This is a genomic window from Patiriisocius hiemis (assembly GCF_031846325.1).
Classification (GTDB): Bacteria; Bacteroidota; Bacteroidia; order Flavobacteriales; family Flavobacteriaceae; genus Patiriisocius_A; species Patiriisocius_A hiemis.
This window is the reverse complement of record NZ_JAVRHZ010000004.1, coordinates 173,015-213,598: the sequence shown is the minus strand read 5'-3', so window position 1 is coordinate 213,598 and position 40,584 is coordinate 173,015. Positions and strand designations below refer to the sequence as shown.

Here is a 40,584-nt window from a genome sequence, read left to right as displayed (position 1 = left end):
ATTAGTATTAGGCGAAGGAGCAATAAAAATATCAAGTGTAAAAGTATCTGTTATAAAACACGACGGGTTTACATTATTCTCAACTCTCACAAAAATAGTTTGAGACATTGATGTATTGTAGGGATTAGGGAATGCTCCAGAAGGAGTATCTGCATCTGCTTGTGAAGCATGATAAGAAACCGAATACTCTAAGGGGTCTAAGCCATTTAACGCTTCATCATCTTTAAGCATTGCTAAATCTAACGAAACTGTTCCATCATCATCACAAATTTCTAAAGTTGTAAGCGCTCCTATAGAAACTTGAGTATATGCTATAAAAAATGATGCTGTGGCAAAGCATGTTCCGGAGTTGTTTTCAATTCTAACAAAAATCTCTAGCTGAGTTCCCGTAAAAGAATACATATCGGGATTAGGAATAGGACTATTACCTGAATTTGCATCAACTTGTGAAGTATGATATGTAATGTTATCAAATTCAGCTGGGTCTTGAGCTCCAAGAACATCATCATCATTTTCAGTTAAATCAAAATCCCCTGATCCAGAACCGTTATCGCAAACAAACAAGTCCATTGGGGGACTTGCGATTACAGGTTGAGGGCGAAAATTTACATTTACAGAATCTCCAACAACACAAGTGGGGTCTGTAGGGTCTACAACTTCAACAGAGTATGTATCAGAATTTGGTGCCATGACTGTAAAAGTAGTATCGTCTATTGTGGGAGGTCCTTGTGAAACACCATTTCTAAACCACTCGTAGGTAAAACCAGGAGTTCCAGAATCTCCATTTAAAATAATATCACTTGTGTCGCATGTATCAATATCTGGCCCTAGGTCAACACTAAAGTTTGCCGTAGTAGTAACTGAAACTGTATCTTCTAGAACCACAATATCACCATTACATGTATTTGTATAAGTTACTCGAGCTGTAAAAACTTCTGGTCCAGACACACATACATTAAGAGTTGGTGTTGTCCCAATTACAGTCCCAGTATCATCAACCCACTCAAAACTTGAGGTTTCTACACCATCGGGTCTAAATCGCCAAGCTTCATTATTTGTTGCCCAAGGAGAATCTGAAGTATTCCTTCCTGGAGGAACATAAGCAATTGTCCCATCATCATTTTGTATTCCAAGAGCAGCACTTCCACTATTCCATGTAGGACAAGAGGGTTTATCTCGTATGTAAATATCAATAGTATTTGAGTACTCATAAAAAACTGCCATATGAGTTGCCAATAAACTATTACAAGAACCTGAAAACATTGGCACTTCAAAATATGAAACTACTAGAGCTCTGTTTGGAGACGTACCTATAACTTCATAGCCTATTTCTTCTGTAGAAGATTCTGTTGGGTCTATATCGTGAACTGGAGTAAAAACATTAGCTTCTGCAAGAGCCTCTACAGCATTATTTGGAAGGTCTGCTGTAAATGGCCATGCATTACTATTAACTCCTGTATCACTAGGGTCAACATCTAAACGAATTACACCATTTGAACCCACTTGAAATTGTTGCTTCAATTCACCAAAAAAACAAAAATCGAAAGGTAAATTATCAACATTAGACCAAGCATCGTCAATATTTGGATTTAAAGAATTTGCTAGGCCACTAAAAGGAAACGGGGGATTATAAGGTATTGACTCTACGGTATAAACTTCACTAATAGTTTCAAAAGTTTGTTGGTATGAGGCCGTAATATTCACACAACCGCCAGAAGCACATGTAGCTGTCATATCAGGGCCAGCATCAACAAACAGGGTTTCTTGTGCTGAAATATCTAGGTTTGTTATTACTGCGAAACAAAAAAACAGTAAAATTGAGGAGTATTTTTTCATAGTGAAATGGGTATAATTTGTGAAATTTAAGAAAATTTTATGAAATTCAACAATTTCAAATTTCTAAAAACTGCCAAGTCATACATTAAACACCGAAACGAAAGTAGTATCTTTGCAAATTAGTTAGTTATTACAATGAGTTTAGACAAGCAATTAAAAGAAATTGAAGCGTACGGAGATGAACATATTGGCACATCTTCAGATACTCCTTTAAGAGAAGATGCATTTGAGTTAAGTGATATTGAAAAAATTGATCTTATTCAAAAAGATGTGAACAGTATTTTACAAACTTTAGGATTAGACCTAAACGATGACAGCCTAAAAGGAACTCCAATGAGAGTAGCAAAAATGTTTGTTAAAGAAGTATTCGGAGGACTTCATCCTGACAGAAAACCAAAAGCTTCTACCTTCGAAAATAAGTATAAGTATGGAGAAATGCTTGTAGAAAAAAACATTACACTTTATTCTACTTGCGAACACCACTTACTTCCAATTGTTGGAAAAGCGCACATTGCATATATATCTAGTGGAAGTGTTGTTGGCTTAAGTAAAATGAATCGTATTGTAGATTATTACGCTAAAAGACCTCAAGTACAAGAACGTCTTACAATGCAAATAGTTAAAGAACTTCAAGAGGTATTAAATACTGATGATGTAGCCTGCGTAATAGACGCAAAACATCTATGTGTCAATTCTAGAGGCATTAGAGATATTGATAGCAGTACTGTAACAAGTGAGTTTGGTGGTGCTTTCAAAAAATCCGAAACAAGAAGAGAATTTTTAGACTACATTAAACTTGAAACGCAATTTTAAAGCGTAAAATAAACATGACTACAGTCAAAAAGAATAACCTTACTATATACAATTCTATAACTAAGAGTAAAGAAAAATTTATACCTATTAATGAGGGTTCTGTAGGTATGTATGTATGTGGACCAACTGTTTACAGTAATGTTCATTTAGGAAATGTTAGAACATTTATGTCTTTTGACATGGTTTTTAGGTATTTAAAGCATTTAGGTTATAAAGTAAGATATGTACGGAATATAACAGATGCTGGACACTTAGAAAATGATGAAGATGAAGGAGAAGATAAAATCACAAAAAAAGCGCGAATAGAGCAATTAGAACCAATGGAAATTGTGCAGCGTTACACTATAGATTTTCATAATATCTTAAACACACTTAACTTTTTACCTCCTAGTATAGAACCTACTGCTACAGGACATATTGTTGAACAAATAGAATTTATTAAAGCTATTATTGATAACGGATTTGGTTACGAAGTGGATGGTTCTGTTTATTTTGACGTTCACAAGTTTAATGACACTAACAACTACGGAAAATTAAGTAAACGTAAGCTTGAAGATTTAATTCATAACACCAGAGCTCTTGAGGGGCAAAGTGACAAAAAAAATCCGCAAGATTTTGCACTTTGGAAAAAGGCAGAACCACAACACATTATGCGCTGGCCATCTCCTTGGAGTGATGGGTTTCCAGGTTGGCATTTAGAATGTAGTGTAATGAGTACTAAGTATTTAGGTGATAATTTTGATATTCATGGTGGAGGGTTGGATTTAAAATTTCCGCATCATGAGTGTGAAATTGCTCAAGCAGAAGCTGCAAAAGGAACTTCTCCAGTAAATTATTGGATGCATGCTAATATGCTAAACTTAAATGGGCAACGCATGTCAAAATCAACTGGAAATACAGTTAATCCAGATGAATTATTATCCGGTAAAAATAAGTTCTTCAGCAAAGCATATAGCCCAAGTGTAATTCGGTTTTTTAATGCCCAATCATCATACAGAAGTGTTTTAGACTTAACAGATAATGGACTATTAGCAAGCGAAAAAGGGTATAACAAGTTAATGGACGCTTATAGAACTTTAGATACATTAGAAGCTTCAAAAACTTCGAGTATAAATATTGATTCTTGGAAAAAATCTTGTTATGACGCTATGGATGATGACTTTAATAGTCCTGTCCTTATCGCTCAATTATTTGAGGCTGTAAAACATATTAATGCCATTACAGAAAAGAAAGAAACTATTTCTTCAGAAGATTTAGCTACACTAAAACAAACCATGCATGACTTCATTTTTGACGTGCTTGGATTACTTGATAGTGCTTCAGAAACTGGAAATGATGGCAACAAGCTGGATAGTGCCATTGCATTACTTATCGAACTTCGTAACAATGCAAGAGCAAATAAAGATTTTGCAACAAGTGATCGCATAAGAGATGAGCTACAAGAAGCTGGAATTCAATTAAAGGACGGCAAAGAAGGAACTACGTATTCTCTAAACTAGAACTATTTTGAAAAAGGCACTCACATATCCATTCATTGTAATGATACGTGTGTACCAAAAGTTTATTTCTCCGCTAACCCCGTCCACTTGTAGGTTTAGCCCAACTTGTTCACATTATGCAGTTGAGGCCCTGCAAAAACATGGCTTTTTTAAAGGGGGTTGGTTAGCAATTAAAAGAATTGGGAGTTGTAATCCCTGGGGCGGACAGGGTTACGACCCTGTACCAGAAACAAAAAAAGAAAAAAATTAAATCTTAAAACCTACCCGCTCTATTTTGCTATCTTTACTCTAAATTAAAAAATAGAAATGATACACTTCTTAAGTTTTGATTGGGATCCTTCTCCAGGAATAGACCTTGGTTTTTTTGTAATACGTTATTATAGCTTAATGTTTGTAATCGCTTTTACGCTTGGTTGGTTTATCATGAAACGTATTTTTAAGAACGAAGGGGAGCCTGAGTCTAAACTAGACAGCTTATTTATCTATATGGTTGTTGCAACCCTCTTAGGAGCTAGGTTGGGGCATGTTATTTTTTATCAACCAGAACTAATCACTCAAGACCCGCTTTCGGTCCTACTACCAATACAAACTGTACCAGAATTTAAGTTTACTGGGTTTCAAGGTTTAGCGAGTCACGGCGCTGCAATTGTTATAATAATAGCAATGTTTATTTACAGCAAAAAAATACTAAAAAAGCCAGTGTTATGGATCTTGGATAGGATTATTATTGCTGTTACGTGTGGTGGAATTTTTGTTAGGATTGGTAACTTTATTAATTCTGAAATTATTGGAAAACCAACAGGCTCTGACTATGGTGTAGTTTTTAAACAATTAGGAGAAGATTTTGCAAGACATCCTGCACAATTATACGAATCTGCTGGATATATAATTGTTTTCTTGATAGTATGGTCCATTTACTGGAAAACAGATAAAAGAAAGTATTTAGGATATATTTTTGGAGTATTCTTAGTGCTCTTATGGTTAGTTAGATTCTTAGTAGAGTTTGTAAAAGAGGCACAAGTAGAAGACCGAGCAGACTGGCTCCTTAACACAGGTCAATGGTTAAGTATTCCGTTTATACTATTTGGAATGTACCTAATTGTTTCTTCAAAAAATAGAAAAATAACGTAATGAAAAAAGTAATAATAAGTGCCGCTCTTTTGGGGTTTCTATTCACTACTGGTTGCAAGAAAAAAAATACAGATACTAAGGTACTTACCAAAGAAGTAACATTTACTAAGGAAGGAGAAGGTACACTTAAAAAAGCTATTTCAGACTCTATTGTTATAACACTAGATATTGAAATTGCCGATGATGAATACCAAACGCAAACTGGTTTAATGTATAGAAAGTCTATGCCAGATAACCAAGGGATGCTTTTTATTTTTAATGATGAAGTACGCCGCTCTTTTTATATGAAGAATACTGAGTTTGCCTTAGACATTATCTACCTAAATGCAGAAAAAGAGATTGTAAGCATTCAAAAAAATGCACAACCCTTTGATGAAACTTCTTTACCTTCTGAAGCACCGGCAATGTATGTTTTAGAGGTAAATGCTGGTTTATCTGATACTTGGGGGTTAGAAGTTGGAGATAAACTTGAATTTACGAGAAGCTAGAGAAAAGTTAATATGTGTTCTCTTTTTATTTCTACTAAACACATAATAAAAGCCTGTTTTATTTAAAGCAAAAACAAATAATTAGATAACACTAATTAAGATAAAAAAGCGACTAGAGAAATCTAGTCGCTTTTTTTATGCTTCAGAAAAGAAAGAGATTACGCTTCCTCTTCTTCTTCTTTTTTATCAGATAAATCAATACCTCTTTTCTTAACAGTATCGTAGAATACTGGAGTTGCAATAAATAATGAAGAATATGTACCTACAAGTACACCCACTATTAATGCAAAGATTAAACCTCTAATAGATTCTGCTCCAATTAAGAAAATACATAGTAATACAATTAATGTAGTAACCGAAGTATTTAAAGTTCTACTCAACGTGCTGTTTAAGGCACTATTAATAATTCTGTTCATTTTCCACCCTGCATGTTCATTAAAGTATTCTCTAATACGGTCAAACACAACCACGGTATCATTTAATGAGTATCCAATTACAGTAAGGATTGCCGCGATAAACGATTGGTCAATCTCCATACTAAATGGCATTATCTTATACGTTAAAGAGAAAATACCTAATACCAATAATACATCATGGAATACGGCAGCAACAGCACCTAAACTAAATTGCCATCTTCTAAAACGCAATAAGATATACAAGAATACTACTACTAACGAACCAAGTACAGCCCAGAATGATGATTGCTTAATATCATCTGCAATGGTTGGATTTACTTTATAGTACTCCATTAAACCTGCCGTTTTGGTTTGATTATCTGCTTCAATTTTAAAGTCTTCATAAACCATATCTGCTGGAAAATTAGACTTTAAGGTATTAAATAATAATTGCTGTATTTCTTCATCTACTTCTTCTCCACTCTCATCTACTTTATACTTAGTTGAAATTTTAAGTTGGTTTGCACTACCGTAGGTTTTTGCTTCAGCACTTCCAAAAGCAGCAACTAAATCTTCTTGTACCGAAGGTGCATCCATGTCTTTATCAAAACGAACCGTATAGGTACGCCCACCCACAAAATCAATACCTTGGTTAAGGCCATTTGTAAATAAAGAACCTAAACTTATAGCTATTAAAATTCCTGAAATAACATAAGCAACCTTACGCTTACCTAGGAAGTTAATATTAACATTTTTGAATAAGTTTTTAGTAAATGCAGTTGAACATGGTAACGATTTACCGTTTTTAGTATAACTATCTATAAATAATCTTGTGATAAAGATGGCTGTAAATAGTGAGGTAGCAATACCTATTAATAGTGTAGTTGCAAAACCTTTAATAGGTCCTGTACCAAATACTAAAAGAATAATACCTGTTAATCCTGTTGTAATGTTAGCATCAAGAATAGAAGATAGGGCATTATTAAATCCGTCTTTAATAGCATCTTTTTGTATTTTACCTTTAGCAAGCTCTTCTCGTATTCGCTCAAATATAAGTACGTTCGCATCTACCGAGATACCTATAGTTAATACAATACCTGCAATTCCAGGAAGCGTTAATACAGCTCCTAGTCCAGCTAATATACCGAAGATGAACAGTATGTTTACAGCTAATGCAATATCTGCAAAAGCACCTGCTTTACCGTAGTAAAAAATCATCCATATCAACACAAATAGTAAGGCAATTCCAAAAGATAGAACTCCACTATCAATAGCTTCTTGTCCTAATGTTGGACCTACAACCTCAGCATCAATAATATCTGCAGATGCTGGTAATTTACCGGCTCTTAATACGTTTGCTAAATCTTCTCCTTCTGCAATAGTAAAGTCTCCTGAGATTTGCGTTCTACCTCCTTCAATTTTACCATTACTTGCTGTTGGAGCAGAATATACTACATCATCTAGTACAATAGCAATTTGTCTTTGGTTCTGGAATGCATATTCGGTCATATCTTCCCAAATCTTAGCTCCAGTCCCATTCATTTGCATGTTTACGACTACGTTATTTAATTGGTCAAATCCTTGATCTGATCCTACTACAACACCTCCACCTAATGGAGCAGAGCCATCTCTATTTTCTACATTTAAGGCATATAAAACTGAAGTTTGTAGAGTTTCTCCATCTGCAGTTTCAAGTTCTGTAGGTAAGCCCCAAACAAACTTAGTATTACGTTGGTCACCTGTTAATAAAGACTTTACTTTAGGCATACGTAAGTATTCGCCAACTGTTGCAGTATCCTTTACTTGAAAACTTCCTAAAGAAGCTCCTCCTTGAAAACCTGGAGCAACCATTAAAGAAAATATTGGGTTTCTTACCTCAGGATCTTCAGTAGCATCTTCTACATCCTCGCCATCTAATAAGTCATCAATTACATTTTCATCTGTATCAGTTTGTGTAGAATCTTGTACAGCTTCTTCTGGTGTCTCTGGTTTTATTAAATCTCTTACTTTGGCATCTGCTTCTACTAAGAAATTTCCAATTTCATCATACTTATACACATCCCAGAACTCTAATTGTGCTGTACTAGTAACAAGTTTTTTAACACGCTCTACGTCTCTTGCTCCTGGTAATTCAACCAAGATACGAGCAGAGTTCCCAAGACGTTGAATGTTAGGTTGTGTAACCCCAAACTTATCAATACGCTTACGTAGTACTTCAAAAGCAGAAGTAATATTCTCGTCTATTTTTTCGGCTAGCACACTTTGTACTTGCTCATTCGTCATATCACTACTAATATCTTCTTCCAGGTTTTTATTGAAGAATATACTAGGTGATGCTAATTTATTTTCCCCAGGTAGATCTTCAAAAGCCGTAAAGAACGATTCAAGATAAGTTTCTTGAGCATCTTTTTGAATTTCTGTTGCATTTTCTAGTGCTTGATTAAATGCAGGATCTTTAGTATTATTAGCTAATCCTTTTAAAATATCTTTTACAGATACTTGCAAGATTACATTAATACCCCCTTTTAAATCAAGTCCTTTGTTAAGTTCTTTTTCTTTAGATTTTTTATAGTCTATCCCAAACATAATAGACTCACCACTATTGGTAATAGAGTCTAAGTAGCGAGCTTCTGCTTCTGCTCTTTCGTTAGGTTGATCTTCAGAAAAGTTATTGATGGCATAATTTCTTGCATCATCTTCCACTTTGTTTGCAACATACGTATATGAGAGTTGGTATAAACTTACCAGCCCAAAAAGTATGGCAAAAACGGTAATTAGTCCTTTGTTTTGCATGCTTGTATTTTTTGTGTCAATTTTTTAAAAAACGAGCAAATATATAATTTGCAGTATAATTTGACAATGATTGTTATTGATATATTTTTTGCTTCTGAAAATGATTTCAGAAATAGATAATTAGAATACTTTGTTAATTGGTTCTCAATACATCCAGAATAAATTTAGGACACCCGAACTGACGAAGTAATTCTATAAATAAAGTGTGTATTTAAACTTTAGGACCCGCCCTAACCTCTGGAATAAAACGATTGGGTAAATAAGTTAGTAACCTTTTTTGGTAGAATTGGTAGGCTACTTTTTCTTTATTAGCTAGATTTTGAAGTACATAATCTCTATCTAGAGATGTATAATGTACAATATCATAAAATTGATTATTGACTATTTGAGAATCAATCACCAACCCTTCAAAATCGATTGCTATATCTTGAGTGGTTTGTATTTCAGAAATATTAAACTCATAATCAACATGCTTCTCTTTTGAAGGAATAGAAGATTTGTCTTTTTCTGAAGAAGAAAAAAGAATAGCAATATTCTCATCCTCATTAAATAACTGTTGTACACTCGTTACATCTATAGTACTGTAATACGTTATTCTTAAGGTACCTGTAGAAGATTGGTTTACTTGGATGTTAGTAACGCCAGCACTTAATAGGCGTTGTTTTACAACTTGAAGTGTTTTTTGAAGCGCCGCGCTGGTAACATTCTGGTCACTATACTGTACTTCGATCTCTTGGTTTACAACTGCTGATTTTTCAACACTAACTCCTAAGAAAGCGAGTACAATAATAAATGCTCCTAAGTACCATTTTGTACGCATGCGGCAAATATAAAAAAATAAAGGCTACATAAACTGTAGCCTTTATAAAAATATGTTTTTCAGGTAACTATATTATTCTACAACTCTAGTAAACCATTTGTTTTACTTACTCCTGCTGCACTTTCTTGCATATGTGCTTTTTCTGCATCATTTAAGTCAACATCAACAATCTTTTCAATTCCGTTACGACCTAATACTACAGGTACTCCAATACAAAGGTCATTTAGTCCATATTCTCCTTCTAAATAAGTTGAACAAGGGAATATTTTTTTCTGGTCACAAGCAATAGCTTGTACTAATCCAGATACAGCTGCTCCTGGTGCATACCATGCAGAAGTTCCTAAAAGCTTAGTTAAAGTAGCTCCACCAACTTTAGTGTCTTCTCTTACTTGGTCTAGTCTTTCAGAAGAAATAAATTCTGTTACTGGAACACTATTTCTAGTTGCCAAACGCGTTAACGGCACCATACCTTTATCACTATGACCTCCAATTACCATTCCGTCTACATCACTAATAGGTGCTCCTAAAGCTTCGGCTAAACGATACTTAAAACGAGCACTATCTAGTGCGCCACCCATACCTATAATTCTGTTTTTAGGAAGATTGGTAGTCTTGTGTACTAAATACGTCATAGTATCCATAGGATTACTCACAACAATCACAATTGTGTTAGGAGAGTGCTCTATAAGACTTGCTGAAACTGATTTCACAATTCCTGCATTAATACCTATAAGCTCTTCACGAGTCATTCCTGGTTTACGAGGGATTCCACTTGTAATAACACAAATGTCACTATCTGCTGTTTTAGAGTAGTCGTTAGTAGAACCCACAATACGAGTATCAAAACCATTTAAGGAAGCTGTTTGCATTAAATCCATCGCTTTTCCTTCTGCATATCCTTCTTTAATGTCTAATAATACAACTTCGCTTGCAAAGTTTTTAATTGCGATATATTCGGCACAACTTGCGCCTACTGCTCCTGCTCCAACAACTGTAATTTTCATAAAATCTATTTTTTAATTTTTCTCTACTAAGAGATTATATTGGTTACTAATTTATTGAGCTGCAAAAATATATATAATCTACTTAAAATCAGTTTGAACTTTTGATTTTATGAAAAGTTTAATCATAAAAAAACACCTGCAAATTTTGCAGGTGTTTTCTAATTCTAAAATCATTATTAATTAAACATCAATATTTGCATATACAGCGTTTTTCTCTATAAATTCTCTACGAGGTGGAACCTCATCACCCATTAACATTGAGAAAATTCTATCTGCTTCAGTACCATTGTCTATAGTTACTTGGCGTAATGTTCTAAACTCAGGGTTCATTGTAGTATCCCAAAGTTGTTCTGCGTTCATCTCTCCAAGACCTTTGTATCTCTGGATAGCAGCACTACCTCCAAACTCTTCATTTAATGCATCTCTTTCTTTATCAGACCATGCATACCTCTTTTTTGCTCCTTTTTTAACAAGGTATAAAGGAGGAGTGGCAATGTATACGTAACCCGCTTCAATAAGATCTTTCATATATCTAAAAAAGAAGGTTAAAATTAACGTTGCAATATGACTACCATCTACATCGGCATCACACATAATCACTACTTTGTGATAGCGAAGTTTTTCAAGATTAAGTGCTTTGCTATCTTCTTCGGTACCAATAGTTACTCCTAGAGCTGTAAAGATGTTTCTAATTTCTTCATTTTCAAACACCTTATGTTGCATTGCTTTTTCTACGTTCAATATCTTACCACGTAAAGGCAAAATAGCTTGAAAATTACGGTCACGTCCTTGCTTTGCAGTACCACCCGCCGAATCTCCCTCAACTAAGAATACTTCACACTTTTCTGGGTCTTGCTCTGAGCAATCACTTAACTTTCCAGGTAAGCCTCCACCACTCATTACGGTTTTACGTTGCACCATTTCACGAGCTTTTCGTGCTGCGTGACGTGCAGTTGCTGCTAAGATTACTTTTTGAACAATAGTTTTAGCATCGTTTGGGTTTTCTTCTAAGTAGTTTTCAAGCATTTCTGAAACAGCTTGACTTACTGCTGAACTCACTTCACGATTTCCAAGTTTAGTCTTAGTTTGCCCTTCAAATTGTGGCTCTGCTACTTTTACTGAAACTATTGCTGTAAGTCCTTCTCTAAAATCATCTCCAGAAATATCGAACTTTAATTTATCTAACATTCCAGAAGCATCTGCGTATTTCTTTAGGGTATGCGTCAATCCTCTCCTAAAACCAGATAGATGTGTTCCTCCTTCGTGTGTATTAATGTTATTTACATACGAGTGCAAGTTTTCATTATACGAAGTATTATATACCATTGCTACCTCTACAGGAATGTCATTTTTTTCGCCTTCCATAGCAATAACATCTGCAATTAGCATTTCTCTATTTCCATCTAGAAAACGAATAAATTCTTTAAGTCCTTCTTCAGAATAAAATGTTTCACCAACAAAACTTCCATCTTCATTTTTATGACGTTTATCTTCAATAGTGATGGTAATTCCCTTGTTAAGGTATGCTAGTTCACGTAATCTACTAGCTAGGGTATCATAGTTATAATCAAGCGTTTGTTGAAATATTTGAGGGTCTGGTCTAAAAGTAACAAGTGTACCTCTATCTTCTGTAGTGCCTGTAGATTTTACAGGGTACATAGTTTTTCCTCTTTCATACTCTTGCTCCCAAATTTTACCGTTTCTATATACAGTAGCTTTTAAGCTTTCAGAAAGTGCATTTACCACAGAAACCCCTACACCGTGAAGCCCTCCAGAAACCTTATAGGAGTCTTTGTCAAACTTACCTCCTGCACCAATTTTGGTCATTACAACTTCAAGGGCAGAAACACCTTCTTTTTTATGTAAATCTACTGGGATTCCACGTCCATTATCACGAACAGTAATAGAGTTGTCTTCGTTTATCCAAACATTTACAGTATCACAATGTCCTGCTAAAGCTTCGTCAATAGAATTGTCTACAACTTCGTATACTAAATGGTGTAATCCTCGTACTCCAACATCACCAATATACATTGATGGTCGCATACGCACGTGTTCCATTCCTTCTAAGGCTTGGATACTATCCGCACCATACACTTTAATATCTTTTTCGTCCTTCATAAAATTAGGTTGTATTACTAAAATTTCATAACAAACAAATATAACAAAACCCCTCATAAAATATAGGTATTCGGGGGTAACAGGCAAGTAAGTTATTAACAAATTATTGTGAAAAAATTATATTCAAAAAACGATATTTGTTTTAAGCAAATTTCAAGATGTAAGAAGCATCAAATAAACACGACAAAAAGCACACTTATTAATTTTATGAAACCTTTATTTTCCTTATCTCTCTTCTTCTACTTAGCTATTTTCCCAAGTATAACTAATGCTCAAATGTTTCCTAAAATGGACTCAAGTCCTATGGACTTAGCAATGGCAAGAGAAAATAGAGACACACCTCCAATTGCAAGAGTAATTTATAGTCGTCCTTCAAAAAAAGGAAGGGAAATCTTTGGTAATTTGGTTCCCTTCGGAAAAGTTTGGAGAACGGGAGCTAATGAAGCTACAGAACTTACTTTATACAGGACACTAAAATTTGGGAAAACCTTACTTAAACCCGGAACATACACCCTCTATACAATACCTAACAAAGATGAGTGGACGGTTATTATTAATAGCGACACTAATGTATGGGGAGCCTATAGCTACAAACCCGAAAAAGATATAGCAAGATTAAAAATTAAAAGCAGAAATGCTCCTGCACCAACCGAAACTCTATCTATGGTCTTTAGGCCTGAAGAAAATGGCACAACTTTAATGATAGGTTGGGACGATACTTATATTGAAATACCTTTTACTAAAACAAATTAATTTTAAACTATAACATTATGACAAAAGCAAACGCAATTAAAGCAATCACATGTGCCTTTTTACTATTACTAACTGTGACGGTAAGCGCACAAGAATTTAAACCATTAGACAAAAGTCCTATGGATGCTGCAGCATATCCATCTGACTATAAAGAGGCCAATAAACTTATAAAAGTGACATACAGCAGACCTCAACTTAAAGAAAGAAGTCTTAGTAAATTAGCTCCAAATGGTAAAGTATGGAGAACCGGAGCTAACGAAGCTGCAGAACTTACTCTATATACAGATATGATGCTTGGTGATACTATGGTAAAAGCTGGAACGTATACTTTTTATGTAATTCCTGGAGAAAAAGAGTGGACTGCTATTATTAGTAGTGACTTGAATGTTTGGGGATCGTATTTTTATAATGAAGCTAACGATGTAGCAAGACTATCTGTTCCTGCAACTATGGCAAGCGACTCTTTAGAAGCATTTTCAATTGCTTTTGAAGGTGTTGATAATGGTGTACACATGCACTTAGGTTGGGGCAAAGTTAGAATCGCTGTACCTTTTACAAAAAAATAATTTTAAGAAAAATAAAAAAAAGCCGCTATCTAGCGGCTTTTTTTATGGGATATTAAGATATTTATGGGTCTGTAGTGAAACTTTCCATTTAGGATTTTTCATTACATAATCTACAATTAGAGGCATCATTTTTTCACGATTACTCCATTCTGGCTGCAAGTACAAAATACAATCCTTAGTTACCTTAGCAGCTTGTTCTTCTGCAAATGCAAAATCACTTTTATTATAAACTATAACCTTAAGCTCGTTTGCAACTGGATAAATCTCAGGAGTAGGAAGTTTAATTTTTTTTGGTGAAAGACAAATCCAATCCCAAGAACCTGTTAGAGTATATGCACCAGATGTCTCTATATGAATTTGCATTCCTGCATCTTTTAATAATCCAGTTAATGGAGCCATATTCCATGTAAGTGGTTCTCCTCCAGTTATAACTATAGTTTCAGAATACTCTTTTGCATCTTCTACAATTGCCCCAATTGCAGTTGGGGGATGTATTTCTGGATTCCAACTTTCTTTAACATCACACCAATGGCACCCTACATCACAACCTCCAATTCTTACAAAATATGCAGCTGTCCCCTTGTGAAAACCTTCTCCCTGAATTGTATAAAAAGCCTCCATTAGAGGTAACATTATTCCTTTTTCTACTAGATCTTGCGTATCATTTTTCATTGTGGCAAAAGTACAACAAGAAAATAGACTCACCAGCTAAAAGTTTAAATGTTAAAGTTTTTAACATTTTGGCAGTTTTTCATACTTTTGCCCGAAAATTTCTTTTAGCATGTGCCTTTGGTCTGCTTTTTGAATAATTTTGTAGAGTAAAGAAAATATCCCCGTTATGAACTTAACTCAAATTATCCCTAATAAATTGTTAGTGCTTCTAGTATTGTTTTCAATTTTTTCAAGCACTACAATTTTTGCTCAAGTTGGTATCAATACTACCTCTCCAGATAACTCGTCAATCATAGACATAACTTCTACAAATAAGGGTATGTTGATTCCTAGAATGACATCTGCGCAGAGAGATGCTATTTCAAATCCAGCTAATGGATTATTAATTTACAATACAGATAGCGATGAGTTTCAATTTAACTCCAATAATACTTCCACTCCTATTTGGGAAGCTTTTGATGTAGCTCCAGTAAATTCATCTAACATTGGGCAGTCTATTAAATACTCAAATTTAGACATTACTACCAATGTAAATGCAAGTCCAGCTATAAATGCTCCCTTACTTGGCACACAAGAGTGGAATGACAACACGACTCTTTATGTTCCTAATTTTCTAACTAATGAAATTACTATTTCTGAAACTGGTAGATATAGAATTGTTGTCAATATACCTCTAATTACTGCCGACGTCAGAGACCGTATGGCACCAGAAATGAGGATTACGGTAAATGGAACTCCCGTTGCATCTTACAGCTCTACTGGTTATATAAGAACCAATAATGGTCATCAAAGTTCTTCATTACATCTAACTGAGGTATTAGAGGTTACAAATGGAGATGCAATTGCTGTTATTGTACAACAAGCAGGAAATGCAAGTAATGCAACAAATACTGTAGAAATTAGAGAAGTAGGCGCTGCAAATATTTATATTGAAAAAATATTATAACGATTTAACTGCTATAACTTCTATTTCAATTTTTGCTCCTCTTGCTAATGCTTCGGCGGCAAACGTAGTTCGAGCTGGTTTTTGAGGAAAATAAGTAGTGTAAACTTTATTGAATGCTGCAAAATCTCCTATTGTATCTAAAATTACAGTAGCCTTTACAACATCTTTCATTTTTAAATCATGTTGCGCTAAAACATCTTTAATATTTTCAAGGGTTTGTCTAGTCTCAGCCTCAATACCACCTTCTACGAGTGTTCTGGTGGCATGATTCATACCAATTTGCCCAGCTAGAAAATATAAATTTCCAACCTGAACCACATCACTAAAAGGAGCATTTTTCTTTTTCTCTTCATGAGATTTATGAAATATTGGAGGTACTGCTTCAGTTTCTTCAGTATGTAAGTTATTACAAGAAATAGTAATTAGCAGAATTGTAATACATGTAATTAAGGTAGAAAGCTTACATTTCATTTGTTTCAGTTTAAAAAAAGTAAATTACGGAATATTTCAATAGCATAAATACAATTATTATTTTTAGCCAAAATTAGAACAGGATGTCTAAAGAACAAGATTTTTTTGAATACATAGAAAAAGGAAACACCTACAAAGGTGATTTCATTTCTCTTGGAGCAGCTATGCTAGAAGGCGAAACTATTACTAATGCCTTAGTAAAAGTTCCTCTTAAAACTATGAACAGACATGGGCTTATTGCAGGCGCAACTGGTACTGGAAAAACAAAAACCTTACAGGTTTTAGCCGAAAATCTTTCAGCAAAAGGAGTTCCTGTGCTATTAATGGATATGAAGGGTGACTTAAGTGGTATTGCACAGCCTAGCCCTGGACATCCTAAAATTGACGAACGTCATGAAAAAATAGGCTTCCCTTTTGAAGCAAAAAAATTCCCCGTTGAAATATTATCACTTTCTGAACAGAAAGGAGTAAGGTTGCGTGCTACTGTAAGTGAATTTGGGCCTGTCCTTCTTTCTAGGATTCTAGATGTTAGCGAAACACAGTCGGGTATAATTTCGGTACTATTTAAATACTGTGATGATAACAAACTACCATTATTAGATTTAAAAGACTTTAAAAAGATTTTACAATACGCTACCAATGAAGGTAAAAAAGAGCTTGCCGAAGATTATGGACGTATCTCTCCTGCCTCAACTGGTGCTATTTTACGTAAAGTAGTTGAGCTAGAACAGCAAGGAGGTGATTTGTTTTTTGGTGAAAAATCATTTGATACAGATGATTTGTTACTAGTAGATGAAAATGGAATGGGGTATATTAATATTGTTCGTTTAACAGATATACAAGACAGACCTAAGCTGTTTTCTACCTTTATGCTTTCGCTACTAGCCGAAATATATGGAACATTCCCAGAACAAGGCGATAGTGGCAGGCCAGAACTCGTAATTTTTATTGATGAAGCGCACTTAATTTTTAAAGAAGCAAGCGATGCATTACTAGACCAGATAGAAAGCATTGTAAAGTTAATACGTTCTAAAGGTGTGGGACTTTATTTTGTAACGCAGAACCCTACCGATGTTCCAGATGCAGTATTGAGTCAGTTAGGTTTAAAAGTACAACATGCACTTAGAGCTTTTACTGCAAAAGATAGAAAAGCCATAAAATTAACAGCAGAAAATTACCCATTATCAGATTATTATGATACTTCAGAAGTACTTACGTCGTTAGGTATAGGAGAGGCATTAATTACAGCCCTTAATGAAAAAGGAATACCAACACCTCTAGCAGCTACGATGCTTCGTGCTCCTATGAGCAGAATGGATGTGTTGGAAGATGATGAAATAAAAGATTTAATTGCAGATTCTAAGCTTATAAAAAAATATAATGAAGAAATTGATAGAGAAAGTGCTTATGAATTATTAAACGAAAAAATTGAAACGGCTGCACTAGAAGAAGCTAAGGAAAAAGCAAAAAAAGAAAAAGAGAAAGTAAAAAAGAGTAGTTCTTCTAGAAGGACCTCAACAACAAGAAGAAGAACAAGTAAAAGTTCTTTAGAAAAAGTACTAACAAGCCCAACAGTAATACGAAGCGTATTGGGAATACTAACAAAATTAATTAGATAACAATAAACATGAAGAAGACCCTTATTTTAGGAACACTAGTAACATTACTTTTTATCCAATGTGGAAAAGAAAAAGATCCATTTTTAATTTCTAATGGAGCCATTGGTAATCTTACTAAAGACATACAAGTAAAACAAGTAGATTCTATTTTTGCACAGGATTCTATTGTAAAGTTAAACCCAATAGAGAATGCCCTTGGAACACAAGGAGAGGTAGAGGTTTATGATAAAGATGGTAAAAAATTGCTATTACTTTCTCCATCTAACGAAAATGACCCTACTGCAAAAATTAGTAATATTCAGGTTTTTGATGAACGTTACAAAACAGATAAAGGACTAACTTTAAACAGTACTTTTGGTGATGTAAAAGCAAATTATACTATTTCTAATGTAAGAACTACAATTCGTTCTATTGTTGTTTTTCTTGAAGAAACAGACGTTTATCTTACTATAGAAAAAGTAAAACTTCCAGAAAATTTACGCTATGACCCTAGCCTAGAAATTGACGCCACACAAATTCCAGATGATGCTACTTTTAAGTATTTTATGATTGGATGGGATGAAGAAGAGGAAGGAAAAGAAGAATAACTTTTCTCATAGCTTACATATAAAAAAAGCCTTCAAGAAATTTGAAGGCTTTTTTTATTTAATGATATGTAGTACCTTCAATAGCTCAATCAATCAATAAAATCATGAAACTATTTTATCTTTTTTTAGTACTCCCTTTTATTGCCTTTTCACAATTACAAATGGACTATGAGCCTTCTGCCGAAAATCCATTTGGAAAGCCTAATCCAGAAGCACCTCAACAAATTAAGGACTTTGCACCTATGATTGGTACTTGTAATTGCACCTCTACTAGCAGAAACCCAGACCAAACTTGGGCAGCTCCACAAAAAATGACTTGGACCTATAAATACATTATGAACGGGATGGCTATACAGGATGAAACCCTAAAAGAAGATGGTAGCCACTCTGGGAGCATACGTCAGTTTATTGCAGATAGCAGTAAATGGTACGTACATTACTATTCTAGCAACGCACCCACCACCATACTTCCAGCTTGGGAGGGTGGTAAACGAGGTGATAGTATTGTTTTGTATAGAGAACAAAAGGCACCTAATGGAACAGATGGTTTTTACAGAATAACTTTTAAAGATTTCAGTAAAGAAGGCTATAATTGGCTTGGCGAATGGGTAAATACTGCCGAAACTTTTTCGTTCCCTACTTGGAAAATAGAATGCAAACGACCAAAACAATCGGATAAAGAAATTATACTAAAAAATACTGCTGGCTTTTCTGAAGCTTACATGAAAGAAGATGCTGCTGCAATTGCTAACTTTTATACTCTTGACGGAAAGATTTTCCCAGGACGTAGTGATATCATTTCAGGAAGAGAAGCTATTAAAAAACGTTGGACAATTACAGATGGAAGAGACGTATTATACCACAAAGTAATACCTTCAGAAATAAAAATAATTGATAACTACGCCTACGATTATGGATATTATGAAGGCAAATCACTTTCAGCAGATAAAAAAGAGAGTTCTTTTAAAGGCAAGTATGTTATTATTTGGAAAAAAATTAATGACGACTGGAAAATTTACCTTGATATCTGGAACGGATTAGAATAATATCTATTATGAAAAACGCGCTATATTTCTTTTGCATATTTCTATTAATTGTAAGTTGTAAAGAAAAAAACAAAAATTCTTCTTTAGAAAATGTTGTGGAAAACAACCACAACAAAAACTGCGAAAACACTATAGATTATGGTGATAGAACTTTTTGTTTACCAATGATTGAAGGATATACAGAGGCTTATAAAAACCCAGCCTTTAAAAAAAGAGCAGATGCCTTTGAGGATAAACAAAATGTCACGCTAGCTTATTATGTAACCAATGAGTTATACAGTAAAGCTGACATATTAGACACCATAAGCTACGATGATTTTTATAAGGTGTACGTGTCCAAAATGGCAAAAAACTATGCTATGACTCAAACTGAAATGAGTGAGGTAATGAATGCTATGACAGGAGGCATGCTTGAAAAAACAGTTGACGATTTAAAGAAAGAAGGAACACTTACCAATAAGTTATCTATTAATAATCCTGTACTAGTTAACAAATTTAAGCCTCATTATGATGCGCTAGGAGCTATTGTACTTATGGAGATGTTTTCTGAGTATGAAACTAAAACATTAGCACTCTCAATGAATACAATCCTTGTAAAAAACAGATTGGTTTTTGTTGCACATTACCTTGATTATAAAGACGAAGACACTTTTAATACATTAAAGAAAAATACTGAAAATTTTATAGCTACTTTTATAGAAGCAAATAAATAAAAACATGAGTTCTCTAAGACCTTTTCACTTAGCTATACCTGTCACTAATCTTTCCAAGTGTAGAACGTTTTACAGAGATGTTCTTGGTTGTAAAGAAGGCAGAAGTAGTGATAATTGGGTAGATTTTGATTTTTTTGGACATCAATTAGTAATACACCTAAAGGAAGCTATAAATGGTAACGATATTTCAAATCCTGTTGACGGAAAGGATGTGCCAATTCCTCATTATGGTGTAGTGTTAGACATGGATACGTTTCGTAGTTTTTCTGAAAGATTAAAGCAAAAAAATATAGAATTTATTATTGAGCCTTACATCCGTTTTGAAGGCGAAGCTGGAGAACAAGCTACACTATTTTTTAAAGACCCTTCTGGCAATGCTTTAGAATTTAAAGCATTTAAAAATATAGATCAACTTTTTGCAAAATAACGTTCTACTATGAAAGACACCATCTCGCCAAAAATAATACGTCAGTTATTTGTATTGTTACTCATTGCAATAATTGGTTTTCTCATCTTTAGAGAAATGCTCCCTTATTTTTCTGGAGTGTTAGGGGCTATTACTATATATGTTTTACTACGTAAATGGATGGTTATACTTACCAGAAAAGGCTGGAATCAAGATGTTGCAGCTGGAGTTTTAATGCTGGGGTCTTTTTTAGGAATTTTAGTTCCCGTATCTGGTGTTATACTTATGCTTGGAAATAAAATTGGTAGTGCTGTTAAAAACTCTGAAGAAGTAGTAAAAGCCACAAAGCAACAATTGGGCGTTTTAGAATCTAGAATTGGTTTTGACTTAGCTTCAAGTATAGATGTTTCTGCAATTTCAGAATGGCTCTCAGATAATTTACAAAATTTTGCAGGTGGCACCTTCAATATTTTTATAGCGATTGGTATAATGTATTTTATGCTTTACTATATGTTAACCAATAGATCTGAACTAAAAGAATCTCTCTTTGATTATATTCCTATTAATAAAGAGAACCTTAAAACCATTGGTGATGAAGTAAATGCTATGGTACGCTCCAATGCATTAGGTATCCCTTTAGTAGCCATTGCACAAGGAATCATTGCATTAATAGGGTTTTTAATTTTTGGAATAGAAGACCCTTTCTTTTGGTTTGTTATAGTCACTATAGGCTCCATGATACCATTTGTAGGGACCCTTATTGGTATTTTACCCGTTTTTATACTCACGCTTTCTTCAGGTAATACTTTTCAGGCTTGGGGAATCTTAATATATGGACTAGTGATTGTTGGTTCTACAGATAATATTATAAGACTATACATACTAAAACGCCTAGACAATGTGCATCCACTAATAACATTAATAGGTGTAATTGTTGGTGTACCATTATTTGGGTTTATTGGCCTTATCTTCGGGCCATTGCTAATCAGCTTATTTTTGATTGTACTACGTATTTATAGAAAAGAGTATGGAAAAGATGAAGGAGTATAAATTAAAATTTCAAAAAGGAAATCTCTAATAACAAAACAAACATATTTTTAATAAAATTTTAAACTAGTCGTGCCTTTCTTTTTAGTATTTTGGAGGTATGTCACAAAAAAACATACTAGAAAAAATAGATGATACTTTTTTAGAAACTAAAATCTCTAAGGTTGATGATGAGGATGTAGAAAAAGTATTAAAAAACGAGCAATCTATTCTGCAAAAAATAAAAACCAATCCATTATTTAGAAAGTATAGAAATCTTGCCTATGCTATGTTACAAATGGTAAAGGATACCAAAAACGGCATTTACAAACAAACTCCTTGGTTTACTATAGCAACTATTGTTGTAGTGTTACTGTATATTTTAAACCCTTTAGATTTAATTCCAGATTTTGTTCCAGGCTTAGGGTATCTTGATGATGCTTCGGTATTTGCACTAGCGCTTAAATGGATTTCAAAAGATATTGATGCCTATCTCGATTGGAAATTGGAAGACTCCGAGTAAAAAGTTACCCTTTCCTTTGCTCCCTAGCCAACAATGTGTTTTTAAGTAACATCGCAATGGTCATAGGCCCTACACCACCAGGAACAGGTGTAATAAAACTTGCTTTTTTGCTTACATTTTCAAAATCAACATCGCCAGTAATCACATAGCCTTTTTCTTTACTATCATCCTCTACTCTAGTAATACCTACATCTATAATAACGGCATCGTCTTTTACCATTTCGGCTTTTAAGAAGTTAGGCACTCCCAATGCAGAAATAATAATATCTGCTTGGCTTGTAATCTGTGTAATATTTTTGGTATTGCTGTGCGTTAAAGTAACAGTACTATTTCCTGGCCACCCTTTTCTACTCATTAAAATACTCATAGGACGGCCTACAATATGGCTACGTCCAATTACTACTGTATGCTTTCCTTTGGTATCAACATCGTAACGTTCTAATAACTCTAAAATACCAAAAGGAGTTGCAGGGATAAACGTACTCATGTCTAATGCCATACGCCCAAAGTTTTCAGGATGAAATCCATCAACATCCTTACTTGGGTCTACAGCCATTAACACGCGTTGTGTGTTTATTTGCGGAGGCAACGGTAACTGAATAATAAATCCGTCTATATCATCATTTTCGTTAAGCTCTTCAATTTGGTCAAGTAATTCAATCTCGCTTGTAGTATTAGGCATACGCACCATAGTAGATTCAAAACCAACGCGTTCACATGCTCTAACTTTACTTCCTACATACGTCAAACTAGCACCATCATCACCTACAATTACGGCAGCAAGATGCGGAACTTTCTCACCTTTGGCTTTCATTTTATCAACCTCAGCCTTGATTTCGTTCTTAATGTCGTTACTTACTTTTTTTCCGTCTAGAATGGTCATTAGTAGCTTATAGTTTGTGGTTAAATCATAAATATCTTAAATGTACTTTGTGCTTTAAATTACCTCATCTTATTCATCATCTGCATCATCTTTCGGCCTCCACCTCCTTGCATCATCTTCATCATCTTACTCATTTGATTAAACTGCTTTAGTAACTGGTTTACTTCTTGAACACTTGTACCGCTTCCCTTAGCAATCCTCTTTTTTCTACTACCATTTATTATAGCTGGCTCAGTACGCTCTTGAGGAGTCATACTATGTATAATTGCTTCAATCCCTTTAAATGCATCATCATCTATATCAACTCCTTTTAAAGCTTTTCCAGCTCCAGGAATCATTCCAACGAGATCTTTCATAGACCCCATCTTTTTTACTTGCTGAATTTGTTTTATAAAATCATCAAAACCAAATTGATTCTTCGCTATTTTCTTCTGAAGTTTTCTCGCCTCTTCTTCATCAAATTGCTCTTGGGCTCTTTCTACAAGTGACACTACATCTCCCATTCCAAGAATACGATCTGCCATACGTGCTGGATGGAATACATCAATAGCATCCATCTTTTCACCTGTACCAATAAATTTTATAGGCTTATCTACAACACTCTTAATAGAAATTGCAGCTCCACCTCGAGTATCACCATCAAGTTTTGTGAGTACAACTCCTTCAAAATTAAGTCTATCGTTAAATGCTTTTGCTGTATTAACAGCATCTTGTCCCGTCATGGAATCCACAACAAATAATGTTTCTTGCGGATTTATTGCCTTGTGAACGTTTGATATTTCGTTCATCATTTCTTCATCTACTGCTAAACGACCAGCAGTATCCACAATCACCACGTTATGCCCATTTTGTTTGGCATGTGCAATAGCATTGGTAGCGATTTCAACAGGATTCATATTTCCTTCTTCGCTATATACATCAACCTTTATCTGGTCTCCAACTACATGTAGCTGGTTAATAGCGGCAGGACGATATACATCACAAGCAACCAAAAGTGGTTTTTTTGTCTTTTTGGTTTTTAAGTAATTAGCAAGTTTACCAGAAAACGTAGTTTTACCACTACCCTGTAAACCAGACATTAAAATAATAGAAGGAGAGCCACTTAAATTAATACCGGCAGTTTCACCTCCCATTAATTCAGTTAATTCATCTTTCACCAATTTAACCATTAACTGGCCTGGCTGAAGAGTTGTTAATACATCCTGTCCAAGGGCCTTTTCTTTAACAGTATTGGTAAACTCCTTTGCTATTTTGAAGTTAACATCGGCATCTAGTAAAGCACGACGTACTTCTTTAAGGGTTTCGGCAACATTAACTTCTGTAATACTCCCATGCCCTTTAAGAACGTGGAGGGCTTTATCTAGCTTATCACTTAAATTATCAAACATAAATTATACTACTAATTTTAAGAGCGTAAAGATACTAATTGACAAGGGAGTTACAAAGTAAAATGAGCCCCTAGTTAAGTAATCAAATGTTTGAAGTTTTAAGTATCTTCACATCAACAAAACAAAAAGACCATGCAAAAAAATATTTTAACCATCGTTCTATTCTGCTTTACTGTATTGCTTTCGGCACAAAATGTAAAAATTATTCATGCTGGAACGTTACTTGCTGTTCCAGGTACTTCCCCTACTAAAAACCAGAGTATTATTATTGAAAATAACACCATTAAAGAAGTACGAAGCGGCTTTATAACAGCAGAACAAGCTGGTTATAAAACTCAAGAAGTGGTTGTTATTGATTTAAAAAAACATTTTGTATTACCTGGGCTAATGGATATGCACACTCATATTACTGGAGAACGAGATCCTAATGCTAATCCATACGAGTGGGTAAAATTAGAAGAAGCAGATAATGCCTACAGAGCCATCCCTTATGCAAAAAGAACCTTGCAAGCTGGTTTTACTACAATACGTAACTTGGGTGGAGATACTAATGTAATGAACGCATTAAAAAGAGCTATACGTAGTGGACTAGTAGAAGGCCCTAGAATTTTAGCTTCAACAGGAGCAATCTCGGCAACTGGAGGACATGGAGATACACATGGATATAATAGTGATATTATGCATATGATAGGTGTTGACAAGAGTATTTGTGATGGTGCAGATGACTGTCGAAGAGCTGTAAGAGACTTAGTAAAAAGAGGTGCAGATGTTATTAAAATAACAGCTACGGGAGGTGTTTTAAGTAATACTGCTGCTGGAGTTGGACAACAATTAACAGACGACGAGTTAAAAGCTATTGTTGAAACCGCTAGGAGTCTTGGTAGAAAAGTAGCTGCACATGCACACGATTCTGGTGGTGTAAATGCTGCCTTAAGTGCAGGTGTAAACTCCATAGAACACGGATCGTATTTAAATGATGAGTCGATTAGACTTTTTAAAGAAAAAAATGCTTACCTAGTTCCTACACTTTTAGCTGGCGTTTCAGTAAAAGAAGAATTGGCAATAAACGATAAAATCCCACCAGCTATTGCTGAAAAAATAAGACAAGTTGCTCCAGTAGTTGAAGCATCTTTCAAAAAAGCATTAAAAGGAGGAGTCACTATTGCTTTTGGAACAGACTCTGGTGTAAGCAAACATGGTATAAATGCACGTGAATTTGAATTAATGGTACAATACGGAATGGATGAAAATGAAGCTATTAAAAGTGCGACCGTTACCACAGCAGAATTAATTGGAATGACTCCAACACTAGGCTCTATAGAAAAAAATAAACTTGCAGATATTATTGCTGTTGAAGGAAACCCACTTGAAAATATAAGCCTCCTTAAGGATATAAAATTTGTTATGAAAGATGGGAAGGTTTTTAAGGAGTAGTCAAATGGTATATCTTTATATTTTAAAAATTCATTAATCAAAAAATAAAACAATGAAAAACTACATCACAATATGTATTGCATTACTTAGTATTGCTTTTGGTTTTGCACAGTCTGAAAAAGAACTAGTTGAAGCTACTGTAAATAAAGAAACAATTAAAGGACATATTTATTTCTTAGCAGACGATTTATTAAAGGGGAGAGAAACTGGCACTCCAGAAAATAAAATTGCTGCATCATACTTAGCCAACACACTACGTAGTTATGGAGTTAAACCAAACCCTAAAACCGGAACCTATTATCAAGAAGTTACACTTCAAAAAACAAGTCCTCCAAAAGAAGTTTCACTAAGTATAAATGGAACAACAATAAAAGAAATGGTTGTTTTAAAAGCTGCAAAAATGGCTCAAAATGAGCAATCTGTCTATGCTGGTTACGGGATGGAAGAAGATTATGAAGGTCAAGATGTAAAAGGAAAAATAGTGGTTATTAAAGCTGGAAGCAAGGATGCTAAGGATGCAAGAGCTGCCTTTGGGTTACGGTCTAAAAAAGAAGAACTAGCAAAGAAAAATGGAGCCATTGGTATTGTTGAATTGCTCAATGCCCAGGATAATATATGGGGATTTATCTCTCATAACTTTAACGAACCAAGACTAGAGTTGGTAGAGCTAGATGATAAAAAAGAAATGACTAACAGTTCTGAATTTGTATATATATGGGCACTTGACAAAGAGCATGTTATGGCTCAAAATCTTGCTACTAGTAGAGCCGTAATCGTAGATGTATCTATGGTAGAAAAAAATGTTAAGTCTATTACTTCTAATAATGTAATTGGAGTTATAGAAGGAACTGACCCTAACCTTAAAAACGAATATATTATCTACTCTGCACACTATGACCATGTAGGAATAGGCACTCCAGATGAAACAGGAGATGCAATTTATAATGGGGCTAGAGACAATGCAGTAGGTGTTACAACAGTACTAAGTATGGCAGAAAACCTAGCAAAGTACCCAACTAAGCGTTCTGCACTTTTTATACTTTTTACAGGAGAAGAAAAAGGGCTTTTAGGAAGTAAGTTTTATGTAGAAAACCCTGTTTTACCTCTCAACCAAATGGTATACTGTTTTAATAGTGATAATGCTGGATATAATGATACGTCACTCGCAACAATTATTGGGCTACCAAGAACCACAGCCGCAAACCATATTAAAAATGGAGCTAAGCAGTTTGGTTTAACAGCGGTAGACGACCCAGCTCCAGAGCAAGGATTATTTGACAGAAGTGATAATGTACATTTTGCTGCTGCTGGAATACCAGCTCCAACCTTTTCATTAGGTTTTACAGCTTTTAATGGTGATGTAACAAAGTATTATCACAGACCTGGTGATGAAGCAGATTCTATAGATTATGATTATATGGAAAAGTTTTTTAAAGCGTATGTAGCTTCTGGAAGAGCTATTGCAAACGATCCTGCAACACCTACATGGACTAAGGGTGATAAATACGAAGCTGCTTCAGATAAACTTTATAACAAATTAAAAAAGAATTAAAATGAAATTATTTTGCTGCCACATGTTATTTGTCATAGCGATTATCTCATGTGGCATCAAAACTCCGCAAATGGACTATAGCTATACAGACCAAAATAACAACAGTTATTATATTTCAGAAACCGAAATACGATATATACCTATAACTCCTTCTGAAAGTTCTTCTGGGGTTTATAGCGGAGGCAATAAAAAGAATGTTTCAATTTCAAAAGCTCAATTTTCTGAAATTTCTGAAAAGTGTGATGCCATTTTTAATACTCCAAATTTACAAACCAGTCAACGTAGAATGATGACATCAATTTTACGATTCTCTAGTTCTTCAGAAAGTAAAAAGATTATTTTAACACCTTCAGAAAAAAGAAAAGAATTAGAACATTTACTTAAGGAACTTTGTAGTCTTAAATAAATTAAAAGTCCGCTTTGAATTTTCAAAGCGGACTTTCTTTTAAGGGGCAAAAAAGTGATTTTACCCACTTACACTAACCAACCAAATAATCATCTATAATTTTTCAAATACTAGTGTGTCTGTGTTTCCATTACCACCACTAATATCTTGTAGTTCTACTCTTGTAGTGATAAAGTTTTGCACATCCCAGTCGTCATTAAATTCATCAAAAGGGAAATTTGCGCCAAAATCCATGTTAAAGTCTAAATCACTAGAACCTCCTGTGATACTCCAAGTACCATTAATAGTATTTGATCCATTTGTTGCAACTACAGTTCCATCTGTATTAAAAGTTAATGTATAACCTGTATAGTCTCCTGTTTCGTCATCGCCATCATCAATATAACTAGCTACAAGCCATTGTCCATCTTGCATAATGTTTGTTAATTCTTGTGCAGAATTCCCTCCATCACAATTAGGTGCAGGTTCTCTACCAAAGTTTAAGAAGTCTGTTCCTCCATTACCTCCACTAACATCTGTAAGGCGAATGATTTGACCATCAAATTCTATAACATCCCAGTCATCATTTAAGTCTTCAAAAGGATCATCTCCATTAGTGAAATTATAATTTAAAATTAGGTCAATCCCACTACTAGATGCTTGCGCGGACCAAAAACCATTAACAGTATTTGAATCACTAGTTGCAGTTGTAGTTCCATTTGCGTCAAAATTAAATTGGTATGCAGCATAGTCACAAGTCTCATCGTCACCATCGTCATCGTAAAGCGTTATGAACCATGGGTCTGTAATTAAGTTATCAATAAATTGATTTAAAGTTTCATTATTTCCAGTATTGTTTGGAGTTCGCTCAAAAGTTAGGAAATCTGTACTACCGTCACCACCACTTATATCTTTAAGTCGAATTATATTCTCATTAGCTTCAATAATATCCCAATCTTCATCTAACTCATCAAAAGGATCATTTTCTCCAAAGAATAAATCTAAATCTGGAGTACTACTTGAGGTTAAATTCCAAGTTCCATCTACAGTATTTGAGCCATTGGTTGCTTGAGCTGTATTGTTTGTGCTAAAAGCAAACTCATAGCCAGCAAAGTCGCTAGTTTCATCAAAATCGTCAAAATAGTATGTTATATACCAAACACCCGTAGTTAGGTTTTCTTCAAAAGCTGTAGTGTCTACAGGGTCGTCGTTAGTATTTGTACAGTTTGCAATTATATCTTGTAATTCTTGATTATTATTTACTTCTACTGTATTACCATCATTTAAGATTACTGAAATAGGAAAACTAATGCTTACCGTTGTATCGCTGCTTAGTCCTGTTAAAAATAAAAAGAGTTCAACATCACTATTAACAGTTACTGTATCTGTTTGATTTTGGTTTGCATCAAAAACAAAAAATGTAATTGGGTACACAAAGTCAACACACTCTATAGGATCATCATTACCAGAGCAAGCATCTATTAGTGCTTGAAGGTCTGCTTCGGAGTTTAAGGTTAATTCAGTAAAGTCTTCTAATAGTACTGTAAAAGGATATACAATTTCAAGTGTATCTGTATCATTAGGAAATTGATCAAATATATCTTGAATAATTGCTAAGTCTGCTTCACTTTCGACAATAACTTTTTGTCCATTGGCAAAAACTGTTACTGGATAAACAACTGTTGTGCAAGAGTTACCATCAATTATATTATCACTAGTATTTCCACTTTGTGAGCTTCTAATTAATAAATTTGCTAATGGAGAGTCTGAGTTTATTACTTCTCCCGTAGGTTGTTCTTGAGGATCCACATCATCTGTTGTACATGCTGAGAAAAGTAGTACCATTACAAAGGATGAGAAAATTAAAAGGTTTTTAATATTTTTCATTGTTCTATTTTTTGGGTTATATAAATAGAACAGCTTACTTCTCTTTTACCCTACCTTTTATTAATATTAAAAAATAAAAAAAGGCTAGTTACAATTGCAACTAGCCTCTACTTTGGGGACAAAAAGAATGTTATTCTTTTTCAAAAGTAAGTCTATCTGTACTACCATCGCCTCCACTTACATCAAACAATTCTATCCTATTATTTGTTACTGAAACGATATCCCAATCATCATTTAAGTCTTCAAAATCATTATCCTCTGGGACTGGAAAAAAGATATTAAAATCATCATCGTCTGTACCACTATCATCATCACTAGAATCGTTAGAATCATCTACAGACCAGGTACCAGTTACTGTATTAGTTCCGTTAGTAGCAACCAGGCTTCCATCTTCATTAAAACTAAAGCTATATCCTGCAAAATCACTTGTCTCATCATCACCAGAATCATTATAGTTTGTAATTCTCCAAGTACCTTGTTGTGCAATCATTGTTACTTGGTCGGCACTACTATTACCATTATTATCACTATTAGAATCATCTGTATCACATGAGACAAATAGGAAGGTTATACATATTGTTGCTAAAGCAATTAAATTTCTCATTTTCATAATTATTAGGTTTTATATATTTAAAAGTATTTGTTTTTAGTTTTTTTGAATTATTAAAGTGTCTTCTATATTACCACTACTATCCCTTGTAATAAAAGTAACAGACGTATCATTAAATTGTAGCACTTTATATTCGTCATCATCAGTTCCATTAATTGGGCTATCCATATCAAACTCAAAATTAAGTTCGCCTCCCACGGTAGAAACAATCCATATACCATTTACCGTTTGGCTTCCATTTGTTGCCTGTACTGTATTATTATTCATAAAAGTGTAATTATATCCTAGATAATCTTCAGTTTCATCATCACCATCATCTAGATAACTATCTACAAACCAAGTTCCAGAAGCCATAATATCTATGAGTTCTTGTGGATTTGGAGAATTACCTCCATTTGGTTCACGCTCAAAAGTTAATTTATCAGGGTCACTTCCAGAATCCTCATCTTGGAGCCTAATTATAACATCTGAAGATTCTAAAACAACCCAATCGTCATTAAGCTCTCCAAGTGGGCTGCCCGAGCCAGAGTTGCTAAAGTTAAAAATTACATTTAACGCACCATTCATTTCTTGTACCGTCCAGAATCCTTCAACAGTAGTATTTCCATTTACTCCAGTTGCCATTCCGTTAGTGAAAAAAGAAAACTCAAAGCCATTATAATCTGAAGTTTCATCATCTCCGCTATCTTCAAAAAGAGTAATATACCAAACCCCTACTGTAAAGTCTTCAATGAAATTATTTATTGTTTCATTATTTCCTGTATTGTTTGGAGTTCTTTCAAAAGTTAGGAAATCTGTACTACCATCTCCTCCACTTACATCTCTAAGGCGTATTATATCTTCATTGGCCTCAATGATATCCCAATCTTCATCCAACTCATCAAAAGGATCATTTTCTCCAAAGAACAAGTCTAAATCTGGTGTGCTACTTGACGTTAAATTCCAAGTTCCATTAACTGTATTTGAGCCATTGGTTGCTTGTGCCGTATTATCTGTACTAAAAGTAAACTCATATCCAGTAAAGTCGCTAGTTTCATCAAAATCGTCAAAATAGTATGTTATATACCAAACTCCCGATGTTAGATTTTCTTCAAAAACTGTAGTATCCACAGGGTCGTCATTAGATTCGCAATTGGCGTTAGCTAGAATTGTTACCAGCTCTTGATTAGAATTTACAGCTACTTCTTCTCCATTAACTATAACTGTTACAGGGAATTGAAGACTTACAAAATCATCATCGTCTAAATCATCTAAGAAGTTATATAACTCTATACTACTATTAATAGTTACAGTATTTGTTTGTTCGTTGTCACTATTAAAAGTAAAAAAGGTAAGGGGGTATACAAAGTCAACACAGGAAATAGTATCCTCAATATCATTTTCACAGCTAGCAATTAAAGCATCAAGTTCTTGTTGGCTACTTACTTCAACTTCAGTAAAATTTGCTAGTGTAACCGTAATTGGAAACTGTATTTCTAGCGTATCTTCATCATTAGGAAATTGGTCAAAAATATCTTCAACAATTTCAATATCATCTTCATTTTCTACAGTTACTTCTTGACCATTTGCTATAACTGTAACTGGCAAATTAATAGATACACAACTACTACCATCTATTAAATCATCAAAATCTCCAGCATTTTGAGATGACCTAACTAACAAATTTGCTAGTGTAGAGTTTGCAGTAATAGTATCTGGATCTGTTTCATCAATAAACTCAGATTCTTCTTTTTGACACGAACTAAAAACTAGAAACACACTCATTACTAGTAGGTATGCTATTCCTTTTGGAGTTTTCATTTTTTCTTTAATTTTTAAGTATTATTAGGCTTATTCAATAGTAAAACAGTTATCTTTATTTTTACCCTACCCTACTTGTTGTATTTTTATAAAAAATTATTTTTCTTATTTATAGTTATAAATGAAAGATACTAAAAATGTTTGTGAGGAAAACACCTTTAACTCTATATATAAACAGTATGGAGAAGCTATCTGGCGTTTTATTTATTACAAATGTGGTGATAAAGCACAAGCAGAAGATTTAGTACAAGATGCCTTTATAAAACTTTGGAATAACTGCGCAAAAGTACCTTTTGAAAAAGCAAAATCATACCTATATACAATTACCAACAATGCTTTTTTAAATGAAGTTGCTCATAAAAAGGTAGTACTTAAATATCAAAAGAGTAAAAATGATAGTGTTAATATTCAATCTCCGGAGTATGTTTTACAGGAAAAACAATTTCAAGAAAAATTAGAAAATGCTATCGCTGATTTAACTGAAGCGCAACGAACTGCTTTTTTATTAAATAGGATTGAAGGTAAAAAATACAGAGAAATTGCAGAGATTTTGAACATCTCAGTAAAAGCAGTTGAAAAACGCATGAGTCAAGCACTAGCAGCTTTAAGAGAAAAAATTGAAAATATTTAATACCAAGGTAGGGTAAACTGTTTTAAAACTGTTTAATAATTGATTAGCGATAAAATGGATAAAGAACAATTACTACATAAAACACTTAATGAAACTGCAACTGATAAAGAATTAGAGCTTTTAAAGCAGGATGCACGTTATGCTTCGTATTTAACTATCGCTAATGCTTCTAAAAATCTTACAACTCCATCTTTTGACAGCAATACTGTATTAGAAAAAATAAATAATAAAAAGACAAAGAATACTAAGGTTAAAAAATTAAACCCAATTACAATTCTTACTAGAATTGCTGCAGTTTTAGTTTTAGTATTTGGGAGTTACTTATTTTATCAATCTTTAGACACTTCAATTTCTACTGGTATTGCACAAAAAGAAACATTTAATTTACCAGATAACTCTCAAGTAGTTTTAAATGCAAACTCAGAGGTAAGCTATAATAAAAATAAATGGGAAGATGCTAGGGAAGTTACCCTCGATGGTGAAGCCTATTTTAAGGTAACTAAGGGACATAAATTTGATGTTGTCACTAATACTGGTAAAGTATCCGTTTTAGGAACTCAGTTTAACGTATATAATCGCAACGACTTATTTACTATAAGTTGTTTTGAAGGCCTTGTAAGCGTTACTGTAAAAGACTCTGTTATAATGCTCCCCGCCGGGACTAAAATTGCAATAAACAATGGAAATATTGGTAATAAACAAACCATTACTGAATCGAACCCATATTGGGTTTTAAACGAAAGTTCTTTTAAAAACACAACTGTTGCTACTGTAATAGACGAACTTAAAAATCAATACAACTATACCTTTACTATTAAAGGTAACACTATTTCCAAAAAACGCTTTACAGGAAACATAACACATACAGATATTGAGATCGCTTTAGAATCGTTATGCCAGCCCCTTCAACTTACCTACAGTATAGATAACAACGAAATAACCATCTATGACAAAGAGCAAGAATAGTTGCAAAACTCTTATTGTAGTTATCTTTTTCTTTTTTCTTGGAAATATCCAGGCTCAAGAAAAAACTCTATTAACGACCGTACTTCAATCACTTGAAGAGCGATTTGATATAAGTTTTTCTTTTTCTGAAGACCTTATAAAAGGTAAAGAAGTTGTAGTACCCTCAAATAGTTTAACTCTTGAAGAAGCACTCAAATACCTAGATAATGTAACAGATCTTTTTTTTAATAGAATAAATCAACGCTATATATCTGTAATACCTAAAAAAAATGTACCCCTTTGTGGACAGCTCATTTCAATGGAAGACAACCTTCCTCTATCTGGTGCAACCATCCAAGGAGATGATGTGTCAAGTGTTATAAGCGATTTAAATGGGGTTTTTTACATTAATTCATCTAGTACCGCCCCTATCACTATTCAGTTTTTAGGGTACGAAACTTTGACAATCACAGCAAAATCATTATCTCAAAATTGCCCCACTATTTATTTAGTACCTCAACTAAATGAACTTAGCCCTGTATTAATTAATACTATTTTTACAAAGGGAATTTCCAAAAACAACAACGGTTCATTTAGAATTAACACAGGCACCTTTGGCTTACTCCCTGGTCAAGTTGAAAATGACATTCTACAAATTGTACAAGCCTTACCAAGTGTTGAAAGTAGTGACGAAACAATATCTAACTTAAATATTAGAGGAGGAACTAATGCTGAAAATTTAATTCTTTGGGAGGATATCAAAATGTATCAAAATGGCCATTTTTTTGGGCTTATATCTGCTTTTGACCCTAATATAACCAAGGAAGTATCTGTTTATAAAAATGGAGCTCCTGCAAGATATGGAGAAAGTGTTTCTGGAGTTATAGCTATGAGTACAAGTAACCCAGAAAACAGTGATTTTTCTGGAGGTGCAGGCTTTAATTTAATTAATGGAAACGCATTTTTACAAATACCCATTTCTGAAAAAGTAAAAATGAGTTTCGCTGGCCGAAAATCTTTAACTGAAATTATTGAGACACCTACTTATGATACTTACGCTAGTAGAATCTTTCAAGACACAAAAATTACAACTACCACAAACAACAACTTGGAAATAGATGGTAATGTTGATTTTTCATTTTACGATTTCAGTACAACAACACATTGGAAAGTTAGTGAGAAAGACCATATTAAAATTAATGCATTAGCAATTCAAAACGACTTAGAGTATATAGAAACTATTGTAAATACTTCTAACTCTGAAACAAGCCAGCTTAACCAAAGTAACCTAGTGGGTGGCATCTCTTGGAATCGAGATTGGTCATCTTCACTTTCAAGTTACGTGATGGGTTTTGCAACCTATTACCAACTTAATGCAGAAAATCAAGACATTTTTACAACGCAAGTAAGCTTGCAAGAAAATGAAGTTTTAGAAACTGGACTCCGTGCTGAACTTAAGAAACAGTTTTCAGAAAAACTTCATCTAAACGCTGGGTATCATTTTACAGAAACCGGTATAAGCAATACTCAGGATGTTAATATTCCTAGATTTAGAGATTTTGAAAAAGAAGTACTTAGAACACATAGTGTGTTTTCTTCAGCCACCTTTCAGAAACAAAAAACACGTGTTCAACTAGGTGTAAGAGCAAATTATTTCAGTAAATTTAATAGGACTATTCTTGAGCCTCGATTCCAGCTTAGGCAAGAGTTATCATCCCATTTTGTAATAGAATTATTAGGCGAATTTAAAAGCCAAGCTACTTCCCAAAGAATAGATTTTGAAAGTGATTTTTTAGGTATTGAAAAAAGAAGGTGGATTCTTGCCAATGAAGAAACTATACCAATAATTACAAGCAAACAAGCTTCTTTACAATTGGAATATAAAAAAAATGGTTGGTTACTATCTACAGAAGGCTTTTACAAGAAAGTAGATGGCATATCCTCTAGAACACAAGGTTTTCAAAATCAATTCCAATTTGTTAACGCTACAGGAGCGTACCAAGTGAGAGGTCTAGAAGTTATTATTAATAAAAAAACTAAAAACCTAAGTTCTTGGCTAAGTTATAAATATGCCGTTAACAATTATAGCTTTGATGAGTTTCAGCCAAGTACATTCCCTAACAATTTAGATATTCGTCATAATATTACGCTAGCAACTTCCTACACTTTAAATAAATTTAAAATTTCTTCAGGAGTAAACTGGAGAACCGGAATACCTTTTACTCAAGCATTAGATATACAAGACAATGAAAACGGCACAAAGTCTATAATTTATGACACCCCAAACAATAGCCGTTTAGAAGATTATATTCGTTTAGACTTTTCTGGTGAATATGTTTGGGATATATCAAAATACACAAAAGCAAAAATAAACGTTGCACTACTCAACGTTTTAAATAAGCAAAATATATTAAATAGGAGGTTTGCAATTTTAGAAGATGAAAATGGAGAGTCTCAAATAAATACAATAGAAGAAACTTCATTGGGCGTCACACCTAATATATCTATTCAGGTTTTATTCTAGATATAAAAATACACTAACAGAATTCATAGATTTTTCCGTACTACCTGTATTCTTACACATATTTTGTAGATACTACTATAATTTAGAGGTGATATTAATCTAAAAATCTACGTATTATGAAACCTACTAAAATATTGTTGATCATTTGTATTTTAATGAGTTATTCGCTTACTGCTCAAAATAAAACTTACTCAAAAGAAAAAGTAAAAATTACATTAGAGAAAGATGCCACTATGGATAAAGAGGTAAAAAAACATCTACTCACTATGACATCTATTGTGGAAAGTAAAAATTGGAGAGAAGACAAGAAAAAAGTGGCCTACTTTAAAACATCAATGAACAAGTTTGAAAAAGCGGTAAATGAAAAAAAAGGAGGATTAGTTTTTGAAAATGTTACTATAAAATATGCTCATAAAAAACATCCTGGAAAAGACACAGAATCTTTTATTAATAGATACAACTTTTACATAAAGCAAATGGAGCGTGTTCATGAGGATGAATAAAAAAAGTAGCACTATATTAATTTTATTTAAAAAAAAGAGACTTCAAATTGAGGTCTCTTTTTTTATGAATAAATCTTACCTAACAGAAATCATAGATTTTTTATCTCTACTAGTTTTCTTTGATAATGAGATAGTTATAAGCATCTACTTTAGCAGTATTAAATAATAACTCAAATTAAATTATCATGAAAACAAACATCAACAACATTCTAAAAACAGTATTATTTGCTGTAACATTTATTGCATTTACAGTAACGTCTAGTGCGCAAACATGTACTTCAACAATTAAATCTAGAACAGGAACAGTATATGCAGCTGGCCCAGCTAAAATAGATTTTAAAGCAACTTCAAATAGTGTTGAAGTTAGCATTAATAAAACAGGAGGTAAAGCAAAAACCACCGTTAACATTTACGCTAATAACAAATTTGAAGGTCGTATTATTTTCGAAAATGGACGTGACAAGCCTACTAAGAAAAAAACCATAACAGGTGTAAAGAACAAAAACATTAGAGTAGAGATTGTAAATCAATCTGTGGGTAACAAGTTTCAGTATGCTATGAAAGCAAAAGGAAGCACAAAAAATCTTTCTAAAAGTGGTCGTGTTACTGGACGTCTTGTTGGACAACAAAAAAAGACGATTTACACAAAATCATCTTGTACTAATAAAACTAAGGTAATTATTAAAAGAACTTCTGGTATTGCAAGAGGAACTGTAAGAGTATGGAGAAAAAGTGGTAGCTCTTGGGTGGAGCATAGTAGTGAAACATTTGAAAGAAGCCAACCAGGAAATGAAATGATTATAAATGTAAACTCTGGAGCAGAGTTAAAGATTGAACTTAAAAACATTTCGGTGGGGAATACATTTGAATATGTAATGAATGCCTTAGTAAGATAAATTAATAAACAACTTAAAATATATTATCATGAAAAAATTAATCGTATTAATCGGAATCGCATTATTTAGTTTAACATTTCAAGCTGAAGCACAAAACTGTAATCAGGGAGAGAAGCTAGCAGAAAAAACTTGGGAAAAATGGGGCCCATGGAAACCAAATATTCAACTAAACCCTTTTAAAACTAAAGTAAGAAAGATTAAACAAGTTTGGAACTGGATTGCTGCTAATGGCGGTTCTACTATAGGACCACGTTTACTAGAAATAGATGGTGTTAATGAACAAGGGAGTATTACTGGACAAACTAAAAGAACTTTTGTAACACCTCCATCATTTAACAACAATGTAAGACTAACCATAAGTAAGTATGATGGTAAAGCAAAGACAGGAGTTGTTATTTGCACACAAGGTAGAGATGGTGTAACAAGACAAGTTAAGTCATATACATTTCCTAATGGCAAAGGTGATAAAGTTAAAACCTTTAATCTTAGTGGAATGAAAGGAAAGATCATTATTGTTGCTATGAAAAACCAATCTGTTGGTAATAAATTTAAATACAGAATTAAAGCAAAATAATGCCACAATTTAAAAAAAAGGGATTAGACAGACTTCTAATCCCTTTTCTTAAAACCTCTATGAATTCATAGATATTTTTTAACTACTAGAATTCTTACTTAATAACTTAAATCAGGTTTATATATTTAAAAATTATTCATTATGAAAACATTACTATACATATTTTTAGCACTCCCATTGTTTATGACAGCACAACCAACTGTTTTTAAAATAGAACCAGAAAAAAATGGAACTGTCTCTTATTCTGGAAATCTCTCAGACGGAGTTGTCTTAGATAATTTGTCTTGGGCATGGAGTAGCCAGAATGCTTGCTTTCCAGAAACTCAACGTAAAAAATTTACAGGATCTCATGTGTTTTTTGAGGGCATTATTCCTACCTATAGCGAGATGGAAGTAACTGTCGTACCTAAAGACCCTAAAGCAAATTTTAGTATTTATGCGTACCAAACTGGGACAAACAATGAAGACCTAACACCTAATCTAGCAAGATGTATTCGCTGTGAAGCAGACCATAAAAGAGAACGCAACAGAGTAGGTAGAGCTACACAAGATCATACAAGAACAGTTACTAATTTAGTCGCAATTAATAGGCCGTATAGAGTTGTGATTGTTGTTGTTGGTGCCGAAGGATTAACCGAAGGAGACTTCACATTAAATGTTGCTATGAAAAGTAGGTAACATACTTATTTAAAAAAATAGTACTTTAGAAAAATAACCATCTATTTTGAAACATCTTTACTGGATAACTATACTACTTTTTACCTGCACTTCTGTCGTCGCCCAAGATAACAGAAGTGTTGATAGTTTAATAACTATCACTAAAACAAATAAAAACGATTCTGTAGTGATGGTTGCATACAATAAATTAAGGAGAGCAACCTACTACTCTAATCCTGAAGCTTCAAAAGAGTACACCAAAAAATTTCTTGAATACGCAAGAAAGAGAAATGACAGCTTAAATATTGCTTTTGCCCATTTCTATCTGGGGAATTCATATGTACAGTCTAACAACCTCAACCTTGCTATTACCGAATATTTAAAATCTTCAAACTACTACGAGAGAGTAAATGATACTAAGAGGCTTCCATCTATCTACAATGCTATTGGAGCTGTTTATGAAAAAAAACAACAAGATTCATTATCCTTAATTTATTACAATAAATCTTTAGATTTTAGTGAAAGTATTGATGATAAAAGAAGAGCATCAATCGCATTGATAAACATTAGTAATGTGTATCAAAATCAAGGCTTCTACAATAAATCGATTGAAAAACTAGATGAGTCAATACATTTAATTCAGCTTGTAAAGCAAACAAAAGACAGTATTAAAGTATTGCAACAAGAAAAAATAGCTAAAATTAATTTAGCGAATGTATATCAAAAATCTAAAGACTATAAGGAAGCAAAAAGTATCTATACTGATTTACTAGTAGACCTTGACACATTAAAAGATAATTATATATATAATCATGTTCTAGCTGGATTAGGCAAAGTATATTTTAGTGAAGGAAATACTATACAAGCAGAAAAATATATGGTAAAAGCCTTTAAAAATTATGAGAAAAATAATTTTGAAGAAGACAAATACCAATCAATGCTTGACCTTATAGATGTCTATAAAGAAAATGGCAAAACAGGTAAGGCCTTAGATCTCTTCTATGAATTTAATGGCATTAAAGATTCTCTCTTTAGCATAGACAGAGATAAAAACCTCGCAGAAATGCTTCAGAAGTATGAAGCTGCAAAAAAAGACAAAGAAATTGCACAACAACAATTAACTATTGAAAGAAAGAACAAACAAAAAAATAGGATTCTCTTTGGCCTTATCGCAACAGGTGTTTTCTTAATTGGTATGTTTTTATTTTTCAGGAAGAGAATTCAGTATAAAAATAAAATTGCTTTACAAAATGCAGCAATTCAGAAACAAAAAATTACTGATCTTCAACAAAAAAACAAATTACTAGCTATGAGTAGTATGATAGAAGGCCAGGAGGCCGAAAGGCTTCGTATTGCAAAAGATCTCCATGATAGTCTTGGAGGCTTACTAAGTACAGTAAAAGCACATTTTACTACTATACAAAATGAAATTAAGCAGCTAGAAGAACTAAACCTTACAGATAAAACCAACCATCTTATTGATGAAGCTTGTATTGAGGTAAGGCGTATTTCTCACAACATGATGCCACATGCATTAAGTATTTCTGGACTACAAGGGGCTATAGAAGATTTAGGAGTGCACCTAAATGATCAAGGATATAAAACAACAGTAGAAATAACTAACCTTCCTAAAATTGACAGCACAAAAGAGGTTATGATTTATAGACTAGTACAAGAAATAATTTCT

At 33.6% G+C, this 40,584-nt stretch carries 37 protein-coding genes and 1 pseudogene (1 of these 38 running past the window's edge); 26 read left to right on the top strand and 12 right to left on the bottom strand.

The genetic code is table 11. The features are described from left to right. Window positions 1-1,836 (bottom strand): annotated as a pseudogene (locus RM538_RS08895) (hypothetical protein); the annotation flags it as partial. A gap of 135 nt (window positions 1,837-1,971) precedes the next feature. On the opposite strand from RM538_RS08895, the gene folE reads away from it, so the two are divergent. Genes folE through RM538_RS08870 form a run of 5 tightly spaced genes read left to right on the top strand, consistent with a single transcriptional unit; the run spans window position 1,972 to window position 5,767 of the window. Beyond that, window positions 1,972-2,649, top strand: coding sequence for a GTP cyclohydrolase I FolE (folE, locus tag RM538_RS08890; RefSeq protein WP_311333069.1), 678 nt, complete (start codon window positions 1,972-1,974; stop codon window positions 2,647-2,649). 14 nt (window positions 2,650-2,663) lie between these two features. Continuing rightward, window positions 2,664-4,148 (top strand): cysteine--tRNA ligase, encoded by a 1,485-nt coding sequence (gene cysS, locus RM538_RS08885; RefSeq protein WP_311333068.1) that lies wholly within the window; start codon window positions 2,664-2,666, stop codon window positions 4,146-4,148. Between the two features lie 40 nt (window positions 4,149-4,188). Beyond that, window positions 4,189-4,398, top strand: a complete 210-nt coding sequence (gene yidD, locus RM538_RS08880; RefSeq protein ID WP_432279802.1) for a membrane protein insertion efficiency factor YidD — start codon at window positions 4,189-4,191, stop codon at window positions 4,396-4,398. A 56-nt stretch (window positions 4,399-4,454) separates the two neighbouring features. Then, the gene (lgt, locus tag RM538_RS08875) at window positions 4,455-5,279 is read left to right on the top strand and encodes a prolipoprotein diacylglyceryl transferase (RefSeq protein WP_311333067.1); all 825 of its coding nucleotides are present in this window, start codon (window positions 4,455-4,457) and stop codon (window positions 5,277-5,279) included. Further along, window positions 5,279-5,767: a DUF192 domain-containing protein gene (locus RM538_RS08870; RefSeq protein WP_311333066.1), complete on the top strand. Its 489-nt coding sequence runs from the start codon at window positions 5,279-5,281 to the stop codon at window positions 5,765-5,767. Before lgt ends, RM538_RS08870 begins: the two co-directional genes overlap by 1 nt. 158 nt (window positions 5,768-5,925) lie before the next feature. Here RM538_RS08870 and secDF read toward each other — a convergent pair whose 3' ends face one another. From secDF to gyrB, 4 genes are all read right to left on the bottom strand, one after another. Then, complete coding sequence (secDF, locus tag RM538_RS08865; RefSeq protein WP_311333065.1) at window positions 5,926-8,955, bottom strand: protein translocase subunit SecDF; 3,030 nt, start codon at window positions 8,953-8,955, stop codon at window positions 5,926-5,928. A gap of 211 nt (window positions 8,956-9,166) precedes the next feature. After that, window positions 9,167-9,775, bottom strand: coding sequence for a hypothetical protein (locus RM538_RS08860; RefSeq protein WP_311333064.1), 609 nt, complete (start codon window positions 9,773-9,775; stop codon window positions 9,167-9,169). A gap of 77 nt (window positions 9,776-9,852) precedes the next feature. Beyond that, window positions 9,853-10,779: a malate dehydrogenase gene (gene mdh, locus RM538_RS08855; RefSeq protein WP_311333063.1), complete on the bottom strand. Its 927-nt coding sequence runs from the start codon at window positions 10,777-10,779 to the stop codon at window positions 9,853-9,855. Between the two features lie 180 nt (window positions 10,780-10,959). Beyond that, window positions 10,960-12,900, bottom strand: a complete 1,941-nt coding sequence (gene gyrB / locus RM538_RS08850; protein WP_311333062.1) for a DNA topoisomerase (ATP-hydrolyzing) subunit B — start codon at window positions 12,898-12,900, stop codon at window positions 10,960-10,962. Window positions 12,901-13,107: 207 nt separating this feature from the next. Between gyrB and RM538_RS08845 the strand changes: the two genes are divergently transcribed. Next, complete coding sequence (locus tag RM538_RS08845; RefSeq protein ID WP_311333061.1) at window positions 13,108-13,653, top strand: DUF2911 domain-containing protein; 546 nt, start codon at window positions 13,108-13,110, stop codon at window positions 13,651-13,653. A 17-nt stretch (window positions 13,654-13,670) separates the two neighbouring features. Continuing rightward, the gene (locus RM538_RS08840; protein WP_311333060.1) at window positions 13,671-14,219 is read left to right on the top strand and encodes a DUF2911 domain-containing protein; all 549 of its coding nucleotides are present in this window, start codon (window positions 13,671-13,673) and stop codon (window positions 14,217-14,219) included. A gap of 42 nt (window positions 14,220-14,261) precedes the next feature. Here the strand turns inward: RM538_RS08840 and RM538_RS08835 are convergent, their stop codons facing one another. Then, window positions 14,262-14,891, bottom strand: a complete 630-nt coding sequence (locus RM538_RS08835) for a 7-carboxy-7-deazaguanine synthase QueE (RefSeq protein WP_311333059.1) — start codon at window positions 14,889-14,891, stop codon at window positions 14,262-14,264. A gap of 166 nt (window positions 14,892-15,057) precedes the next feature. Here RM538_RS08835 and RM538_RS08830 point away from each other — a divergent pair, with 166 nt between their 5' ends. Next, window positions 15,058-15,837, top strand: a complete 780-nt coding sequence (locus RM538_RS08830; protein WP_311333058.1) for a phage tail-like protein — start codon at window positions 15,058-15,060, stop codon at window positions 15,835-15,837. Here RM538_RS08830 and RM538_RS08825 read toward each other — a convergent pair. Then, window positions 15,832-16,308 carry a RidA family protein gene (locus RM538_RS08825; RefSeq protein WP_311333057.1) on the bottom strand — a complete coding sequence of 159 codons (477 nt, stop codon included), beginning with the start codon at window positions 16,306-16,308 and terminating at the stop codon, window positions 15,832-15,834. The genes RM538_RS08830 and RM538_RS08825 overlap by 6 nt on opposite strands. A gap of 83 nt (window positions 16,309-16,391) precedes the next feature. On the opposite strand from RM538_RS08825, the gene RM538_RS08820 reads away from it, so the two are divergent. The 7 genes from RM538_RS08820 (at window position 16,392) to RM538_RS08790 (ending at window position 22,228) form a co-directional block, all read left to right on the top strand. Beyond that, window positions 16,392-17,927 (top strand): helicase HerA-like domain-containing protein, encoded by a 1,536-nt coding sequence (locus tag RM538_RS08820; protein ID WP_311333056.1) that lies wholly within the window; start codon window positions 16,392-16,394, stop codon window positions 17,925-17,927. Window positions 17,928-17,935: 8 nt separating this feature from the next. After that, the gene (locus RM538_RS08815) at window positions 17,936-18,514 is read left to right on the top strand and encodes a hypothetical protein (protein ID WP_311333055.1); all 579 of its coding nucleotides are present in this window, start codon (window positions 17,936-17,938) and stop codon (window positions 18,512-18,514) included. A 104-nt stretch (window positions 18,515-18,618) separates the two neighbouring features. Continuing rightward, window positions 18,619-19,560: a YybH family protein gene (locus tag RM538_RS08810; RefSeq protein WP_311333054.1), complete on the top strand. Its 942-nt coding sequence runs from the start codon at window positions 18,619-18,621 to the stop codon at window positions 19,558-19,560. 8 nt (window positions 19,561-19,568) lie between these two features. Beyond that, a complete protein-coding gene (locus RM538_RS08805; protein ID WP_311333053.1) occupies window positions 19,569-20,273 on the top strand; it encodes a hypothetical protein in 705 nt (234 codons plus the stop codon). A gap of 4 nt (window positions 20,274-20,277) precedes the next feature. Further along, window positions 20,278-20,700, top strand: coding sequence for a VOC family protein (locus RM538_RS08800; RefSeq protein ID WP_311333052.1), 423 nt, complete (start codon window positions 20,278-20,280; stop codon window positions 20,698-20,700). 9 nt (window positions 20,701-20,709) lie between these two features. Beyond that, window positions 20,710-21,729, top strand: coding sequence for an AI-2E family transporter (locus tag RM538_RS08795; protein WP_311333051.1), 1,020 nt, complete (start codon window positions 20,710-20,712; stop codon window positions 21,727-21,729). A gap of 97 nt (window positions 21,730-21,826) precedes the next feature. Then, window positions 21,827-22,228, top strand: a complete 402-nt coding sequence (locus RM538_RS08790; protein ID WP_311333050.1) for a YkvA family protein — start codon at window positions 21,827-21,829, stop codon at window positions 22,226-22,228. Between the two features lie 4 nt (window positions 22,229-22,232). Here the strand turns inward: RM538_RS08790 and RM538_RS08785 are convergent, their stop codons facing one another. Both RM538_RS08785 and ffh read right to left on the bottom strand, forming a co-directional pair. Continuing rightward, window positions 22,233-23,111, bottom strand: a complete 879-nt coding sequence (locus RM538_RS08785) for a bifunctional 5,10-methylenetetrahydrofolate dehydrogenase/5,10-methenyltetrahydrofolate cyclohydrolase (protein ID WP_311333049.1) — start codon at window positions 23,109-23,111, stop codon at window positions 22,233-22,235. 59 nt (window positions 23,112-23,170) lie between these two features. Further along, window positions 23,171-24,499, bottom strand: a complete 1,329-nt coding sequence (gene ffh / locus RM538_RS08780) for a signal recognition particle protein (RefSeq protein ID WP_311333048.1) — start codon at window positions 24,497-24,499, stop codon at window positions 23,171-23,173. 132 nt (window positions 24,500-24,631) lie between these two features. Here ffh and RM538_RS08775 point away from each other — a divergent pair, with 132 nt between their 5' ends. From RM538_RS08775 to RM538_RS08765, 3 genes are read left to right on the top strand one after another with little or no spacing between them, the layout of a single operon-like run. After that, complete coding sequence (locus RM538_RS08775) at window positions 24,632-25,933, top strand: metal-dependent hydrolase family protein (protein WP_311333047.1); 1,302 nt, start codon at window positions 24,632-24,634, stop codon at window positions 25,931-25,933. A 52-nt stretch (window positions 25,934-25,985) separates the two neighbouring features. Next, window positions 25,986-27,485, top strand: a complete 1,500-nt coding sequence (locus RM538_RS08770; protein ID WP_311333046.1) for a M28 family peptidase — start codon at window positions 25,986-25,988, stop codon at window positions 27,483-27,485. A gap of 1 nt (window position 27,486) precedes the next feature. Next, on the top strand, window positions 27,487-27,891 hold the full coding sequence (locus tag RM538_RS08765; protein WP_311333045.1) for a hypothetical protein: 405 nt from the start codon (window positions 27,487-27,489) through the stop codon (window positions 27,889-27,891). A 93-nt stretch (window positions 27,892-27,984) separates the two neighbouring features. Here the strand turns inward: RM538_RS08765 and RM538_RS08760 are convergent, their stop codons facing one another. The 3 genes from RM538_RS08760 to RM538_RS08750 form a co-directional block, all read right to left on the bottom strand. Continuing rightward, window positions 27,985-29,757 carry a hypothetical protein gene (locus RM538_RS08760; RefSeq protein ID WP_311333044.1) on the bottom strand — a complete coding sequence of 591 codons (1,773 nt, stop codon included), beginning with the start codon at window positions 29,755-29,757 and terminating at the stop codon, window positions 27,985-27,987. A 130-nt stretch (window positions 29,758-29,887) separates the two neighbouring features. Continuing rightward, on the bottom strand, window positions 29,888-30,361 hold the full coding sequence (locus tag RM538_RS08755) for a hypothetical protein (RefSeq protein WP_311333043.1): 474 nt from the start codon (window positions 30,359-30,361) through the stop codon (window positions 29,888-29,890). A 42-nt stretch (window positions 30,362-30,403) separates the two neighbouring features. After that, window positions 30,404-32,167, bottom strand: a complete 1,764-nt coding sequence (locus RM538_RS08750) for a hypothetical protein (protein ID WP_311333042.1) — start codon at window positions 32,165-32,167, stop codon at window positions 30,404-30,406. 121 nt (window positions 32,168-32,288) lie between these two features. Here RM538_RS08750 and RM538_RS08745 point away from each other — a divergent pair, with 121 nt between their 5' ends. The 8 genes from RM538_RS08745 to RM538_RS08710 all read left to right on the top strand — a co-directional run. Next, on the top strand, window positions 32,289-32,798 hold the full coding sequence (locus RM538_RS08745; RefSeq protein WP_311333041.1) for an RNA polymerase sigma factor: 510 nt from the start codon (window positions 32,289-32,291) through the stop codon (window positions 32,796-32,798). Window positions 32,799-32,837: 39 nt separating this feature from the next. Next, entirely contained in the window at window positions 32,838-33,764 is a 927-nt protein-coding gene (locus RM538_RS08740; RefSeq protein ID WP_311333040.1) for a FecR family protein, read from the top strand. Further along, on the top strand, window positions 33,745-36,267 hold the full coding sequence (locus RM538_RS08735; protein ID WP_311333039.1) for a TonB-dependent receptor plug domain-containing protein: 2,523 nt from the start codon (window positions 33,745-33,747) through the stop codon (window positions 36,265-36,267). The genes RM538_RS08740 and RM538_RS08735 overlap by 20 nt, the downstream gene beginning before the upstream one ends. Window positions 36,268-36,383: 116 nt before the next feature. Further along, window positions 36,384-36,770, top strand: coding sequence for a hypothetical protein (locus RM538_RS08730; RefSeq protein ID WP_311333038.1), 387 nt, complete (start codon window positions 36,384-36,386; stop codon window positions 36,768-36,770). Window positions 36,771-36,955: 185 nt separating this feature from the next. Beyond that, the gene (locus RM538_RS08725; protein WP_311333037.1) at window positions 36,956-37,666 is read left to right on the top strand and encodes a hypothetical protein; all 711 of its coding nucleotides are present in this window, start codon (window positions 36,956-36,958) and stop codon (window positions 37,664-37,666) included. Between the two features lie 28 nt (window positions 37,667-37,694). Beyond that, on the top strand, window positions 37,695-38,240 hold the full coding sequence (locus tag RM538_RS08720) for an SRPBCC family protein (protein WP_311333036.1): 546 nt from the start codon (window positions 37,695-37,697) through the stop codon (window positions 38,238-38,240). 141 nt (window positions 38,241-38,381) lie between these two features. Continuing rightward, window positions 38,382-38,918: a hypothetical protein gene (locus tag RM538_RS08715; protein WP_311333035.1), complete on the top strand. Its 537-nt coding sequence runs from the start codon at window positions 38,382-38,384 to the stop codon at window positions 38,916-38,918. Between the two features lie 46 nt (window positions 38,919-38,964). Beyond that, window positions 38,965-40,584, top strand: partial view of a tetratricopeptide repeat-containing sensor histidine kinase gene (locus RM538_RS08710; RefSeq protein ID WP_311333034.1) — the 5' portion only. It continues 240 nt past the right edge of the window; only the first 1,620 of its 1,860 coding nucleotides appear in the window; its start codon is at window positions 38,965-38,967; its stop codon lies beyond the right edge, outside the window.

What these genes read in the sequence shown, in the direction of transcription:
- yidD (WP_432279802.1), top strand. Translation starts at nt 4,189, where the DNA reads ATGATACGTGTGTACCAAAAGTTTATTTCTCCGCTAACCCCGTCCACT.
- RM538_RS08775 (WP_311333047.1), top strand. Translation starts at nt 24,632, where the DNA reads ATGCAAAAAAATATTTTAACCATCGTTCTATTCTGCTTTACTGTATTG.
- RM538_RS08785 (WP_311333049.1), bottom strand. Translation starts at nt 23,111, where the DNA reads ATGACCATTCTAGACGGAAAAAAAGTAAGTAACGACATTAAGAACGAA.
- lgt (WP_311333067.1), top strand. Translation starts at nt 4,455, where the DNA reads ATGATACACTTCTTAAGTTTTGATTGGGATCCTTCTCCAGGAATAGAC.
- RM538_RS08810 (WP_311333054.1), top strand. Translation starts at nt 18,619, where the DNA reads ATGAAACTATTTTATCTTTTTTTAGTACTCCCTTTTATTGCCTTTTCA.
- RM538_RS08835 (WP_311333059.1), bottom strand. Translation starts at nt 14,891, where the DNA reads ATGAAAAATGATACGCAAGATCTAGTAGAAAAAGGAATAATGTTACCT.
- RM538_RS08800 (WP_311333052.1), top strand. Translation starts at nt 20,278, where the DNA reads ATGAGTTCTCTAAGACCTTTTCACTTAGCTATACCTGTCACTAATCTT.
- cysS (WP_311333068.1), top strand. Translation starts at nt 2,664, where the DNA reads ATGACTACAGTCAAAAAGAATAACCTTACTATATACAATTCTATAACT.
- RM538_RS08750 (WP_311333042.1), bottom strand. Translation starts at nt 32,167, where the DNA reads ATGAAAACTCCAAAAGGAATAGCATACCTACTAGTAATGAGTGTGTTT.
- RM538_RS08715 (WP_311333035.1), top strand. Translation starts at nt 38,382, where the DNA reads ATGAAAACATTACTATACATATTTTTAGCACTCCCATTGTTTATGACA.
- RM538_RS08760 (WP_311333044.1), bottom strand. Translation starts at nt 29,757, where the DNA reads ATGAAAAATATTAAAAACCTTTTAATTTTCTCATCCTTTGTAATGGTA.
- RM538_RS08820 (WP_311333056.1), top strand. Translation starts at nt 16,392, where the DNA reads ATGTCTAAAGAACAAGATTTTTTTGAATACATAGAAAAAGGAAACACC.
- RM538_RS08795 (WP_311333051.1), top strand. Translation starts at nt 20,710, where the DNA reads ATGAAAGACACCATCTCGCCAAAAATAATACGTCAGTTATTTGTATTG.
- secDF (WP_311333065.1), bottom strand. Translation starts at nt 8,955, where the DNA reads ATGCAAAACAAAGGACTAATTACCGTTTTTGCCATACTTTTTGGGCTG.
- RM538_RS08735 (WP_311333039.1), top strand. Translation starts at nt 33,745, where the DNA reads ATGACAAAGAGCAAGAATAGTTGCAAAACTCTTATTGTAGTTATCTTT.
- RM538_RS08720 (WP_311333036.1), top strand. Translation starts at nt 37,695, where the DNA reads ATGAAAAAATTAATCGTATTAATCGGAATCGCATTATTTAGTTTAACA.
- gyrB (WP_311333062.1), bottom strand. Translation starts at nt 12,900, where the DNA reads ATGAAGGACGAAAAAGATATTAAAGTGTATGGTGCGGATAGTATCCAA.
- RM538_RS08790 (WP_311333050.1), top strand. Translation starts at nt 21,827, where the DNA reads ATGTCACAAAAAAACATACTAGAAAAAATAGATGATACTTTTTTAGAA.
- folE (WP_311333069.1), top strand. Translation starts at nt 1,972, where the DNA reads ATGAGTTTAGACAAGCAATTAAAAGAAATTGAAGCGTACGGAGATGAA.
- mdh (WP_311333063.1), bottom strand. Translation starts at nt 10,779, where the DNA reads ATGAAAATTACAGTTGTTGGAGCAGGAGCAGTAGGCGCAAGTTGTGCC.
- RM538_RS08745 (WP_311333041.1), top strand. Translation starts at nt 32,289, where the DNA reads ATGAAAGATACTAAAAATGTTTGTGAGGAAAACACCTTTAACTCTATA.
- RM538_RS08815 (WP_311333055.1), top strand. Translation starts at nt 17,936, where the DNA reads ATGAAGAAGACCCTTATTTTAGGAACACTAGTAACATTACTTTTTATC.
- RM538_RS08765 (WP_311333045.1), top strand. Translation starts at nt 27,487, where the DNA reads ATGAAATTATTTTGCTGCCACATGTTATTTGTCATAGCGATTATCTCA.
- RM538_RS08845 (WP_311333061.1), top strand. Translation starts at nt 13,108, where the DNA reads ATGAAACCTTTATTTTCCTTATCTCTCTTCTTCTACTTAGCTATTTTC.
- RM538_RS08805 (WP_311333053.1), top strand. Translation starts at nt 19,569, where the DNA reads ATGAAAAACGCGCTATATTTCTTTTGCATATTTCTATTAATTGTAAGT.
- RM538_RS08825 (WP_311333057.1), bottom strand. Translation starts at nt 16,308, where the DNA reads ATGAAATGTAAGCTTTCTACCTTAATTACATGTATTACAATTCTGCTA.
- RM538_RS08860 (WP_311333064.1), bottom strand. Translation starts at nt 9,775, where the DNA reads ATGCGTACAAAATGGTACTTAGGAGCATTTATTATTGTACTCGCTTTC.
- RM538_RS08840 (WP_311333060.1), top strand. Translation starts at nt 13,671, where the DNA reads ATGACAAAAGCAAACGCAATTAAAGCAATCACATGTGCCTTTTTACTA.
- RM538_RS08770 (WP_311333046.1), top strand. Translation starts at nt 25,986, where the DNA reads ATGAAAAACTACATCACAATATGTATTGCATTACTTAGTATTGCTTTT.
- ffh (WP_311333048.1), bottom strand. Translation starts at nt 24,499, where the DNA reads ATGTTTGATAATTTAAGTGATAAGCTAGATAAAGCCCTCCACGTTCTT.
- RM538_RS08725 (WP_311333037.1), top strand. Translation starts at nt 36,956, where the DNA reads ATGAAAACAAACATCAACAACATTCTAAAAACAGTATTATTTGCTGTA.
- RM538_RS08755 (WP_311333043.1), bottom strand. Translation starts at nt 30,361, where the DNA reads ATGAGAAATTTAATTGCTTTAGCAACAATATGTATAACCTTCCTATTT.
- RM538_RS08870 (WP_311333066.1), top strand. Translation starts at nt 5,279, where the DNA reads ATGAAAAAAGTAATAATAAGTGCCGCTCTTTTGGGGTTTCTATTCACT.
- RM538_RS08830 (WP_311333058.1), top strand. Translation starts at nt 15,058, where the DNA reads ATGAACTTAACTCAAATTATCCCTAATAAATTGTTAGTGCTTCTAGTA.
- RM538_RS08730 (WP_311333038.1), top strand. Translation starts at nt 36,384, where the DNA reads ATGAAACCTACTAAAATATTGTTGATCATTTGTATTTTAATGAGTTAT.